Below are 52,696 nucleotides of genomic sequence, written 5' to 3' on the forward strand. Positions count from 1 at the left end.
GCGCATGAACGTCGGCCAGATCCTGGAAACCCACATGGGCTGGGCCGCCCGCGGCCTGGGCATCCGGATCGATGACGCGCTGCAGGACTACAAGCGCTCGGGTGACCTGACACCGGTGCGCGAGGCGCTGCGCATCGCCTATGGCGACGAGGTCTACGAGGAAGGCCTTGCCGACATGGACGAGGAGCGTCTCGTGGAGGCGGCGTCCAACGTCACCCGCGGTGTGCCGATCGCGACGCCTGTCTTCGACGGCGCGAAGGAGGCCGACGTCAACGACGCGCTGCTGCGTGCGGGTTTCGACACGTCGGGTCAGTCGCGGCTGTTCGACGGCCGCTCGGGCGAGCCGTTCTCGCGCCAGGTGACCGTGGGCGTGAAGTACCTGCTGAAACTGCACCACCTGGTGGACGACAAGATCCACGCACGCTCGACCGGGCCCTACAGCCTGGTCACCCAGCAGCCGCTGGGCGGCAAGGCGCAGTTCGGCGGTCAGCGCTTCGGCGAGATGGAGGTATGGGCGCTGGAAGCCTACGGCGCGGCCTACACCCTGCAGGAGATGCTGACGGTGAAGTCGGACGACGTCGCCGGCCGGACCAAGGTCTACGAAAGCATCGTCAAGGGCGAGGACAACTTTGAGGCCGGCGTGCCGGAATCGTTCAATGTTCTCGTCAAGGAGGTCCGGGGTCTGGGCCTCAACATGGAACTCCTGGATGCGGAGGAGGAAGACGCGGAGTGATCCCGAAATCCTTCAAGGATTTCGGTCCGGTTCCCTCGCAGGGGACCGGACCCCGCCAAGCCTTCCCCGCACCCTCTGCCCACTGAGGACACAGAATGAACCAGGAACTCACCAACAACCCGTTCAACCCGGTCACCCCGCCCAAGGTCTTCGACGAGATCAAGGTGTCGCTGGCCTCGCCCGAGCGGATCCTTTCGTGGTCCTTCGGCGAGATCAAGAAGCCCGAGACGATCAACTACCGCACGTTCAAGCCCGAGCGTGACGGCCTGTTCTGCGCGCGCATCTTCGGCCCGATCAAGGACTACGAGTGCCTGTGCGGCAAGTACAAGCGCATGAAGTACCGCGGCGTCGTCTGCGAGAAGTGCGGCGTCGAGGTCACGCTGCAGAAGGTCCGGCGCGAGCGCATGGGCCATATCGAATTGGCTGCGCCCTGCGCCCATATCTGGTTCCTCAAGTCGCTGCCCTCGCGCATCGGCCTGATGCTGGACATGACCCTGCGCGACCTCGAGCGTGTTCTCTACTTCGAGAACTACGTCGTGATCGAGCCGGGCCTGACCGACCTGACCTACGGCCAGATGCTGACCGAGGAAGAATTCCTCGACGCGCAGGACCAGTACGGCATGGACGCCTTCACCGCCAATATCGGCGCCGAGGCGATTCGCGAAATGCTGGCCGCGATCGATCTGGAATCCGAGGCCGAGAAGCTGCGCGAGGACCTCAAGGAGGCCACCGGCGAACTGAAGCCCAAGAAGATCATCAAGCGCCTGAAGGTGGTCGAGTCGTTCCTCGATTCCGGCAACCGCCCGGAATGGATGGTGCTGACCGTGGTGCCGGTGATCCCGCCGGAACTGCGCCCGCTGGTCCCGCTGGACGGCGGCCGCTTCGCCACGTCCGACCTGAACGACCTGTATCGCCGGGTGATCAACCGGAACAACCGCCTCAAGCGGCTGATCGAGCTGCGCGCGCCCGACATCATCGTGCGCAACGAAAAGCGCATGCTGCAGGAATCCGTCGACGCGCTGTTCGACAACGGCCGCCGCGGCCGCGTCATCACGGGGGCCAACAAGCGCCCGCTGAAATCGCTGTCGGACATGCTCAAGGGCAAGCAGGGCCGCTTCCGCCAGAACCTTCTGGGCAAGCGGGTCGACTTCTCGGGCCGTTCCGTCATCGTGACCGGCCCCGAGCTGAAGCTGCACCAGTGCGGCTTGCCGAAGAAGATGGCGCTCGAGCTGTTCAAGCCGTTCATCTATTCGCGGCTCGAGGCCAAGGGGCTTTCGAGCACCGTGAAGCAGGCCAAGAAGCTGGTCGAGAAGGAGCGTCCCGAGGTCTGGGACATCCTCGACGAGGTGATCCGCGAGCACCCGGTGCTGCTGAACCGCGCGCCGACGCTGCACCGTCTGGGCATCCAGGCGTTCGAGCCGATCCTGATCGAGGGCAAGGCGATCCAGCTTCACCCGCTGGTCTGCTCGGCCTTCAACGCCGACTTCGACGGTGACCAGATGGCGGTTCACGTGCCGCTTTCGCTGGAAGCCCAGCTCGAGGCGCGCGTCCTGATGATGTCCACGAACAACGTGCTGTCGCCTGCCAACGGCGCGCCGATCATCGTGCCGTCGCAGGACATGATCCTCGGCCTCTACTACGTCACCATCATGCGCGAAGGCATGAAGGGCGAGGGCATGCTGTTCTCGTCGATCGAGGAGGTCGAGCACGCGCTGAACGCGGGCGAGGTGCACCTGCACGCCAAGATCCAGTGCCGCGTCAAGCAGATCGACGACGAAGGCCAGGAAGTCGTCAAGCGCTACGAAACCACGCCGGGCCGCGTCCGGCTGGGCGCGCTTCTGCCAATGAACGCCAAGGCGCCGTTCGACCTGGTCAACCGGCTGCTGCGCAAGAAGGACGTCCAGAACGTCATCGACACCGTCTACCGCTATTGCGGCCAGAAGGAATCGGTCATCTTCTGCGACCAGATCATGTCGATGGGCTTCAAGGAGGCGTTCAAGGCCGGCATCAGCTTCGGCAAGGACGACATGGTGATCCCCGAGGACAAGTGGAGCATCGTCGAGACCACGCGCGAGCAGGTGAAGGACTTCGAGCAGCAGTACATGGACGGCCTGATCACTCAGGGCGAGAAGTACAACAAGGTCGTGGACGCCTGGTCGAAGTGCAACGACAAGGTGACCGAGGCGATGATGGCCACCATCTCGGCCGAGCGCCGGGACGAGAATGGCGGCGTCGAAGAGCCCAACAGCGTCTACATGATGGCGCACTCGGGCGCGCGTGGCTCGGTCACGCAGATGAAGCAGCTGGGCGGCATGCGCGGCCTGATGGCCAAGCCGAACGGCGACATCATCGAGACGCCGATCATCTCGAACTTCAAGGAAGGTCTGACCGTCCTCGAGTACTTCAACTCGACCCACGGCGCCCGGAAGGGCCTGTCGGACACGGCGCTGAAGACGGCGAACTCGGGCTACCTGACCCGCCGCCTGGTGGACGTGGCGCAGGACTGCATCATCCGCATGCACGATTGCGGCACCGACCGGGCGATCACCGCCGAGGCCGCGGTCAACGACGGCGAGATCGTGGCCAGCCTGGGCGAGCGTCTGCTCGGCCGGGTGGCGGCCGACGACATCGTCAACCCGGCGACGGACGAGATCATCGTGCGCCAGGGGCAGCTGATCGATGAGCGTCTGTCCGATGCCGTCGAAGAAGCGGCGCTGCAGGCGGTGCGGATCCGCTCGCCTCTGACCTGCGAGGCCGAGGAAGGCGTCTGCGCCATGTGCTACGGGCGCGACCTTGCCCGCGGCACGATGGTCAACATCGGAGAGGCTGTCGGCATCATCGCCGCGCAGTCGATCGGTGAGCCTGGCACCCAGCTGACGATGCGGACCTTCCACATCGGCGGCGTGGCGCAGGGTGGCCAGCAATCGTTCCTCGAGGCCAGCCAGGAAGGGAAGATCGAGTTCGAGAACGCCTCGACGCTCGAGAACTCGGCCGGAGAGACGCTGGTGATGGGCCGCAACATGAAGTTGCGGATCATGGACGAGAACGGCGTCGAGCGGGCCAACCACAAGCTGGGCTACGGCACCAAGCTGTTCGTCAAGGAAGGCGACACCGTCAACCGCGGCGACAAGCTGTTCGAGTGGGACCCCTACACACTGCCGATCATCGCCGAGGCGGACGGCATCGCCCGCCACGTGGACCTGGTCAACGGTGTTGCCGTGCGCGACGAGACCGACGAAGCCACCGGCATGACGCAGAAGATCGTCGTGGACTGGCGCGCGGCCCCCAAGGGCAACGAGCTCAAGCCCGAGATCATCCTGCAGGACGAGGACGGCGAACCGGTCCGCAACGCGGCCGGCAATCCGATCACCTACCCGATGTCGGTGGACGCGATCCTGTCGACCGAGGACCTGCAGCCGGTCAAGGCCGGCGATGTGGTCGCGCGCATCCCGCGCGAGGGCGCCAAGACCAAGGACATCACCGGCGGTCTGCCGCGGGTGGCGGAACTGTTCGAGGCACGTCGTCCCAAGGATCACGCGATCATCGCGGAAATCGACGGCTACGTGCGCTTCGGCAAGGACTACAAGAACAAGCGCCGGATCACGATCGAACCGGTCGACGACACGATCGAGCCGAAGGAGTACATGATCCCCAAGGGCAAGCACATTCCCGTCGTGGAAGGTGACTACGTCCAGAAGGGCGACTACATCATGGACGGCAACCCGGCGCCGCACGACATCCTGTCGATCATGGGCATCGAGGCCTTGGCCAACTACATGATCGACGAGGTGCAGGACGTGTATCGTCTGCAGGGCGTGAAGATCAACGACAAGCACGTCGAGGTCATCGTCCGGCAGATGCTCCAGAAGTGGGAGATCCTCGACAGCGGCGACACGACGCTGCTCAAGGGCGAACACGTGGACAAGGCCGAGTTCGACGCCGCCAACGCCAAAGCCGAAAGGCTCAAGGGGCGTCCCGCACGGGGCGAGCCGATCCTGCTGGGCATCACCAAGGCGTCGCTGCAGACCCGCAGCTTCATCTCGGCCGCGTCCTTCCAGGAGACGACCCGCGTGCTGACCGAGGCGTCGGTGCAAGGCAAGAAGGACACGCTGGTGGGTCTGAAGGAGAACGTCATCGTAGGCCGCCTGATCCCGGCGGGCACCGGTGGCGCGACCCAGCAGATGCGCAAGATCGCCGCGGATCGCGACACCGTCGTGATCGAGGCCAAGCGCGAGGAAGCGGCCGCCGCCGCGGCCCTCGCCGCGCCGCAGGACGAGAGCGACGAGGACGCCGACGGCCTGATCGTCGATACGCCCGAAAGCCGCGAGTGATCCGCGCGGCGCCTTCGGGCGCCGGGCTGTGCAACGGGAAGATGACCGGACTCCGCAAGGGTCCGGTCATTTTTTTGGTGATTCCGTTCATGCGGCGAAGGGGCAGGGGCTGTGCCCCGTCTTGCTCCTGCGGAGCACTCATCCCCGCGACAATCATGCCAGAAGGAAATCTCTGATCTGCCACGGCTTCTTGCGGATGGCGGGGCTGTCGGCGCCCTGCTAGACCATGCGCATGACAGGCTGGTCCGACAACATGAAGGGTGCTGCGCTGATGGTGGGCTCGATGGCCTGCTTCGGCTTTGGCGACGCGTGCATCAAGGCCCTGGGCGGCGCGATGCCGTTGAGCCAGGTGCTGACGATCCGTGGGCTGGCGGCGTCCTTCTTCATCGCGTTGCTGGCGCGCCACTTCAGGCAGTTGCGATTTGACATGGCGCGACGGGACTGGGGGCTGATCGCGTTGCGCGCGGGGTCCGAGGTCGGCGCGGCGTATTTCTTCCTGACCGCGCTGCTGAACATGCCCTTCGCGAACGTCACCGCGCTGCTGCAGATGCTGCCGTTGACGGTGACATTGGCCAGCGCCGTGGTCTTCGCCGAGCCCGTGGGCTGGAAGCGGTGGAGCGCGATCGTCATCGGGTTCATGGGCATGCTGCTGATCGTCCGGCCGGGCACGTCGGGCTTCGACGCCTGGTCGCTCTATGCGCTGGTGGCGGTGGCCTGCGTGACCGTGCGCGACATGTCCACGCGCCGCATGGGAAAGGGCGTGCCGTCGCTGATGGTGACGCTGATGAGCTCGTTGGCGGTGCTGGGCTTCGCGGTGCTGTGGTCCCTGGGGCAGGAGTGGCAGCCCTTGACCGCCACCAACGGCGCGCTGCTGGCCGGTGCCAGCCTGTTCATCGTCGGCGGCTATTCGCTGTCGGTCTTCGTGATGCGCGTGGGCGAGGTCAGCTTCGTCGCGCCCTTCCGCTACACCGGCCTGCTGTGGGCGCTGCTCCTGGGACTGGTGTTCTTCGGAGAGTGGCCGGCAGTGCCGACGCTGATCGGGGCGGCGATCATCATGGGCACAGGCATCTTCACGCTGCTGCGCGAGGCGCGGCTGCGCAGGCGGGGTCAGCCGGCGCCGAATATCCGCCGCACGTGATCGGCGTCGATGGCGAAGAGGTCGCGGAACAGCGCCTCGCCTTCGGGGTCGAGGCGGGGCAGCTCGACCGGCTTCACGTGCCGCTTCTGGCGTGAATCGTTGTGGTCGTTGTGGCCGCGCACGTACATCGCGCGGTCGGTGAAGGTGACTGTCGGCATGAACCGGTTGATCCGGTCATGCGCGAAGTTGAGGATCGTCTGCGCTACGCCCGGTTGCACGGCCAGGGCCTGCGCCACGCCCCAGTAGGGAGTGACGGTCTCTTCGGCGCAGAGGCCGCGTTCGTCGGGGCGCGCGATGAAGCCGCGGTTCCAGTCCAAGCCCACGAGCCTGTGATCACGCAGCAGGGGTGCGCAATCGATGGCAGCCTTGCGCAGGCGCGCGACGAAATCGACCGCGACGGCATCGTCATCGTCGTGGCGGAATTGCAGGCAGGGGCGGTCTGTATCGCGCGCGGCGTTGAGGACCTCCTGACAGACCTGGCGGTGGGGGCCGGGTTGGCGCGCCACGATGCGGGCCTGAGGAAAGCCGTCCAGCAACGACTCCAGCCGGTCGCGCCAGCGTGCGGGCATGGCGTCCCCGACCAGTATCAGAAACGTGAAGTCCGGGTCAGTCTGCGCGCGCAGGCCCGGCAGGCAGACACACTCGAAATGCCGCAGCCGTTCCTCCATCCGCGGGGCGGCGTAGAGATAGGCCATGCGTTCCTCGATCGAGCCGTGCTCGACCTGGAAACCGCCCTCGGCGGGGTAGGAGAACCGGCACAAGCCGATCACTTGCATCACGCGTCCTTTCGCGGCAAGACACGTGCAATCACTGGCAGCGCGGGGCCTCCCGCGCAAGCCGGCGGGGCCCTGTTGACAAGGGTTCCGACTCCCCCTATACGCGCCGCTAATCCGCCGGAATGTTAACCCATTGCGCGCGGGACTCAGTATCGGAGCGGTCAAGATCCGGGCTCAAGGCCCCGATCCTCTGGACACCAACCGCGTCGCCCGGGTTCACGGGCGGGTGCGGTTCTTTGCGTCGTATGGTTCGGCGCGGCAACCGGCGTCACGCGGACGCGCGCGGCGCCTGACATCAATAACCGGCAAGGGGCCGCGTCCCCTCGCGCCACATATGTGAGAAGTACGGGGAAGAGACCTTCATGCCCACGATCCAGCAGCTGATCCGCAAGCCGCGGCAGCCCAAAGTCAAGCGTTCGAAGTCGCAGCATCTCGAGCAGTGCCCGCAGAAGCGTGGCGTCTGCACGCGCGTCTACACCACCACGCCGAAGAAGCCGAACTCGGCCATGCGGAAGGTGGCGAAGGTCCGCCTGACCAACGGTTACGAGGTGATCAGCTACATTCCGGGCGAAAGCCACAACCTTCAGGAGCACTCGGTCGTCCTGATCCGGGGTGGCCGCGTCAAGGACCTTCCCGGCGTGCGTTACCACATCCTGCGCGGTGTTCTCGACACCCAAGGCGTCAAGGACCGCAAGCAGCGCCGTTCGAAATACGGCGCCAAGCGTCCCAAGTAAGAGGATATACAGATGTCTCGTCGTCACGCCGCAGAGAAGCGCGAAATCCTGCCCGACGCCAAGTATGGCGATCGGGTTCTGACGAAATTCATGAACAACCTGATGTACGACGGCAAGAAGTCCGTCGCCGAGGGGATCGTCTACGGCGCGCTCGAGCGGGTCGAGGCGAAGGTCAAGCGCGCGCCGGTGGAGCTGTTCCACGAAGCGCTCGACAACATCAAGCCGTCGGTCGAGGTCCGCTCGCGCCGCGTCGGTGGTGCGACCTACCAGGTCCCCGTCGAGGTCCGCCCCGAGCGCCGCGAGGCGCTGGCGATCCGCTGGCTGATCGAGGCGTCGCGCAAGCGCAACGAGAACACGATGGAAGAGCGCCTGGCGGGCGAGCTCGTCGATGCGGTGCAATCCCGTGGTTCGGCCGTGAAGAAGCGCGAAGACACCCACAAGATGGCCGACGCGAACAAAGCGTTCAGCCATTACCGCTGGTAACAGGAGCTACCATCATGGCACGCGAGTACCCGCTTACGCGCTACCGCAACTTCGGGATCATGGCTCACATCGACGCGGGCAAGACCACGACGACCGAGCGGATCCTTTTCTACACCGGCAAGTCCCACAAGATCGGCGAAGTCCATGACGGCGCCGCGACGATGGACTGGATGGAGCAGGAGCAGGAGCGCGGCATCACGATCACGTCCGCCGCGACGACCACCTTCTGGCAGCGTCAGGAAGACCCGACCGCCGAAGGCACGTCGGACACGAAGTACCGCTTCAACATCATCGACACTCCCGGACACGTGGACTTCACCATCGAGGTCGAGCGTTCGCTCGCCGTGCTCGACGGTGCGATCTGCCTGCTGGACGGCAACGCCGGCGTCGAGCCGCAGACCGAGACCGTCTGGCGCCAGGCCGACCGGTACAAGGTTCCGCGCATCGTCTTCGTCAACAAGATGGACAAGATCGGCGCGGATTTCTACAACTGCGTCAGGATGATCAAGGACCGCACGGGTGCGATCCCCGCGCCGATCGCACTGCCGATCGGTGCCGAGGACAAGCTCGAGGGCATCGTCGACCTGATCAAGATGGAAGAATGGGTCTGGCAAGGCGAGGATCTGGGCGCGTCCTGGGTTCGCCGCCCGATCCGTGACGAGCTTCAGGATCTGGCCGACGAATGGCGCGCGAACCTGATCGAGATCGCCGTCGAGATGGACGACGATGCGATGGAGCAGTATCTCGAGGGCAACGAGCCCGACGAGGCGACGCTGCGCCAGCTGATCCGCAAGGGCTGCCTGACGCTGTCCTTCGTGCCGGTCACGGCCGGTTCGGCGTTCAAGAACAAGGGCGTGCAGCCCCTGCTGAACGCCGTGATCGACTTCCTGCCCGGTCCGCTCGACGTGCCGCCATACATGGGCTTCAGCCCGGACGACGAGACGGAAACCCGCAACATCGCGCGTAAGCCCGGTGACGAGGAGCCGTTCGCAGGCCTCGCGTTCAAGATCATGAACGACCCGTTCGTCGGCTCGCTCACCTTCACGCGGATCTATTCGGGTCTGCTCAAGAAGGGCGACGCGATCATGAACTCGACCAAGGGCAAGAAAGAGCGCATCGGCCGCATGATGATGATGCACTCGAACTCGCGCGAAGAGATCGATTGGGCCGGTTCGGGCGACATCATCGCGCTGGCGGGCCTGAAGGAAACGACCACGGGCGACACGCTCTGCGATCCGCAGAAGCAGGTCGTTCTGGAAACGATGACCTTCCCTGATCCGGTGATCGAGATCGCCGTCGAGCCCAAGACCAAGGCCGACCAGGAGAAGATGTCCGCGGGCCTGCAGCGTCTCGCGGCCGAGGATCCGTCCTTCCGCGTCGAGACCGACATCGAGTCCGGTCAGACGATCATGAAGGGCATGGGCGAACTTCACCTCGACATCCTCGTCGACCGCCTGAAGCGCGAATTCAAGGTCGAGGCCAACATCGGTGCGCCGCAGGTGGCGTATCGCGAGACCATCAGCCACGAGATCGAGCACACCTACACCCACAAGAAGCAGTCGGGTGGTTCGGGTCAGTTCGCAGAGGTCAAGCTGGTCATCTCGCCGACCGAGCCGGGCGAAGGCTATTCCTTCGAATCCCGCATCGTCGGCGGCTCGGTGCCGAAGGAATACATCCCCGGCGTCGAGAAGGGCATCAAGTCGGTCATGGACTCCGGTCCGCTGGCAGGCTTCCCGGTGATCGACTTCAAGGTCGCGCTGATCGACGGCAAGTTCCACGACGTGGACTCGTCGGTCCTGGCGTTCGAGATCGCGTCGCGGATGGCCATGCGCGAAGGTCTGCGCAAGGCCGGCGCCAAGCTGCTCGAGCCGATCATGAAGGTCGAGGTGGTGACGCCCGAGGAATATACCGGTTCGGTGATCGGTGACCTCACGTCCCGTCGGGGCCAGATGCAGGGCCAGGAGCCGCGCGGCAACGCGATCGTCATCGACGCGAACGTTCCGTTGGCGAACATGTTCGGCTACATCAACAACCTGCGTTCGATGTCCTCGGGCCGCGCGCAGTTCACGATGCAGTTCAGCCACTACGAGGCCGTGCCGCAGAACATCTCCGACGAGATCCAGGCCAAGTACGCATAAGCCGGGTGGCGGGGGAAACCCCGCCCTACCCATCACCGTAGGGTGGGCCCCAGCTCACCATCCGCACGCAGACAGAGGGAGCCAAGACCATGGCAAAGGAAAAGTTCGAACGCGGCAAGCCGCACTGCAACATCGGCACGATCGGCCACGTCGACCACGGGAAGACGACGCTGACGGCTGCGATCACGAAGTACTTCGGCGAGTTCCGCGCGTATGACCAGATCGACGGCGCGCCCGAGGAGAAGGCCCGCGGGATCACGATCTCGACCGCGCACGTGGAGTACGAGACCGACGCGCGCCACTACGCGCATGTCGACTGCCCCGGCCACGCCGACTACGTGAAGAACATGATCACCGGCGCGGCGCAGATGGACGGCGCGATCCTGGTGGTGAACGCGGCCGACGGCCCGATGCCGCAGACGCGCGAGCACATCCTGCTGGGCCGCCAGGTCGGCATCCCGGCGATGGTGGTGTTCCTCAACAAGGTCGACCAGGTGGACGACCCGGAACTGCTCGAGCTGGTCGAGATGGAAGTGCGCGAGCTTCTGTCGGCCTACGACTTCCCGGGCGACGACATCCCGATTATCGCGGGCTCGGCTCTGGCCGCGATGGAGGGCCGCGATCCCGAGATCGGCGAGAACAAGATCCGCGAACTGATGAAGGCCGTGGACGAGTACATCCCGCAGCCCGAGCGCGCGATCGACCAGCCGTTCCTGATGCCGATCGAGGACGTGTTCTCGATCTCCGGCCGCGGCACGGTGGTGACCGGCCGCGTCGAGCGTGGCGTGATCAACGTGGGCGACGAGATCGAGATCGTCGGCATCCGCGACACCAAGAAAACGACCTGCACGGGCGTCGAGATGTTCCGCAAGCTGCTGGATCGCGGCGAGGCGGGCGACAACATCGGCGCGCTGCTGCGCGGCATCGACCGTGAAGGCGTCGAGCGCGGCCAGGTGCTGTGCAAGCCGAAGTCGATCACCCCGCACACCAAGTTCGAGTGCGAGGTCTACATCCTGACGAAGGAAGAGGGCGGCCGCCACACGCCGTTCTTCGCGAACTACCGCCCGCAGTTCTACTTCCGCACCACGGACGTGACGGGCACGGTCCAGCTTCCCGAAGGCACCGAGATGGTGATGCCGGGCGACAACCTGAAGTTCGTCGTCGACCTGATCGCCCCGATCGCGATGGAAGACGGCCTGCGCTTCGCCATCCGCGAAGGCGGCCGCACCGTCGGCTCCGGCGTCGTGTCGAAGGTCGTCGAGTAAGGCAGGGTCATCCGGCCACGGCCGGGCAGTAAATCGGTGCGCGGGCGACCGCGCACCGCTCGTTTCCGGGTTCGACGAAGGCTGCGGGTACGCCGCATTCCTCCTCTCAACCCCAACGCCAAGATAGGCTAAGACAATGCAAAGCCAGAACATCCGGATCAGGCTCAAGGCGTTCGATTACCGCGTCCTCGATGCGTCGACGCAGGAGATCGTGAACACCGCCAAGCGGACGGGCGCCCAGGTGCGCGGCCCGATCCCGCTGCCGAACAAGATCGAGAAATTCACCGTTCTGCGTGGCCCTCACGTGAACAAGAAGTCGCGCGACCAGTTCGAGATCCGTACGCACAAGCGTCTGCTCGACATCGTCGACCCGACCCCGCAAACCGTTGACGCCCTGATGAAGCTCGACCTCGCCGCCGGCGTGGACGTCGAGATCAAGGTGTAAGGAGGGCAGATGATGATGCGCTCTGGAGTGATCGCAAAGAAGATCGGGATGACGCGGCTGTTCCTCGAGGACGGCAAGCAGGTCCCGGTTACCGTTCTGCAGATGGACAAGCTGCAGGTCGTAGCACAGCGGACCGTGGACAAGCACGGCTATTCGGCCGTCCAGCTTGGCGCGGGCACCGCGAAGGTCAAGCGCGTGAGCAAGGCGATGCGCGGCCATTTCGCCGTCGCCAAGGTTGAACCGAAGCGGAAGATCGCGGAGTTCCGCGTGGCCCCCGAGAACCTGATCGAAGTGGGTGAGGAAATCACCGCCGATCATTACTTCGAAGGTCAGTTCGTCGACGTCTGCGGCACCACCATCGGTAAGGGTTTTGCCGGTGCGATGAAGCGGCACAACTTCGGCGGTCTGCGCGCCTCGCACGGCGTGTCGGTCAGCCACCGCTCGCACGGCTCGACCGGCCAGTGCCAGGACCCCGGCAAGGTGTTCAAGGGCAAGAAGATGGCCGGCCACATGGGCTCTGTTCGTGTGACCACGCAGAACCTGCAGGTCGTTAAGACGGACGCGGATCGCGGCCTGATCATGATCAAGGGCGCGGTTCCGGGCTCGAAGGGCGGCTGGGTGACGATCAAGGACGCGGTGAAGAAGCCGACGCCCGAGAACATCATCCTGCCCGCCGCGCTGAGATCTGCCGCGGAAGAAGCAAAGCGTCTGGCCGAGGAAGCCGCGAAGGCTGCCGAGGAAGAGGCACGGGCCGCCGAAGAGGCACGCCTGGCCGAAGAGGCGGCGCAGCAGGAAGCGGCGCTGAAGGAAGCGCAGGCGGACATCGCCGACGAGTCGGCCGAGACCGACAACTCGGACGCCGAGAAGAAGGACGGTGAGGAATGAAACTCGACGTGATCAAACTGGACGGCGGCAACGCCGGGTCGGTCGAGCTGACGGACGAGGTCTTTGGCCTCGAGCCGCGCGCCGACCTGCTCCACCGCGTGGTCCGCTGGCAGCGCAACAAGGCGCAGCAGGGCACCCACAAGGTCAAGACGCGGTCCGAAACCAGCTACTCGACCAAGAAGATCTATCGCCAGAAGGGCACCGGCGGCGCACGCCACGGTGACCGGAACGCGCCGATCTTCCGCAAGGGTGGCATCTACAAGGGCCCCGTGCCGCGCAGCCACGCGCACGACCTTCCCAAGAAGGTGCGCAAGCTGGGCCTGATGCACGCGCTGTCCGCCAAGGCGAAGTCGGGCAACCTGGTGGTGATCGACATCGCCGAGGCCGACGGCAAGACCGGCGTGCTGGCAAAGCAGATCGGTGCACTGGGCTGGAAGCGCGCGCTGATCATCGACGGACCCGAGGTGAACGAGGGCTTCGCCGCAGCGGCGCGCAACATCGCAGGTCTGGACGTGCTGCCCAGCATCGGCGCCAACGTCTATGACATCCTCAAGCGTGACACGCTCGTGCTCACGAAGGCGGGTGTCGAAGCACTGGAGGCTCGACTGAAATGAGCGCGAAACCCGAACACTACGACGTGATCCGCAAGCCGATCGTGACCGAGAAATCCACCATGGCGTCCGAGCACGGCGCGGTGGTCTTCGAAGTGGCGATCGACGCGGCCAAGCCCGTGATCAAGGAAGCGGTGGAGACGCTGTTCAACGTCAAGGTGAAGGCGGTCAACACCACCGTCACCAAGGGCAAGAACAAGCGGTTCCGCGGCATCAAGGGCCGTCGCAAGGACACCAAGAAGGCCTACGTGACGCTCGAAGAGGGCAACACGATCGACGTGACCACCGGTCTGTCGTAAGGCTGGCGAAATGCAGGAAGGGCCCCGAGCAGCGATGCCGCGGGGCCTTTCGCGTTTCGGCTGTCCCACGGTAAGACACCGCCCGAGGCGCCGAACATCATTCGGTTACAGAGGCGGATCCGGAATACCTTAATCTCTGGTCCAATTCGAGCCCGTTCCGGGCCGTGTCGCGCGCCCTTCCTTAAGGTCGTCCGCCGCAGGCGTGCAGGGACAGCAAGCCAAGTCGAGGCTGCGGGAGACCCTGCGAGGATCGGCATCCTGTCCTGGTCGTGGGCGGTCAGTTCCTTGCGCTGGTGGCATGGCACCGTGTTCGCCGTTCAGCTCTCCCGCGCCGTTCTTGGGCGGCGTACTGCGGACCGTGACGTGTTGGAGGGCATGACGGATGCGTGGCCAAGGCCGCTTGACTGTCCCGGCCGGCTTTCCTACAAGCCCGCAACCGCCAAGCCCCGGATTCGTCCGGGGCTGTTGGTTTCGTCCTGTCCGATTCTTCTGGAATAGCCGGGACCGCATACGCCGGGGACCTTCGGGGCCCTTCATCCGGGCGCCTCGTGCGCCCCAAACAGAGCGACCCGCCAACGGGTCGCCCAAGCTGACGGAAGACAGAAAGCATGGCACTCAAGTCGTACAAGCCGACGACGCCGGGCCAGCGCGGGCTGGTGCTGATCGACCGTTCGGAGCTGTACAAAGGACGCCCCGTCAAGAGCCTCACCGAGGGTCTGACGAAGAAGGGTGGCCGGAACAACACCGGACGGATCACCGCACGACGCCGCGGTGGCGGGGCGAAACGCCTCTACCGGATCGTCGATTTCAAGCGGACCAAGTTCGACGTGCAGGGCACCGTTGCCCGCATCGAATACGATCCCAACCGTACCGCCTTCATCGCGCTGATCCAGTACGACGACGGCGAGCAGGCCTATATCCTGGCGCCGCAGCGCCTGGGCATCGGCGACCGCGTGATCGCGGCCACCAAGGCGGACATCAAGCCGGGCAACTGCATGCCGTTCTCGGGCATGCCGATCGGCACGATCGTCCACAACATCGAGCTGAAGCCCGGCAAGGGCGGCCAGATCGCGCGCGCCGCGGGCACCTATGCCCAGTTCGTCGGCCGTGACGGCGGCTACGCACAGATCCGCCTGAGCTCGGGCGAACTGCGCATGGTCCGCCAGGAATGCCTGGCCACCGTGGGTGCGGTGTCGAACCCCGACAACAGCAACCAGAACTTCGGCAAGGCCGGCCGCACCCGCCACCAGGGCAAGCGTCCATCGGTCCGCGGCGTCGTCATGAACCCGATCGACCACCCCCATGGTGGTGGTGAAGGCCGGACCTCGGGCGGCCGCCACCCGGTGACCCCGTGGGGCAAGCCGACCAAGGGCAAGCGCACCCGCAATCCCAACAAGGCGTCGCAGAAGCTGATCCTGCGCTCGCGCCACGCCAAGAAGAAAGGGCGCTAAGATATGGCACGCTCTGTTTGGAAGGGCCCTTTCGTCGATGCTTACGTCCTCAAGAAGGCCGAGAAAGCACGCGAATCTGGCCGCAACGAAGTCATCAAGATCTGGTCGCGCCGCTCGACGATCCTGCCGCAGTTCGTGGGACTCACGTTCGGTGTGTACAACGGGCACAAGCACGTTCCGGTGAACGTGTCCGAGGACATGATCGGTCAGAAGTTCGGTGAATACTCGCCGACCCGCACCTATTACGGGCACGCGGCAGACAAGAAAGCGAAGAGGAAGTAAGCCATGGGCAAGGATAAGAATCCCCGCCGCGTGGCGGACAACGAGGCGATGGCGAAGCTGCGCATGCTGCGCACCAGCCCGCAGAAGCTGAACCTCGTCGCTCAGCTGATCCGCGGCAAGAAGGTCGAGCGGGCCCTGACCGATCTCACCTTCTCGAAGAAGCGGATCTCGGACGACGTGCGCAAGTGCCTGCAATCGGCCATCGCGAACGCCGAGAACAACCACGGCCTGGACGTCGACGAACTGGTCGTCGCCGAGGCCTATGTCGGCAAGAACCTGGTGATGAAGCGCGGCCGTCCGCGGGCGCGTGGCCGGTTCGGCCGGATCAACAAGCCGTTCTCGGAAATCACCATCAAGGTGCGCCAGATCGAGGAGCAAGCCTAATGGGTAACAAGACCAATCCGATCGGCATGCGCCTGCAGGTCAACCGCACCTGGGACAGCCGCTGGTTCGCCGACACCAAGGATTACGGTGATCTGCTGCTCGAGGATATCCGCATCCGTGCGTTCATCCACGAGGAAGCCAAGCAGGCCGGCATCAGCCGCGTGATCATCGAGCGCCCGCACAAGAAGTGCCGGGTGACGATCCATGCCGGCCGTCCCGGTGTGATCATCGGCAAGAAGGGCGCCGACATCGAGGTGCTGCGCAAGAAGCTGTCGAAGATGACCGACAGCGAACTGCACCTCAACATCGTCGAGGTCCGCAAGCCGGAACTGGACGCGCGCCTGGTGGGTGAGTCGATCGCCCAGCAGCTCGAGCGCCGGGTGTCCTTCCGCCGTGCCATGAAGCGCGCGGTTCAGAACGCCATGCGCATGGGTGCACTGGGCATCCGCGTCAACGTCGCCGGCCGTCTGGGCGGTGCCGAGATCGCGCGGACCGAGTGGTACCGCGAGGGTCGCGTGCCGCTGCACACGCTGCGTGCCGACATCGACCACGCCGCCATCGATGCCCAGACGCCTTACGGCATCATCGGCATCAAGGTGTGGATCTTCCGGGGCGAGATCATGGATCATGACCCGTCCGCGCATGATCGCCGTGCGCAGGAAATCCAGGACGGTCCGGCCCCGCGTGGCGCCGGTCGCGGCCGCTAAGGAGGGGATGACATGCTTCAACCCAAACGCACCAAGTTCCGCAAGATGCAGAAGGGCCGGATCAAGGGCGAGGCCAAGGGCGGCTCTGACCTGAACTTCGGCACCTTCGGCCTGAAGGCGACCCAGCCCGAGCGCGTCACCGCGCGCCAGATCGAGGCAGCCCGCCGTGCCATGACGCGCCACATGAAGCGTCAGGGCCGCGTCTGGATCCGGATCTTCCCCGACACCCCGATCTCGGCCAAGCCGATCGAGGTCCGCATGGGTAAAGGTAAGGGTTCGGTCGACCGCTGGGCCTGCAAGGTCAAGCCGGGCCGCGTGATGTTCGAGATCGACGGCGTCAGCGAGGAGATCGCCCGCGAGGCGCTGCGCCTGGCTGCGATGAAGCTGCCGATCAAGACGCGCACCATCGTCCGCGAAGACTGGTAATCCCGGTCTTTCGGTAGTGACAGGGCCCCCGGCGCGGATGCGGCGGGGGCTTTTTCGTGCCGGTTTCGGCGTTCGACAGGAGGATGCAGATGATCGCGTGGCTGCGCGTCAACGTCTCGAGGCTCGTGATGCGGGCGAGCGAGCGGGGCAACCCGCTGGCCCGGCGTCTGAACGCACGGGCGACACAGAGTTACATCGCCAATCTGCCGCCGCATTCGTCGATCGTGCCCGGCCCGTTCCAGGTTCCCGACCTCGACCGGCCGCTGCCGGACACCGCGCGGGCGCGCCTGTTCGGCGACCACGAGCTGACGCCGCTCGCCCCCGCGCCAGTGGTTGCGGAGGACCTGGTCGGCCGGTGCGTGGGCGACATCCAGACCGGGCTGGGCAGCACCGGGGTGGGCAACCACGGCTTCGTGGGGATCGACCTGGGCGGCGATTGGCTGATCGTGCCGCTTTACGCCGCCGCGCAGTGGATCACGCTCGACGGCCGGCTGCTGGCCGATCCGGGGCACGCCGCCGCGGGGCGCGCGGCTCCCTGGCCGGCCGAGGACGCATCGGCCCGTGTCGCGGGCGCCACGATTTCGGCGGCGACGCTTCGCCCGCACGCCATGCGGCTGGACCTGGACAACGGCGCGCGGCTTGAAATCGTACCCGATCCGTCCGGCCGGCCGAGGACGGAACACGGCGGCCATGTCCGTGCGTTCCTGCCCGAGGACGACCTGTCCGCCGCCATGTTCCTCAGCCCGACACCCGTCATCTACGGCCTGGGCTGAAAGCCCGCCGTTCCCGCTCCGAAAGGAAACACCATGCCCGACATCCGCTCGCTTTTCGCGACCCGCCTCTACCACGCCAAGCTGTCCGACCACGGCCCGGCTGTGGACAACAAGGAACTGACCGCGTCGTGCTATTCCATCGCCGAGGATGACGAGGCGGGGCAGGAATGGTGCGAGACGGAAGGCTACCCCGGCTACACGTCCTATGCCTCGCTGACCGACCTGCCGTGGCGCTTTCCGATCTTCGCCGACGTGGTCAAGGCGCTGGATGCGCACGTGGCGGCCTTCGCAAAGGACCTGGAGTTCGACCTCGACGGCCGCGCGCTGGTGGTCGAGGATATCTGGATCAACGTCCTGCCCGAGGGCGGCAGCCACGGCAGCCACATCCACCCGCACTCGGTGATCTCGGGAACGACCTACGTCAAGATGCCGGGCGGAACCAGCGCGCTGAAGCTCGAGGACCCGCGCCTGCCGATGATGATGGCAGCGCCCGTGCGCAACAAGGGCTGCCGCGAGGAACTGAAGAGCTTCGTCTACGTGGCGCCCGAGGCGGGCGACGTTCTGCTGTGGGAAAGCTGGCTGCGCCACGAGGTGCCGATGAACATGGCCGAGGACGACCGTATCAGCGTCAGCTTCAACTACAAATGGGAGTGAATCCCGCAGGGCATCGCGCGGTCTGGCGGGCGTTTCGACAGCGTGAAGACGCGGGGTTGCCAAGTTTGGCGAAGCGGCCTATACGGCCGTTTCATCCACGGACTCCACCGGAATCAGGGTGACCCAGGGCATATGCATGGGGCTCTCCGGTGATGTTGAAAGAAGGAAAGGGCGACATGAACGCCAGCGAACTCCGTGACAAGACCCCGGACCAGCTCCGGGACCAGCTTGTCCAGCTCAAGAAGGAGGCCTTCAACCTCCGATTCCAGGCGGCCACCGGCCAGTCGGAAAACACCGCGCGCATGCGCGTCGTCCGTCGTGACGTCGCCCGCGTGAAGACGATCCTGAACGAAAAGGCCGCGTCCGCGGCAACGGAGGCGTAAGACATGCCCAAGCGTATCCTGCAAGGCACCGTCACCTCGACCGCCAACGCACAGACCGTGACCGTCCTGGTCGAGCGCCGCTTCAAGCATCCGATGATGCAGAAGACCGTCAAGCGCACCAAGAAATACCGCGCCCACGACGAGGCCGGCACCTATTCCGTGGGCGACAGCGTCCGCATCATCGAATGCGCGCCCCGGTCCAAGACCAAACGCTGGGAGGTGTACGCGGAGTAATCCGCGCCCACCATACCGGTTTACGAAACCCCGGGGTCAATGTCCCAGTAAAGGGCGGCCCCGGAAGTCGGGAGACACCACATGATCCAGATGCAGACCAATCTGGATGTCGCTGACAATTCCGGAGCCCGGAAGGTTCAGTGCATCAAGGTCCTCGGCGGCTCGCATCGCCGCTACGCATCGGTCGGCGACATCATCGTCGTATCCGTGAAAGAGGCCATTCCGCGCGGCCGCGTGAAGAAAGGTGACGTTCGCAAGGCCGTCGTCGTGCGCACCGCCAAGGAAGTCCGCCGCGAGGACGGCACCGCGATCCGCTTCGACCGCAACGCCGCCGTCATCCTCAACAACGCGAACGAGCCCGTCGGCACCCGTATCTTCGGGCCGGTGGTGCGCGAGCTGCGTGCCAAGAACTTCATGAAGATCATCTCGCTTGCTCCGGAGGTGCTGTGATGGCTGCCAAACTGCGCAAGGGTGACAAGGTCATCGTCCTGGCCGGCAAGGACAAGGGCAAGACCGGCGAGATCAGCCGCGTCATGCCGACCGAAGGCAAGGCCGTGGTCGAGGGCGTGAACCTCGCCATCCGCCACACCAAGCAGAGCCAGTCGAGCCAGGGCGGCCGCATTTCGCAGGCCCAGCCGATCGACCTGTCGAACCTCGCCCTCGTCGATGCCAACGGCAAGCCGACCCGCGTGGGCTTCCGCATGGAAGGGGACAAGAAGGTCCGCTTCGCCAAGACCACGGGGGACGTGATCGATGCTTGATACGGCAAACTACACGCCGCGCCTCAAGGCGCTGTTCCGCGACGAGATCAAGGCCAAGCTGAAGGAAGAATTCAGCTACGGCAACGACATGATGGTTCCGCGCCTCGACAAGATCGTGCTGAACATCGGCTGTGGCGCCGAGGCGGTCCGCGATTCCAAGAAGGCCAAGTCGGCCGTCGAGGACCTGACCCGCATCTCGGGCCAGCAGGCCGTCGCCACGCTGGCGAAGAAGTCGATCGCCGGCTTCCGCGTCCGCGAGGAAATGCCCCTGGGTGCCAAGGTCACGCTGCGCGGCGACCGGATGTACGAATTCCTCGACCGCCTGATCACCATCGCGATGCCGCGCGTCCGCGACTTCCGCGGCGTGAAGCCCAGCTTCGACGGCCGTGGCAACTTTGCCATGGGCCTGAAAGAGCACATCGTGTTCCCCGAGATCGACTTCGACAAGGTCGACGAGGTCTGGGGCATGGACATCATCATCACCACCACCGCGAAGACCGACGCGGAAGCCAAGGCGCTGTTGAAGCATTTCAACATGCCCTTCAACGCCTGAGGGAGCCGAGAATCATGGCCAAGAAAGCAATGATCGAACGCGAGAAGAAGCGTCAGCGGCTGGTGGAGAAGTATGCCGCCAAGCGCGCCGCGCTGAAGGATGCCGCGAACGACGAAAGCAAGCCGATGGAAGAGCGCTTCAAGGCGCGCCTGGAGCTGGCGAAACTGCCGCGCAACTCGTCGCCGACGCGTCTGCACAACCGCTGCCAGCTGACCGGGCGTCCGCACGCCTACTACCGCAAGCTGAAGATCAGCCGGATCATGCTGCGCAACCTCGGATCGACGGGGCAGCTGCCCGGCGTCGTGAAGTCGAGCTGGTAAGGGAGGGCATGGTATGAACGATCCTATCGGCGATATGCTCACCCGTATCCGCAACGCACAGATGCGCGGCAAGTCGACCACGATGACGCCGGCCTCGAAGCTGCGCGGCTGGGTGCTCGACGTCCTGCAGGACGAAGGTTACATCCGCGGCTACGAGAAGGCGTCCGACAAGAACGGACACCCGGTGTTCGAAATCTCGCTCAAGTACTTCGACGGCACGCCCGTCATCCGTGAGGTCAAGCGCGTCTCGAAGCCCGGCCGCCGCGTCTACATGAGCGTGAATGACATCCCGCAGGTCCGCCAGGGCCTGGGTGTGTCGATTGTCAGCACGTCCAAGGGCGTGATGTCGGATGCCAGCGCCCGCGCCGCCAATATCGGCGGCGAGGTGCTCTGCACCGTATTCTGAGGAGGGCTTTGGTATGTCTCGTATTGGGAAGAAACCGGTCGATCTGCCCTCTGGCGTGAGCGCGTCGGTGTCCGGGCAGACGATCGAGGTCAAGGGCCCGAAGGGCACGCAGAGCTTCACCGCGACCGACGACGTGACCATCGTCGTCGACGGCGAGGCCATCAGCGTGACGCCGCGCGGCAAGTCCAAGCGCGCCCGTCAGCAGTGGGGGATGTCGCGCACGATCGTGGCGAACCTGGTGCACGGCGTGACGGACACCTTCAAGAAAGAGCTCGAGATCCAGGGCGTGGGTTACCGCGCGCAGGTCCAGGGCAACGTCCTGAAGCTGAACCTGGGCTACAGCCACGACGTCGATTTCGCGATCCCGCAGGGGGTGACCATCACCTGCCCGCGGCCGACCGAGATCATCGTCGAGGGCCACGACAAGCAGGTGGTTGGCGAGATCGCGGCGAACATCCGCGACTGGCGCCGGCCAGAGCCGTACAAGGGGAAGGGTATCCGCTACAAGGGCGAGTACATCTTCCAGAAGGAAGGCAAGAAGAAGTAAGGACACGACAGATGGCAAACAACAAACGTCAGCTGTTCCAGAAGCGCCGCCTGCGTGTCCGGAACAAGCTTCGGAAGACCAACGCCGGGCGCGTTCGTCTTTCGGTTCACCGCTCGAACAAGAACATCAGCGTCCAGCTGATCGACGACGTTCAGGGCAAGACCCTCGCCGCCGCCTCCACGATGGAGAAGGATCTCGGCGTGGTCGGACAGAACAACGTCGAGGCGGCGACCAAGATCGGCGCCGCGATCGCCGAGCGTGCCAAGGCCGCCGGCGTGACCGAGGCGTATTTCGACCGCGGCGGGTTCCTATATCACGGTCGCGTCAAGGCGCTGGCCGACGCGGCACGCGAAGGCGGGCTGAAGATCTGATGGTCGGGGCCGGCATCGTCCGGCCCCTTCCGCTGCAGACGGGGCGGGTTCCGACCGGCCCTTCACGGTGTAGGCGGCATCTGCCGCCTCGATGATCCGGGGGCGCGTCCGCGCGGCCCACCATGGATCGGGAACAAACGGCGCGCATCGCGCCCGATAGACGAGGATTTGCCGCATGGCAGAGAGAGACAACCGCCGGGGCGGCCGCCGCGACCGCGACGAGAACCCGGAATTCGCCGATCGCCTGGTGGCGATCAACCGCGTGTCGAAGACCGTCAAGGGCGGCAAGCGCTTCGGCTTCGCTGCGCTGGTCGTCGTGGGCGACCAGAAGGGCCGCGTCGGCTTCGGCAAGGGCAAGGCCAAGGAGGTCCCCGAGGCCATTCGCAAGGCCACCGAGCAGGCGAAGCGCAAGATGATCCGCGTTCCGCTGCGCGAAGGCCGCACGCTGCACCATGACGGCAAGGGCCATTCCGGCGCCGGCAAGGTGACGCTGCGCACCGCGCCGCAGGGTACCGGCATCATCGCCGGCGGCCCGATGCGCGCCGTGTTCGAGATGCTGGGCGTTCAGGACGTGGTCGCCAAGTCGACCGGCTCGCAGAACCCCTACGCGATGATCCACGCCACGCTCGACGCGCTGCAGAACCAGAACTCGCCGCGCATGGTCGCGCAGCGCCGCGGCAAGAAGGTCGTCGACATCCTGCCCAAGCGCGACGAGGCCCCCGCCTCGGGCGATCCGCAAACCCACGTGGCCGAGGAGGCTTAATCCATGGCGAAGACCATCGTCGTCAAGCAGATCGGCAGCCCGATCCGCCGGCCCGCCAAGCAGCGCGAGACGCTGATCGGCCTGGGCCTGAACAAGATGCACAAGACCCGCGAGCTTGAGGACACGCCCTCGGTCCGCGGCATGATCAACAAGATCCCGCACCTGGTCGAGATCGTCGAAGAGCGCGGCTGACGCGCCCAGACGCCGACAGGCCGTCATGAGCAAGGCCCTCGCCATCGGCGGGGGCCTTGTCGCGTTCCGGCAGGGTGGCGCGGCTGTCGCGGCGGTAGAAGTCGCAGCCTCCGCAGGGCAGCCGTGCATCCGCGCACCCCGCGCCCGTTTGTCGCGCCCGGTCCGCGCGCTACTTGCTCGCTGTCGAAACGGGGCAGCACAGCCCCGGTCAACAACGGGAGTGAATCATGACCCAGACACGCCGCACCTTCCTGGCCACCGCAGCCGCGGTCGGCACGATCACCGTGCTGCCCTTCGCCGCCCTCGCCGCCGCGCATGAGGGCAACACGTTCCAGACCGACATGGGAGACGTCACCGTGCACCCGGTCTCGCACGCGTCCTTCGTGATGGAGACGCCGGCCGGCACGATCTATGTCGACCCGGTGGGCGACGTCGCGCAGTATTCTGACTTTCCGGAGCCCGACCTGATCCTGATCACGCACGAGCACGGCGACCACTACAACGCCGAGACGCTGCAGGCGCTTATGGGCGAGAACACGACGCTGATCACCAACCCCGCCGTGTCCGACATGCTGCCCGAGGGGCTGTCGGCGGACACCGTTCTGGCCAACCGCGAGCAGACGACGTGGCAGGACGTCACCATCGACGCGATCCCGGCCTATAACATGACCGAGGGGCGCACCGACTTTCACCCCGAGGGCCGCGACAACGGCTATGTGCTGACGATGGGCGATTTCCGCGTCTACGTCTCGGGCGATACCGAGGATATTCCCGAGATGCGCGCGCTGGAGGACATCGACGTCGCCTTCGTCTCGATGAACCTGCCGTTCACGATGACCGCCGAGGCAGCCGCCGATGCGGTGAAGGCATTCCAGCCGACCTATGTCTACCCCTACCATTACCGCGGCCGCGACGGCGGCACGCAGGACCCGCAGGCCTTCGCCGAGATGGTCGGCGACGCGTCCGAGGTGAAGATGGGCGACTGGTACGCGCCCGGCGAACTGGAGGGGTAGGGCAGGCGGCTTCGGCCGCACCGACCCGGGCTGCCCGGCATCGAAACGGACGGGGCGCGGAATGCCGCGCCCCGTCTTGCTTTGGTCGCGGATTCGACGGGCGGTCTCGCCGTGGATTTTGCCGCAGGGCGGGGCGGCACGGAGGCCTTGAACGCGGCGGCGGTGGCGGCTATACGCCCCCGGTGGCCCGCCAGGGTCCGAATCCGTATCAACACCATGCCGTGGGCTGCCCATCTCGCTTCGGGGCAGCATCCGGCGAAGGAGAAGCGACATGAAACTGCACGAACTGCGCGACAACGACGGCGCGACCCAGTCCAAGAAGCGGCTCGGCCGCGGCCCGGGTTCGGGCAAGGGCAAGACGGCCGGCCGTGGTATCAAGGGTCAGAAATCCCGTTCGGGCGTGGCCATCAACGGCTACGAGGGCGGCCAGATGCCGCTCTACCAGCGTCTGCCCAAGCGCGGCTTCAACAACTACAACCGCCGTGATTACGCGGTGGTGAACCTGGGCATCCTCCAGAAGTTCGTCGACGCGGGCAAGCTCGACGCCAAGGCCGACCTCGACGAGGACGCGCTGGTCGCATCCGGCGCCGTGCGCCGCAAGCGCGACGGCATCCGCGTCCTGGCCAAGGGCGAGCTGAAGACCGCGCTGAAGCTGTCGGTCACCGGCGCCAGCAAGGCCGCGATCGACGCGGTCGAGAAGGCCGGCGGCAGCCTGACCGTCAGCTCCGCGGCGGAATAAACGGGTTGTGAGCGGGCCGCGGCCCGCTTACATCTGCGCACAGTTTTCCCGTAAACGCCGCCGACGCCGGGACGCGCTCGGCGGCGTTTCACTGACAGAGAGATCCGCATGGTATCCGCAGCAGAGCAAATGGCCGCCAACACAAGCTGGTCGGCGCTTGGCAAGGCCACAGACCTGCGCAACCGCATCCTGTTCACGCTGGGCCTGCTGATCGTCTACCGCGTCGGCACCTTCCTGCCGGTGCCGGGGATCGACGGCGGCGCGCTGCGCGACTTCGTCGACCAGGCGGGCAGCGGCATCGCCGGCATGGTGTCTATGTTCACCGGTGGCGCGCTGGGACGCATGGGGATCTTCGCGCTGGGGATCATGCCCTACATCTCGGCCTCGATCATCGTGCAGCTGCTGACGGCGATGGTCCCGCGTCTCGAGCAGCTGAAGAAAGAGGGCGAGCAGGGGCGCAAGAAGATCAACCAGTACACCCGGTACGGCACGGTGCTGCTGGCGACCTTCCAGGCCTACGGTCTGGCCGTCAGCCTGGAAGCGGGCGACCTGGTGACCGATCCGGGCTGGTATTTCCGCGCGTCCTGCGTGATCACGCTTGTCGGTGGCACCATGTTCCTGATGTGGCTGGGCGAGCAGATCACCCAGCGCGGCATAGGCAACGGCATCTCGCTGATCATCTACGTGGGCATCATCGCCGAGGTTCCGGCGGCGCTGGCGCAGTTCTTCGAAAGCGGCCGGTCGGGCGCGATCAGCCCGGCGCTGATCCTGGGCGTGATCGTCATGGTGGCGGCGCTGTTCACCTTCGTGGTGTTCATGGAGCGATCGCTGCGCAAGATCACCATCCAGTATCCGCAGCGCCAGGTCGGGATGAAGATGACCCAGGCGCAGACCAGCCACCTGCCGGTCAAGGTCAACCCGGCGGGCGTGATCCCGGCAATCTTCGCAAGCTCGCTGCTGCTGCTGCCGACGACGATCTCGACCTTCGCGGGCGAGGGGACGTCGGGTCCGGTCATGTCCACGATCCTGGCCTATTTCGGCCCCGGCCAGCCGCTGTACCTGCTGTTCTTCGGCGCCATGATCGTGTTCTTCACCTACTTCTACACGTTCAACGTGTCGTTCAAGCCCGACGACGTGGCCGAGAACCTCAAGAACCAGAACGGCTTCGTGCCCGGCGTGCGGCCCGGCAAGAAGACGGCCGAGTATCTGGAATACGTGGTCAGCCGGGTGCTGGTCCTGGGCTCGGCCTACCTGGCGGCGGTGGCCCTGCTGCCCGAGGTCCTGCGGGCGCAGTACGCGATCCCGTTCTACTTCGGCGGAACGTCGGTGCTGATCGTGGTCAGCGTCGGCATGGACACCATCCAGCAGGTGCAGAGCCACCTTCTGGCGCATCAATACGAAGGCCTGATCCAGAAGTCGCAGCTGCGCGGCAAGGGCAAGGGGCGGAAGAAACGGGGGGCACCGGCTAGACGATGAACATCATACTTCTCGGACCGCCGGGGGCGGGCAAGGGCACTCAGGCGAAGTTCCTGGTGGAAGAGCACGGGCTGACCCAGCTGTCGACCGGAGACATGCTGCGCGAGGCTAAGGACAGCGGCACCGAAATGGGCAACCGCGTGGCCGAGGTCATGGCCCGCGGCGACCTGGTCACCGACGACATCGTCATCGGCCTGATCCGCGAAAAGCTGAAGGACGGTGGTCGCGGCTTCATCTTCGACGGCTTCCCGCGCACCCTGCCGCAGGCCGATGCGCTGGAGGATCTTCTGAAGGAGGAAGGCCGGAAGGTCGACCACGTGATCGAGCTGCGCGTCGACGACGACGCGCTGGTGGACCGGATCTCGAACCGCTCGACCTGCGCGAAATGCGGCGAGGTCTACAACGACAGCACCAAGCCGATCCCCGAGGACGGCAAGTGCGCCAAGTGTGGCGGGACCGAGTTCAAGCGCCGGGCCGACGACAACGAGGAAAGCCTGCGCAAGCGGCTGATGGAATACTACAAGCAAACCTCGCCGCTGATCGGGTATTACCACGTCAAGGGCCAGCACGAGGTCGTGGACGGACTGGCCGACATCGAGACGGTCAAGGCGCAGGTCAACGCCAAGCTGACCTGACGCGCCCGGGCCGGCCGGCGGATCGAGTCCGCCCGCCCGGAACGCCGCCTCGTGACGCCCCGCCGATCGCTTGCCGGCGGGGCCGCGCTTTGGCCTTGACGCCGGATTCGAATCCTCCTAGGCACCGGCATCTCTAGCAAGAGTTAAAGTCCAGAAGCGTGGTCGGATCCGCGCAGCGGACCAATCCGATCAGCAAAGCCCGACGGCGCCATGCCTCGGGCCGTAGTTGTGAAAAAAGGGCCTGGCGTTACGGGCTCGCAACGAAAAGGAAGATTACGTGGCACGAATTGCCGGCGTCAACATCCCGACCCACAAGCGCGTTCCGATCGCGCTCACCTACATCCACGGCATCGGCCCCGCCGCCGCCAAGGAAATCTGCGCGGCCGTCAACATCGACGAATCCCGCCGCGTCAACGAGCTGTCCGACGCCGAAGTGCTCGCCATGCGCGAACACATCGACGCGAACCTGACGGTCGAAGGCGACCTGCGCCGCGAAGTGCAGATGAACGTCAAGCGCCTGATGGACCTGGGCAGCTACCGCGGTCTGCGTCACCGCCGGAACCTCCCCGTGCGCGGCCAGCGCACGCACACCAACGCTCGCACGCGCAAGGGCCCCGCAAAGCCCATTGCCGGCAAGAAGAAGTAAGGGAGGCATACGGACATGGCACGCGATACTCGCCGCACCGCCGGCAAGAAAAAGGTCTCGAAGAACATCGCCACCGGTGTGGCGCATGTGAACTCGACCTTCAACAACACCAAGATCCTGATCTCGGACGTCCAGGGCAACGCGATCTCCTGGTCGTCCGCAGGCACGATGGGCTTCAAGGGCTCGCGCAAGTCGACTCCCTACGCCGCGCAGCTGGCGGCGGAAGACGCCGGCAAGAAGGCTGCCGAGCACGGCATGAAGACCCTCGAGGTCGAAGTGCAGGGCCCGGGTTCGGGCCGCGAAAGCGCGCTGCGCGCGCTGGCGGCCGTCGGCTTCAACATCATGTCGATCCGTGACGTGACGCCGATCGCCCACAACGGCTGCCGCCCGCCGAAGCGCCGCCGCGTCTGAACGACGTTCGGTTTCCGATCCTGGGGGCGGGCTGTTTTGGCCCGTCCCCGACACGTTTTTTTGAACCTCGGGCGTCTCGCCGCTAAGGACATGGGCAGCGGGGCAGGTATGGAGGGAGCAGCATGATCCACAAGAATTGGGCCGAACTGATCAAGCCGACGGCGCTTGAGGTCAAGCCGGGCGCCGATCCCACGCGGCAGGCGACGCTGATCGCCGAGCCGCTGGAGCGCGGCTTCGGCCTGACGCTGGGCAACGCGCTGCGTCGCGTCCTGCTGTCGAGCCTTCAGGGCGCGGCCATCACCAGCGTGCAGATCGACAACGTCCTGCACGAGTTCTCGTCCGTGGCGGGTGTCCGCGAGGACGTGACCGACATCATCCTCAACCTCAAGCAGGTCAGCCTGCGCATGGAGGTCGAGGGGCCGAAGCGGCTGTCGATCAACGCCAAGGGCCCGGGTGTCGTCACCGCCGGCGACATCTCGGAGAGCAACGGGATCGAGGTGCTGAACCGCGACCACGTGATCTGCCACCTCGACGAGGGCGCGGACGTCTACATGGAGCTGACGGTGAATACCGGCAAGGGCTACGTGTCGGCGGACAAGAACAAGCCCGAGGACGCACCGATCGGCCTGATCCCGATCGACGCGATCTATTCGCCGGTCAAGCGCGTCAGCTACGACGTCCAGCCCACCCGCGAGGGCCAGGTTCTGGACTACGACAAGCTGACGATGAAGATCGAGACCGACGGCTCGGTCACCCCGGACGACGCGATCGCCTACGCGGCGCGCATCCTGCAGGACCAGCTGTCGATCTTCGTCAACTTCGACGAACCCGAGGCGGCCAGCCGCCAGGAAGACGAGGACGGGCTGGAATTCAACCCGCTCCTGCTCAAGAAAGTGGACGAGCTGGAACTGTCGGTCCGTTCGGCCAACTGCCTGAAGAACGACAACATCGTCTATATCGGCGACCTGATCCAGAAGACCGAGGCCGAGATGCTGCGCACGCCGAACTTCGGCCGCAAGTCGCTCAACGAGATCAAGGAAGTGCTGTCGGGCATGGGTCTGCACCTCGGCATGGATGTCGAGGACTGGCCGCCGGACAACATCGAGGACCTGGCCAAGAAGCTGGAAGACTCGTTCTGAGACAGGGGCCCGTCCTCCGATCCGCTCGGAGGTCGGCCCACCCTCCCACCCCCGCCCTCCGATCGGACCGCAGGACGGGCGGGACCGGGCACAACGCCCCAAGGTGAGCCGCTGACACGCATCGGTGGCCGGACAAAGCAAAACCGCCCGTAGAGGGCAGACGGAGTAAGACACATGCGTCACGCAAAAGGCTATCGCCGCCTCAACCGCACCCACGAGCACCGCAAGGCGCTGTTTTCCAACATGGCCGGCTCGCTCATCGAGCACGAGCAGATCAAGACGACGCTGCCCAAGGCCAAAGAACTCAAGCGCGTCATCGACAAGCTGATCACGCTGGGCAAGCGCGGTGACCTGCACGCCCGCCGCCAGGCGGCCGCGCAGCTGAAGGAAGACAAGGACGTCGCCAAGCTGTTTGACGTGCTGGGTCCTCGCTACGCCGAGCGTTCGGGCGGGTACTGCCGCGTGTTGAAGGCCGGCTTCCGCTATGGTGACATGGCGCCGATGGCGATCATCGAACTGGTCGACCGCGACGTCGACGCCAAGGGTGCAGCCGACCGCGCCCGCGTCGAGGCCGAGGAGAACGAAGAGGCGTAAGCCCTTCTTTCCGCCGAATTTCCAAGGCCCCGCCGGTCCGGCGGGGCCTTTCGCGTTCCGGGGCAAGCTTGCAACGGCGCGCAAGGGCGGACATATCGGGACGGTGTTCCCAACCGCGCGAGGCCGCCATGGCCGACCTTTTCGACCGCACCGCAGATGCGCCGCGCCCGCTGGCCGACCGGCTGCGCCCCGCAGCCCTGCCCGAGGTGATCGGGCAGGAACAGGTGCTGGGCCCGGACGCGCCGCTGGGGGTGATGCTGGCCTCGGGGACGTTGTCGTCGGTCGTTTTCTGGGGACCGCCGGGGGTGGGAAAGACCACCATCGCGCGGCTGCTGGCCGACGAGACGCAGCTGCACTTCGTCCAGATCAGCGCGATCTTTTCCGGCGTGGCCGAGTTGCGCAAGGTCTTCGACGCGGCGCGCGCGCGGCGGCGGGACGGGCAGGGCACGCTGCTGTTCGTCGACGAGATCCACCGCTTCAACAAGGCGCAGCAGGACAGTTTCCTGCCGCACATGGAGGACGGAACGATCCTGCTGGTGGGCGCCACCACCGAGAACCCCAGCTTCGAACTGAACGCGGCGCTTCTGTCGCGTGCGCAGGTGCTGGTGCTGCAACGGCTGGGACATGACGACCTGGAACGTCTGGCCGCGCGGGCCGAGGAGGTGACGGGCAAGGCGCTGCCGCTGGACGCGCAGGCGCGCGCCGCGCTGATCGGCATGGCGGACGGCGACGGGCGCGCGCTGCTGAACCTGGTCGAGCAGGTGCTTGCGTGGAAGATCGACGCGCCGCTTGATGCCGCGGCGCTGTCGACGCGGCTGTCGCGCCGCGCGGCGCAATACGACAAGTCGGGGGACGCCCACTACAACCTGATCTCGGCGCTGCACAAATCGGTGCGAGGATCGGACCCGGACGCGGCGCTATATTGGTTCGCGCGGATGCTGGATGCGGGCGAGGACCCGCGTTACCTGGCGCGGCGGATAACGCGGATGGCGGTCGAGGATATCGGGCTGGCCGACCCGCAGGCGCAGGCGATCTGCCTGCAGGGCTGGAAGACCTACGAGCGGCTGGGCAGCCCCGAGGGCGAACTGGCGATCGCGCAGGCGCTGGTATACTTGGCGTTGGCGCCGAAATCGAACGCGGTCTACGCGGGCTACAAGGCCGCGCGGCGCACTGCCAAGTCGACCGGTAGCCTGATGCCGCCCAAGCACATCCTGAACGCGCCGACCAAGCTGATGAAGGACGAAGGCTACGGCAAGGGCTACGCCTACGATCACGACGCGGAAGACGCCTTTTCGGGACAAGACTACTTTCCCGACGACATGGACCGGCAGGCGTTCTACGAGCCGGTCGAGCGCGGCTTCGAGAGGGACCTGCGCAAGCGGATCGAGTATTTCGCGAAGCTTCGCAGTCAGCGCGACGCCTGACGGTCCGATCTGCCGAACACAGGCCGGGCTCCTCACGCGCGCGGCCCGGCGATCGCCGCACCTTGACCGTGTCCGGCTTGACATCGCGCGGGCAAACCGCGACACGGCGCGGTCATGGTACCCCTTATGCAAGTCGCCCTCGGCGGCGCCCTCGGCGCCTCGGCCCGGTATCTGACCGGCATCGCGGCTTTGCGCCTGCTGGGCGCGGGCTTTCCGTGGGGCACGCTGATCGTGAACGTGGCGGGATCGTTCGCGATGGGCGCGCTGGTGGTCGTGCTGATGCAGTCCGACAGCCGCCTCGGGCCGTTCCTGATCACCGGCGTTCTGGGCGGGTTCACCACGTTCTCCGCGTTCTCGCTGGACGCGGTCGCGTTGTTCGAGCGCGGGCAGGCGGGGCTTGCGGCGGGGTATGTCGCCGCGTCGGTCGTGCTGTCGCTGGGGGCGCTGTTCGCGGGCCTCGTGCTTTTCAGGGGAGTCGCGTCATGAGCGGCGTGCAGACTGTCACCGTCACGGAAGAGGATGCCGACCAGCGGCTGGACCGCTGGCTGAAGCGCCATTTCCCGCAGCTTCAGCAGGGCCGGATCGAGAAGATGTGCCGCAAGGGAGAGCTGCGCGTCGACGGCGGCCGGGTGAGGGCCGCGACGCGGCTCGCGGCCGGCCAGCAGGTGCGCATCCCGCCGCTGCCCGAGCCCGGCACGAAGCCGGCGGCCCCGCGCCCGCAGGTCACCGGCGACGACGCGCAGATGATGCGCGACGCGGTGATCTGGAAGGACGATTACATCATCGCCATCAACAAGCCGCCGGGCCTGCCCACGCAGGGCGGCACCGGGCAGACGCGGCACGTGGACGGGCTGGCCGAGGCGCTGCGCTTCGGCTTCGAGGACAAGCCGCGGCTGGTGCACCGGCTGGACAAGGACACGTCGGGCGTGCTGCTGCTGGCGCGGACGCGCGCCGTCGCGGCCGGGCTGACCGCCGCGATCCGCCACCGCCAGACGCAGAAGATCTACTGGGCGCTGGTCGCCGGCGTGCCGGTCCCCTACCTCGGCGAGATCCGCTATGGCCTGGTCAAGGCGCCCGGCCACGGCAAGGGCGGCGAGGGCGAGAAGATGCGCGCGATCCACCCAGCCGAGGTCGACGCGACGCCCGGCGCCAAGCGCGCGCACACGCTCTATGCCACGCTCTACCGCGTCGCCAGCCGTGCCTCGTGGGTGGCGATGGAGCCGCTGACCGGGCGCACGCACCAGTTGCGCGCGCACATGGCCGAGATCGGGCACCCGATCGTGGGCGACGGAAAATACGGCGGCTCGGGGCAGGAGAACCTGGGCGACGGCTGGGGTGCGCAACTGGGGGGCATCATCTCGAAGAAGCTGCACCTGCACGCGCGGCGGATGCAGTTCCGCCACCCGGTCACCGGCAAGACGATCACCGTCACGGCGCCCTTGCCCGAACACATGGCGCAAAGCTGGGAGAACCTGGGCTGGTCCGAGGACATCGCCGCCGAAGACCCTTTCGAGAAGCTTCGATGATCGATCTCAAGCTGGTGATCTTCGACGTCGACGGCACCCTGGTCGACAGCCAGGCCGACATCCTCGAAGCGATGCGCACAGCCTTCGCCGCGATCGACCGGCCCGCGCCGTCGCGCGAGGCGGTGCTGGGCATCGTCGGGCTGTCGCTGCCGCAGGCGATGGGACAGCTGGTTCCGGACGCGACCGGCGCCGAGCACGCGCGCTTGGTCGAGACCTACAAGGACCGCTATGCCGCGTTGCGCCGCACGGGCGGGCCGGGCAGTTCGCCGCTTTACCCCGGCATGTCCGGGCTGGTGCAGGCGCTGCATGCCAGCGACAACGTCTTGCTGGGCATTGCGACCGGCAAGTCGCGTCGCGGGCTGGACGCGCTGATGGACAGCCTCGGCCTGCGCCGGTTCTTCGTCACCACGCAGGTGGCCGACGATCACCCGTCGAAGCCGCACCCCTCGATGATCCTGACGGCTCTGGCCGAGGCAGGAGTCGAGCCTGCCGATGCGATCATGGTCGGCGACACGACCTTCGACATCGACATGGCGCGCGCGGCGCGGGTGCGGGCGATCGGCGTGGAATGGGGCTACCACGACGCCGCGAGCCTGACGGGCGCCGACCGCGTGGTCGCCGACGCGCTGGCGCTGGGAAGCGCCATAACCGAGATGCTGGAGATCGCACCATGAGCGAATGGGCCCCGCGCCGCTTCTGGCAGGACGCGCAGACCGTTCCCGCCGAGGGCGGCCATACCGTTACCCTCGACGACAAGCCGGTGCGCACGCCGGCCAAGGCGCGGCTGATCGTGCCGACGCAACCGCTGGCAGCGGCGATCGCGGAGGAATGGATGGCGCAGGGCGAGCGGATCGACCCGGGCACCATGCCGTTCACGCGCATGGCGAACTCGGCGATCGACAAGGTCGCGCCGCAACGCGCCGAGGTGGCCGACATGCTGGCCGCCTATGGCGATTCCGACCTGCTGTGCTACCGGGCCGAGGCGCCCGACGCGCTGGTCGCCCGCCAGCAGGAGCAGTGGGACCCGATGCTCGACTGGGCGGCGGATACGCTGGGCGCCCGATTGCAGCCGCGTGCCGGCGTGATGCACGCCCCGCAGCCGCGCCCCGCGCTCGACGCCCTGGCGGCGCGGGTTCATGCGCTCGATGCTTTTACGCTGGCGGCGTTCCACGACCTCGTGGCGCTGAGCGGGTCGCTGGTGCTAGGCTTCGCCGCCATCCATCGCGTGCGCCCCGTGGACGAGCTTTGGACGCTGTCGCGGCTGGACGAGAGCTGGCAGGAGGAGCAGTGGGGCGCCGACGAGGAGGCCGAGGAGGTCGCGGGGATCAAGCGCGAGGCGTTCCTGCACGCGGCGCGGTTCTACCGCCTGGCCACCGGCTTTCAGCCGGAAGGACGGGATTAATCGCGCGGCAGATGTCCGCGACTGCCCGGATCGCGGGCATCGCGGGTTGACGATCTGGCCCGAATTCGCCCAAACTCCGGACCACCGAACGGGAACCCCGGAAGGTACGAGACCCTTGAGGGCTCCTAACCGCGACGACGCGGGATAAAACAGGAAGAGGTAAAAATGAAAAAATCGGTATTTCTCGGCGCGCTGACAGTCGCGGGCCTGGCGGCCGGTGCATCGGCCGCAGCGACGCTGGATGACGTCAAGGCACGCGGCACGCTGAACTGCGGCGTGGCGCCCGGGCTTGTCGGCTTTGCGGCACCCAACGCCGAAGGCGAGTGGGAAGGCTTCGACGTCAGCGTCTGCCGCGCGGTCGCTGCCGCCGTGCTGGGTGACCCGACCGCCGTCGAATTCGTGCCCACCACCGGCAAGACGCGCTTCACGGCGCTGGCCTCGGGCGAGATCGACATGCTGGCGCGCAACACCACCTGGACCTTCTCGCGCGATGTCGATCTGAAGTTCGAATTCGCCGGCGTCAACTATTACGACGGCCAGGGCTTCATGATCCCGCGCGAGCTGGGCATCTCGTCGGCCAAGGAGCTGGACGGCGCGACGGTCTGTATCCAGACCGGCACCACGACCGAATTGAACCTCGCCGACTACTTCCGTGCCAACAACATCAGCTACGAGCCGGTGCCGATCGAGACCAACGCCGAGGCGCAGCCGCTTTACCTGGAAGGCGCCTGCGACGTTTACACCACCGACGCCTCCGGCCTGGCCGCGACCCGTGCATCGTTCGAGAACCCGGGCGACCACGTGATCCTGCCCGAGATCATCTCGAAGGAGCCGCTGGGCCCGCTGGTGCGCCACGGCGACAACGACTGGGGCGACATCGTGCGCTGGACGCTGAACGCGCTGATCGCGGCCGAGGAATACGGCGTGACGTCGGCCAATGTCGATGATCTGGCCGAAGGCACCGACAACCCCGAGGTCAACCGCCTGCTGGGCACCGAGGGCAACCTGGGCGAGATGATGGGCCTCGACGCCGACTGGGCCGTGCGTGCCATCAAGGCCAACGGCAACTACGGCGAGATCTTCGAGCAGAACATCGGCGAAAGCACCCCGATCGGCCTGTCGCGCGGCCTGAACGCGCAGTGGACCGAGGGCGGCCTGCTCTACAGCCCGCCGTTCCGCTAAGATAGGATGGGAGGGGGCGCGGTTCGGCCGCGCCCTTTCTCTATCGGACTTCCGGAAAAGACCAAATCGGCCCGTGCCTTCGGCAGAGCGGGAAAACCGCCGGCAGGGCCATCCGTGCGACCACCAGGGAATACACCATGGCAACCTTGTCCGACCCGCCGTCGGAGTCGTTTCAGCTGTCCAAGCTGATCCGCGACACGCGGTATCGTTCGTACACGTTCCAGTTGATCGCGCTGATCGCGCTGATCCTGGTCTTCGCGTATCTGGGCTCGAACCTCGCGAGCAACCTGGCCGAGGCGGGGCTGAACATCAGCTTTTCGTTTCTCGGGAACTCTGCCGGCTACGACATCAACCAGTCGCTGATCGAGTACAACAACCAGATGACCCACCTGCGCGCGACGCTGGTGGGCGCGCTGAACACGCTGCTGGTGGCGTTCCTCGGCTGCATCCTGGCGACGATCATCGGCGTGATCGTGGGCGTTCTCCGCCTGTCGAAGAACTGGCTGATCGGCCGGATCATGTCGATCTACGTCGAGATCTTCCGCAACGTGCCGGTGCTGATCTGGATCCTGATCATCTACTTCGTGATGACCGCCGCGATGCCGTCCGCGCGCGACTACCTGGGCGAGGAGCCCGAGCGCGACCTGCTGCTGGGCCTGATCGCCTTCACCAACCGCGGCGTCTACGTGCCGGCGGCCGTGTTCCAGCCGATGGGCTGGGTGGTGCTGGGCGTCTTCGTCGCCTCGATCTTCGGCGCGATCGCCTACCGGCGCTACGCGACCAAGCTGCTCTACGACACCGGCAGGCTGCTGCCGATGGGCTGGCCGATGCTGGCGATCGTGATCCTGCCGGCGCTGGTGGCGTTCTTCGTGCTGGGCCAGCCGATCGCGCTGGACCGCCCCGACCCGCTGGCCAACCGCTTCAACCTGCAGGGCGGCATCCCGATTTCCGGCGCCTTCATCGCGCTGTGGTTCGCGCTGTCGATCTACACCGCCGCGTTCATAGCCGAGAATGTGCGCGCGGGCATCCTGGCCGTGTCGCGCGGCCAGACCGAGGCCGCGGCCTCGCTGGGCCTGCGACCCAACCGGATCATGAACCTGGTGGTGCTGCCGCAGGCGCTGCGCGTGATCATCCCGCCGGTGATCTCGCAATACCTGAACCTGACGAAGAACAGCAGCCTCGCCATCGCGGTGGGATACATGGACCTGACCGCGACGCTGGGCGGGATCACCCTGAACCAGACCGGCCGCGCGATCGAGTGCATCCTGCTGCTGATGCTGTTCTACCTCGCGATCAGCCTGGCGATCTCGGCTGTGATGAACGCCTACAACAGCGCCATCCGTCTGAAGGAGCGGTGAGACCATGTCCGATACGCATGCCGAATCCGTCGCCTTCGTCCGCGACACGATGATCCCCGAACAGGCGCCCCCGGCCTCCGAGGCCGGCGCCGTCAAGTGGGTGCGCAGCAACCTGTTTCCGGATTGGCTGAACGCCATCCTCACCATCGTCGCGCTCTACCTGATCGCCCGGCTGGTGATCGGGGCGTTCCCTTGGTTTGCCAACGGCATCTGGAACGCCTCGTCTCTGTCCGAGTGCCGAGAGATCCTCGACGGCGCAACCGGGGGCTGCTTCGCGGTCCTGGCCGAGCGGTGGAACCAGCTTCTGTTCGGCTTCCAGTATCCCAGCACCGAGTACTGGCGCCCGGCGCTGGCCTTCGTGCTGCTTGCGGTGGCGGCGGCGCCGCTGCTGTTCTGGATGTACCTGCCGTCGCGCCTGCTGGTGCTGACGGCGCTCTACCCGTTCGTCGCCTACTGGCTGCTCTGGGGCGGGACGATCCTGACGCCGGCGGTCGCGGCGCTGGGCTTCGTCGTGGCATACCTGGTCTTCGCGCGGATCGAGCGGCGCAGCTTCGCGCTGGCGCTTGGGGCGGCGGTGGTTGCAGCGGTGGCGACTTGGTTCCTGGGCGGGCTTCTGGTCGACGCGCTGCCGCGCGTCCTGGCGCTGCCCGAGGTGGCCAGCCGCAACATGGGCGGCTTCATGCTGAACTTCATCCTCGGCGTGGTCTGCGTGTCGCTGTCGCTGCCCATCGGCATCCTGCTGGCGCTGGGGCGGCAGTCCAAGATGCCGATCATCAAGTGGATCTGCGTTGTCTTCATCGAGTTCATCCGCGGCGTGCCGCTGATCACGCTGCTGTTCGTGGCGAACGTGGTGCTGGCGTATTTCTTTCCGCCCGAAACCAATATCGACCTGATCCTGCGCGTCATCATCATGATCACCGCCTTCGCTTCGGCCTACATCGCCGAGGTGATCCGCGGGGGCCTCGCCGCCCTGCCCAAGGGCCAGTACGAGGCGGCGGACAGCCTCGGGCTGGACTATCCGCAGGCGATGCGGCTGATCATCATGCCGCAGGCGCTCAAGATCTCGATCCCGGGCATCGTCAACGTCGCGGTGGGCCTGTTCAAGGACACCACGCTGGTCTCGATCATCTCGATGTTCGACCTGGTGGGCATGATCCGCGGCCCGATCCTGGCCTCGACCGAATGGAACGGCGTCTACTGGGAACTTTGGGGTTTCGCGATCCTGATGTTCTTCCCCGTCTGCTACGCCATCTCGAAATATTCCCAGTGGCTCGAGCGTCAGCTCGCGACCGATCACCGTTAAGGAGCGCACCATGGCCGAAACGGCGCAGATGGAACCGACCGACGCACGGGTCAGCGACGAGGTCGCGATCAGCATCCAGAACATGAACAAGTGGTTCGGCAGCTTCCACGTGCTGCGCGACATCGACCTGACGGTCCGGCGTGGCGAACGCATCGTCATCGCCGGCCCCTCGGGCTCGGGCAAGTCGACGTTGATCCGCTGCATCAACGCGCTGGAGGAGCACCAGAAGGGCAAGATCGTCGTCGACGGGACCGAGTTGACCAGCGACCTCAAGAACATCGATCGGATCCGCTCCGAGGTCGGGATGGTGTTCCAGCACTTCAACCTGTTCCCGCACCTGACGATCCTCGAGAACTGCACGCTGGCGCCCATCTGGGTGCGCAAGACGCCCAAGCGCGAGGCCGAGGAAACGGCCATGCACTTCCTCGAGAAGGTCAAGATCCCAGAGCAGGCCAACAAGTATCCCGGCCAGCTTTCGGGCGGCCAGCAGCAGCGCGTGGCGATCGCCCGCAGCCTTTGCATGCGGCCGCGGATCATGCTGTTCGACGAGCCCACGTCGGCGCTCGACCCCGAGATGATCAAGGAGGTGCTCGACACGATGGTCGAACTGGCCGAGGAGGGCATGACCATGCTGTGCGTCACGCACGAGATGGGCTTTGCCCGGCAGGTCGCGAACCGCGTGATCTTCATGGACCAGGGCCAGATCGTCGAGCAGAACGAGCCCGAGGAATTCTTCAACAATCCGCAGAACGAGCGGACCAAGCTGTTCCTCAGCCAGATCCTGGGTCACTGAGGCCACGGGCGCGTCGGAACACCCGGCGCGTCAGGTTTCCGGCAGGTCCGCCGGGATGACGAAAGTGACGGCCGTGCCCGTGCCGGGCTCGATGGCGGCCCAGCCCTCGACGTCGAAATCGGCCACCAGCGTGGCGCCGGTGGGGTAATCGTCAAAGCGGTCATGCGCGGGGGCCTCGCCCAGCAGCATCCGCCCGACGTCGCCGATGGCGGGATTGTGCCCCAGAAGCAGCACCGTAGGCCCCGATGCGCGGCGCAGCGCGTCGATCATGTCGCCTGCATCCGCATCGTAAAGATCGTGCAGGAAGCGCGCGGGCGCGTCGAGCGCCAGCAGGCCCCAGCTTTCGCGCGTGCGCCGCGCCGTGCTGACCATCGCCGCGTCGGGTAGCAGCGCGTCGCGCCGCAGCCAATCGCCAAGCGCGCGGGCCGCGCGGACGCCCCGCGCGTTCAGCGGGCGGTCGTGGTCGGCGGCGGTCTGGCTCCAGTCCGACTTGGCGTGCCGCATCAGGACCAGGCGACGCATCTCAGCGTTCGCGCGGCGGCAGGTTCGACGCCCGGATCAGCGAGCCCGAGCCATGCTCGGTGAACAGCTCGAGCAGGCAGGCATTGGGCACGCGGCCATCGATGATCACAACGCCGCGCACCCCGTCCTGGATCGCCTTCAGCGCGGTCTCGGTCTTCGGGATCATGCCGCCCGAGATGACGCCGTCATCGGTCATCCGCACCACGTCCTCGGGCGTGAGTTCGGTCACCACGCGGCCTTCGGAATCCTTGACGCCCGAGACGTCCGTCAACAGCAGCAGGCGGTCGGCCTTCAGCGCGCCCGCGATGGCGCCAGCGGCGGTGTCGCCGTTGACGTTGTAGGTGCCGCGCCCGTCCGGGCCGGTGCCGATCGGCGCAACCACCGGGATGATCCCGGCGGCGAACATGTCGTGCAGCACCTGCGGGTTCATTTGCACCGGACGGCCCACGAAGCCCAGCTCCGGGTCGTCCTGTTCGCAGACCATCAGCTCGTCGTCCTTGCCCGACACGCCCACCGCGCGGCCATCCTGCTCCATGATGGCCTGCACGATGCGGCTGTTGACGGCGCCCGACAGGACCATCTCGACCACCTCGATGGTGGCCTTGTCGGTGACGCGCTTGCCGCGCACGAACTCGGACTTGATGTCGAGCCGTTTGAGCATGTCGTTGATCATCGGGCCGCCGCCATGCACCACGACCGGGTTCACGCCGACCTGCCGCATCAGCACGATGTCGCGGGCGAATTCCGCCATCGCGGCATCGTCGCCCATGGCGTTGCCGCCGAACTTCACCACGACGATGGCGCCAGTATAGCGTTGCAGGTAGGGCAGCGCCTCGGACAGGGTGCGTGCGGTGGCGATCCAGTCGGTGTTCATGCTGCGTTGTCTCATCTCGGGCCTCGCGGGTTCGCCTCCACCATGCCGCGCAGGGCGGCCGAAGGCTAGACCAGCCCTGCGATGATCGCGCGCAGCGTGGCGATCCCGTCGCCCTTCTCGCTGCTGGTCAGGACCAGTTCGGGGTAGGCGGCCGGATGCGCCGCCAGCTTGCCGCGCACCTGGTCGAGGATGCGGCCCTGTTCGGCCGCGCCGACCTTGTCGGCCTTGGTCATCACCACCTGGAACGGCACCGCCGCGCGGTCGAGCAGGTTCATGATCTCTTCGTCCACCGCTTTGACGCCGTGGCGCGTGTCGACCAGCACGAAGGCGCGACGCAGGCTGGCGCGCCCCGACAGGTATGCCTTGAGCAGGCGCTGCCATTGCTCGACCTTCGGCAGCGGCGCGTTGGCGTAGCCGTAGCCGGGCAGGTCGACGAGGTAATGGCTGTCGGCCAGCGCGAAGTAATTGATCTCCTGTGTGCGGCCGGGGGTGTTCGACGCCCGCGCGATCGCCTTGCGGCCGGTCAGGGCGTTGATCAGCGTCGACTTGCCCACGTTGGAGCGGCCGGCAAAGCAGACTTCGGCCCGGTCGGCGGGCGGCAGGCCGTCCATGGCCACCACGCCCTTGACGAAGGTCACCTCGCCGGCGAACAGCAGGCGGCCGCGCTCGGCTGCGGCCTCGTCGGGCGCCTCGGCCAAGGGGAAGGGCAGGGTGCTCATGCGCGGGCCACGCTGTCGCCGGTGGCGATCTCGCCGTCTTCGATCACCTCGGCGTAGACAGCGAAGTCGGTGTGGCCCCAAGACTTCAGCGCGCCCAGCGTGTCCGCGTCGATGCGGCCCGTTTCGGGGTTGGCGGTGGTCGCCTTGCAGCGGCCGGTGCGTTCGCGGACGTGAAGGATAGCCGAGCCGATCCGGATGTCCTGCCCGACGAGGTCGAATTCCTCCCACGGCGCGAGGCCTTCGATCCAGACATTGCCGCGCCAGCGGTGGATCGACAGGGGCGTGCCCAGCTGCTGCTCGACCGCGCGGTGCGAGGCGAGGTTGCACAAAGCCACCGACGGGAAGTCGCTGTCGGTCATGCCGCGCTCGCGCGCGCGGACCACGCGGGCCGAGGCAGCGCGCCCCTCGGGCATCAGCGGGCGGACCCAGTCGATCAGGCGCGCCGCGTCGTCTGCGTCGTCGGGCGCGACGGTCAGGTCGGGCCGGTCCGGGTGCCGCAGCGTGACGGTGGCCGCCCCCTCGTCCAGCGTGCAGGTCACGGCCATCAGCGCGGGCGCCTTGGCGCCGCGGCTGAAATTCGCGCAGGGCACCCAGGTCGACCCGTCCGCCTGAGACGCCTCGTGCGCGATCGCCCAGACCCGGTCCCACGGGACCGTCTGCCCAGCGGTCAGGGCCAGCCGCGCGACTTCCTCGCGGCCATGCGCCTTGATCGGGTGGCGCCAGAGCGAGGCGATCGTGCCGATCACTTGCCCGCGTCCTTGCCGCGCCTGCGGAAGCTGGACGTGATGTTGCCGAGCACGTTCGGCTTGTACCCTTGGCTGCGCATGATCGCGTATTGCTGCGTGAAGGTGATCACGTTGTTGGCGATCCAGTAGACCACGAGGCCGCTGGCGAAGCTGCCGAGCATGAACATGAACACCCACGGCATCCAGGCGAAGATCATCTGCTGGGTGGGATCGGTCGGCGCCGGGTTCAGCTTTTGCTGAAGCCACATCGACACGCCCAGCAGCAGCGGCAGGATGCCGATGAAGATCAGCGCCAGCAGGCTGCCCGGCTCGGGCGCACCCCAAGGCAGCAGGCCGAAGAGGTTGTAGATCGACGTCGGATCGGGCGAGGCGAGGTCCTGGAACGGTCCGAAGAACGGCGCGTGGCGCAGTTCGAGCGTGACGAAGATCACCTTGTAGAGCGAGAAGAAGATCGGGATCTGCAGAAGGATCGGCAGGCAACCCGAGGCGGGGTTCACCTTTTCCTTCTTGTAGAGGCCCATCATCTCCTGCTGGAGCTTCTGGCGGTCGTCGCCGGCGCGCTCCTTGATCTTCTCCATCTCGGGCTGCAATTCCTTCATCTTCGCCATCGAGACGTAGGACTTGTACGCGAGCGGCAGCAGGATCGCCTTGATCAGCAGCGTCAGACCGATGATCGCCCAGCCCATGTTGCCGATCCAGGCGTTGAGGTAGTGCAGCACGGCGAAGATCGGCTTGGTCAGGAAGAAAAACCAGCCCCAGTCGATCGCGTCTATGAAACGGTCGATGCCGGCGGCCTGGTATTCGCGGATGGTCTCCCATTCCTTCGCGCCGGCGAACAGCTGCTGGGTCACCTCCTGCGTCTCGCCGGGCGCGATCTGCATCGTCGGCATGACGGATTCGGTCTGGTAGATGTCGCGGCTCTCGTCGTACTTCGCGACCTGCTTGAACGCGGTGCCGGCGGCGGGGATCAGCGTCGCCATCCAGTAATGGTCGGTGAAGCCGATCCAACCGTCCTGCGCCACCTGCGTGACCTCGGCGCGCGCGCCTTCCGCCGGCACGACCTCGAAATCATTCATGTCGTCGTAGTCGATCTCGGTCAGTTCGCCATCGGCCATGGCGATGACGCCCTCGTGCAGGATGAAGAAGTTCTTCAGGTCCTCGGGCTGGCCGTGGCGGGCAAGGATGCCGTACGGCGCCAACGAGACGGTGCTCTCGCCGGTGTTCTGGACCGATTGCGCGATGGTGAACAGGTAATCCTCGTCGACCGAGACGGTGCGGCGGAAAATCAGCCCCGACGGGCTTTCCCAGCGCAGCACCACCGGGTCCTGCACGGTCAGCGTGTCGCCTTCGACGATCTCCCACGGCGTGTTGGCGCCGGGCACGTCTTCGGGGGCGGCGCCGGTGCCGGGGGCCCAGCCGTAGAGGGCGTAATAGGGCGTGAGGGTGCCGATCGGATCGAACAGGTGGACGATGTCCGAATCCTCGTCCGGCGTGACGTTGTAGTCCTTGAGCTTGAGGTCATCGAAACGGCCGCCCAGCAGCGAGATCGAGCCCGACAGGCGCGGCGTGTCGATCGCGATGCGAGGAGCCTCGGCGGCGCTTTCGACAGCGGGCGCCTCGCCCGCGGGGGCAGAGCCGGGCGCGGCCGAGGGTGCGGTGGCGATGCCGCCGGGCGTCACTTCGCCGGTCTCGACCGTCGTCGGCGCGGGCTGGTCGGTCGTTTCCGGCGGCGGGAACAGCAGGAACCAAACCAGGATGACCGCGAAGCTGAGCGCGGTAGCGATGAGCAGGTTCTTGTTCTGATCGTCCATGGGGACAGCCGCTTTTCCTCTGAGAAACTGCTGGCGGTTCAACCCGCGCAGTCCCCGAAGGTCAAGGAGATTCCGCCCCGCGGTCCAAAGCGTCGGCACGGCACTTCGACGCGGCCATGCGGAACGGCGCCGGTCGGAGCGGCGTCAGCGGGCGTCGCGCCCCAGACGCTGCGCCTCCGCGATGCGCGCGCGGTGCGTGCGCGACCATTCGGCCAACTCGTCGGCGGGCATCGCTCGGACGATGCCGAAGCCCTGCACGTGTCCGCACCCCAACTGCGCCAGAAGCGCGTGTTCGCCAACACTTTCGACGCCCTCGGCCAGCGTGTCCAGCTCCAGCCGTTCGGCCAGGCCGAGGATCCCCGCCAGCATGCGGCGCTGCCGCTCGTCCCGGTCGACGCGGCTGACATGGCTGCGGTCGATCTTTATCCGGTCGAAGGGAAGTGCCGTCAAAGCGGTCAGCGGCGCCTGTCCGGCGCCGAAATCGTCAAGTTCAAGATAACACCCCACCCGTCGAAGCGCGACGAGGTTGTCGACGATGCGGACGTCCCGACCGATTCCCAGCGCGCCCTCCGACACCTCGATGCCCAGCCGCATGGGGGTCAGGCCGAAGCGGTCGAGTTCCCATTCGACCCGTTCCACCAGACTTTGCGAGGCAAGCTCTCCGCGCGCGAAATTGAGGCTGGCGCGCGGCACGTGGACGTCAGCCTGATCCCAGCTGCGCAGCGCGTTCAGGCTGTGCTGCAGCACGATCTCGGTCAGACGTTCGTCCAGCCCTGCCTCCTCGAGGCAGCGAAGGAACTGCGCGGGCGGGACGATTCCGCGCTGGGGGTGAATCCAGCGCGCCAGAGCCTCGACCCCGCTGATGTCGCCGGTCGACGTGCAGATCTGCGGCTGGAACCACGGCTGGATCTGGCCGTTCTCCAGCGCCGCGCGCACCTCGGTCGTCAGGCTGCGGCGCGTGCGATCGCTCTGGGCGATGGTGTCCGACCAGGCGCGGATCGCCGACGGCCCCTGTCGCGCGGCTTCGGCCAGCGCGACCTGCGCCGCGTCGAACAGCCTTTCGCCGGTGGGCGTACCCGGCAGGCGCGCCGTCGCGCAAAAGCCGATATTGGCGGTCAAATGACGGACGGTGGTGTCGGTCGAAGCAGGCTCTTCGACGGCGGATTGAAGCCGCGCGCTCATCTGAAGCAGGCTTTCCAGATCCGAACGCGACGAGGGCGCCGCCAGCACCATGAAACGGCTGTCGCCGATGCGCACGGCCGTGTCGCCGCGACGCAGCAGGCCGCGCAGTCGCATCAGCACCATTTCGCGCAGCGGCTCGGCATCCATGTCGCCGGATTTGCGCGCCACCTCGGTCAGGCCTGCGACATCGAAAAGCAGGCAGGCGGTGCCAAGCCCCTCCGCGCGGGCCTCGTTAACGCGGCGATCGACCAATGCGCGGGCCGCGGCAGTGTCGACCACGTCGCCCCCCGCCTCGACCGGAGCGGGCGTCCGGACGGCCGATCCCCAGCCGGCAAGAGCGTAGAGGGCTGGCAGGCCCAGCGCGCAGGCCACCAGAACCGTTTCACCCCCCAGCCAGAAGGCGGCGAGGGTCAGCGCGGGGATGAAGGCCAGCGCCTGCGGGCCGTGCAGGCCATGCCTGAAGGCCCGTCCGATCCGGCCCAATGCATTCGAAAGATCGCGCGTCATCCTGCCCGCCTCGCCGTTCACCTGGGGGGGGACGCTAGGCGGCGGCGGTAACCCGCAACTTAATCATCGTGAGATTTATGTATCCAATTTGCCCGTTTCCGCGCGCATGAGCCCGGCGAAGTCGAACAGCTTCGGGTCCAGCATGTGCGACGGCCGGATGTTGGTCAGCGCGCGGAACATCACCTGCCGGCGGCCGGGGCTGTTGCGCTCCCACCCGTCGAGGATCTGCTTGACCTGCTGGCGTTGCAGACCGTCCTGGCTGCCGCACAGGTCGCAGGGTATGATCGGGTAGTTCATCGCCCTGGCGAAGCGCTCGCAATCGGCTTCGGCTACGTGGGCGAGGGGGCGGTACAGGAACAGGTCACCTTCCTCGTTAACCAGCTTGGGCGGCATGGTGGCCACGCGCCCGCCGTGGAAGAGGTTCATGAAGAACGTCTCGAGGATGTCGTCGCGGTGATGTCCCAGCACCACGGCGGAACAGCCTTCCTCGCGCGCGATGCGGTAGAGATGCCCGCGCCGCAGCCGCGAACACAGCGCGCAGAAGGTGCGACCGGCGGGAACCTTGTCGGTGACGATGGAATAGGTGTCCTGGTACTCGATCCGGTGGGGCACCTGCATGCGCTCGAGAAACTCCGGCAGCACCGTCGCCGGAAAGCCCGGCTGGCCTTGGTCGAGGTTGCAGGCCAGCAGCTCGACCGGCAGCAGGCCGCGCCACTTCAGCTCGTACAGAATCGCCAGAAGCGTATAGCTGTCCTTGCCTCCCGACAGGCAGATCAGCCATTTCGGTGGTGGCGCGTCGGGGTCGCGGCGCTCGACTATGCCGTACTGGTCGATCGCCTCGCGCACGTTCTGGACGATGCGCTTGCGCAGCTTCTTGAATTCGGTGCTTTTCGGGGCACCGTGGAACAGCGGATGGATGTCGGAGGCGTCGTCGAGCATGGCCTCTCATGCCAAATCCTAGCCCGGTAGGAAAGCGGCAAACGCGGCTTCAGGCGAAGCCCAACGCGCGGAACCGGTCCGCGTGGAACATCGCGCGACCCTGCCGGTTTCCGGATCACTGGAAAAGGAGGACATCATGCTTTCCACACGAATCGCATCCGTTGCCGCAGCCGCCCTGGTGGCAGGCACCGCCGCCTACGCAGCCGATCCCGTGGCCAACGCCACGATGATGGATCGGAACCAGAACGAGGTCGGCACGGTCGAGATCTTCGAGACCGCCGACGGTCTGCTGCTGCGCGCCGACCTGACCGGGCTGGAACCCGGCTGGCACGGTTTTCACATCCATCAGACCGGCGCCTGCGAGGGTGACTTCACCTCGGCCGGCGGCCACTACGCGCCCGACGATTCGGGGCACGGCTTCTTCACCGAAGCGGGCGGCCATGCCGGCGACCTGCCCAACATCCACGTTGGTGATGACGGCGCGGCCATGGCCGATTTCCACACGGCCCGCGTGACGCTCGACGGCGACAAGGCGCCGCTGATGGACGACGACGGATCGGCCATCATGGTGCACGCAAGCGCCGACACGTATGAGAGCGAAGCGGGCGCGGGCGACCGCGTGGCCTGCGGCGTGGTCGAAGCCGTCGGCGGCTGAACTCTGCGCCGAAAGCCCCGGATCAGGCTAGTCGGGCACGTTGTCGATGCCCGATCCGCCGCCGGGGCGGCACCGCGCGATCCGTCGCGCGGTCAGCCACACGCCCTTCAGCGCGCCATGGCGCTCCAGCGCCTCGAGCGCATAGGACGAGCAGGTCGGATGAAACCGGCACCCGTGTCCGACCCAAGGCGACAGCACCAGACGGTAGGCCCGGATGGGCAGGGCCGCCATATGCGCCAGCGGGCTCATAAGCGGTCTGGTGCGTTAGGAGTTTCGGCTTGCCGCGGTGCCTTCGCGTGCGCCTTCGCCAGCGCCGCGCGCAGATCGTCGCGCATGGCCGCGAAGTCGTGCTGGGCCGTGGCTTGGGCGCGTCCGATCAGCACGTAGTCCCAACCCGCGCGCCCGCCTTCGGGCAAAACTTCGCGCGCGATGGCGCGCAGGCGGCGCTTGGCGCGGTTGCGAGCTACGGCGTTTCCCACTTTCTTGGAACAGGTATAGCCGATGCGGATGCCGGATGCCTCGTCCGGGGCGCGGCGGCGTGCCTGCAAAAGGAACGCGGGGCAGGGCACGCGGCCCGCCCGCGCCGCTCGCAGGAAATCGGCGCGCTTGGTCAGAGTCGTGATCGGCGCGCGGGGCGCATTGTCGAACGCCTCCCCGCCCTCGGCCCTGTCCGAACGCGAACAGACCGCTCCGGATCGCTCCGGTGCGGTCTGGTCAGCATTTCCGTCGCGCTTCGCCATGGCGAAGCCGCGCTTTACGCGCTGAGCGACTTGCGGCCGCGTGCGCGACGCGCGTTCAGGATCTTGCGGCCGGCCTTGGTGGCCATGCGGGCGCGGAAACCGTGGCGGCGCTTGCGGACCAGGTTCGACGGCTGAAAGGTGCGTTTCATCGCCAGTTTCTCCAGTGTTCACGACCCGTCGCGCGGATTCGGCGGGCCCTATTCGTTCGAAGCCCGGTCTATAGGAGCGCCACGGCGCCATGTCAAACGCCCGTGTCGGCGCAAGCGGGGGCAGATTGCAACATTTTCGCCGTCACGGCCCGCGATGTTACAGAACCGGACCCCTTCGGGGCGCTGCCGGCGGGCCAGGCCTCCCCTGCGATCAAGCCGCCGTGAAAGCCCTGTCCCGCTCCAGCCCAAGGGCGCATGTTACCGACAGCCCCGACCAAAGCGCGAGACGATGATGCCGTCATGACCCAGCAAGACAGACGCCCGGTCGCCCGCCCAGGCTGGCGGCGGCACCTTCCGCTTGCGGCCATCGCCGTGGTGGCCATCGGCGGGGCCTTCACGCTGAACGACTGGCTGAGCTTCGAGACGCTGCGCGAGAACCGGCAGGCCCTGCTGGAATTCCGCGACGCCCATTACCCATGGATGGTCGCGATCTTCGCCGCTATCTACATCGCCATCGTCACTTTTTCGCTGCCGGGCGCGGCCGTGGCGTCGGTCACCGGAGGCTTCCTGTTCGGGCTGGTCGCGGGATCGGTGCTGAACGTGGTGTCGGCCACGATCGGGGCTACGGCGATCTTCCTCGCGGCGCGGGCGGGGCTGGGCCAGACGCTGGCGGCGCGGATCGATGCGTCCGACGGCCGGATGCGGCAGATCAAGCGGCGCCTGAACGAGAACGAGATCAGCGTTCTGTTCCTGATCCGCCTGGTGCCGGCGGTGCCGTTCTTCGTTGCCAACCTGGTCCCCGCGCTCGTCGGCGTGAAGTTCCGCAACTTCGCGTTCACTACGGCGTTGGGAATCATTCCCGGCACCGTGGTAATCACCTGGGTCGGAGTGGGGCTGGGCGAAGTGTTCGATCGGGGCGGGACGCCGGACCTGTCTCTGCTGTGGGAGCCGCAGGTCATCGGACCGATCCTGGGACTGGCGACGCTGGCCGCGCTGCCGATATTCGTCCGCGCCGTGCGTGGCAGGAAGGAGATCTGAGGTGGAGGACATCAAGACGGATGTCGTGATCCTGGGCGCCGGATCCGGGGGGCTGTCGGTCGCGGCGGGGGCTGCGCAGATGGGTGCGCATGTCACGCTTCTGGAGCCCGGGGAGATGGGCGGCGACTGCCTGAACTACGGCTGCGTCCCGTCCAAGGCGCTGATCGCCGCCGCCTCGGTCGCGCATTCGGCCTTTCGTTCGGACGACTTCGGGATTTCGACGGGCGCGCCGCAGGTGGACTACGCCGCCGTCATGGACCACGTGAAGCGCGCGCAGGCCACCATCGCCCCGCATGACAGCCAGGAGCGGTTCGAGAAGATGGGCGTGTGCGTGATCCGCGAGGCGGGGCGCTTCGTCTCGGATGACGAGATCCAGACCGATCGCTACCGCATCAAGACCCGGCGCATCGTCATCGCGACCGGATCGCGCCCGCTCGTGCCGCCGATCGACGGTCTCGAGGACGTGCCCTACCTGACGAACGAGACACTGTGGGACCTGCGCGAGCGGCCCGAGCATCTGCTCATCATCGGCGGCGGTCCCATCGGGATCGAGATGGCGCAGGCGCATCGCCGGCTGGGCTGCGCGGTCACGGTCATCGAAGGTTCGCGCGCGCTGGGCAAGGACGACCCTGAATTCGCGGCGCTGCTGCTGGACCGTTTGCGTGCCGAGGGTATCGAAATCGTCGAAGGCGCGCAGGCGAAGTCGGCGCGCCACGCCGACGGCCGCGTGGTGCTGGAGACCGACGACGGAAAGAGCTTCGAGGGCTCGCACCTGCTGGTCGCGGTGGGGCGCAAGGCCAACACCGAGGCCCTGGACCTGGACCGCGCCGGGATCGCGACCACCAGGAGCGGCGTCCAGGTGGACGAGCGGCTTCGCACCACGAACCGACGCGTATTCGCCATCGGCGACGCGGCCGGCGGGCTGCAGTTCACCCATGTCGCCGGTTACCACGCGGGCATCGTCGTGCGCCAGGTGGCGCTGGGGCTGCCGGCAAAGGCGAAGACCGACCACTTGCCTTGGACCACCTACACGCGCCCGGAACTGGCGCATGTCGGCCTGACCGAGAAAGAGGCCCGCGAGAAGCACGGCGACAGCTTGCGGGTGGTGCGGCTGGACTTCGACCAGAACGACCGCGCGGTCACCGAGGGCGAGACAGAGGGCATGATCAAGGTCATGGTCGTCCGTGGCCGGCCGGTCGGCGCGTCGATCGTGGGGGCGCAGGCGGGCGACCTCATCGCGCTGTGGTCGCTGGCCATCGCCAACGGACTGAGGATGAGCCAGATCTCGTCGATGGTCGCGCCCTATCCGACGCTGGCGGAGATCAACAAGAGGGTCGCCGGCGCGTATTACACGCCGACGCTGTTCGAGAACGACACCGTGAAGCGGCTGGTGCGGCTGGTTCAGCGCCGGCTTCCCTGATAACGCGAACAGGACATGCTGAATTCCCTCTCCGGCCGGTTCCTTATCCTGACCGTGATCTTCGTCATGCTGGCGGAGGTGCTGATCTTCGTGCCTTCCGTGGCGCGGTTCCGCGAGGATTTCCTGCTGGCCCGGCTCGAGCGGGCGCAGATCGCGTCGCTGGCGTTGCTGGCCGACGACATGATCTCGCCCGAACTAGAGGCAGAGCTGCTGGCCAACGCGGGCGTCTACAACGTGGTCCTGCGCCGCGACCAGATGCGCGAACTGGTCCTATCGTCGGAGGTGCCCGGCCCGATCGCCGCGACCTACGACCTGCGCGACCCGGGTCCGGCCCAGCTGATCGGAGGCGCGCTGTCGCGCCTGCTGACGACCGAGCCGCAGATCATTCGGCTCATCGGCAGCCCGCTGCGCGAGGCCGGCCAGTTGATCGAGGTGACAATGGACACCGCCGATCTGCGCGAAGCGATGCTGGACTACGGGCTGCGTATCCTGCTGCTCTCGGCGATGATCTCGATTGTCACGGCCAGCTTGCTGTTCTTCTCGGTGCGCGTGCTGCTGGTCCGGCCGATCAAGGGTGTTGTCGCACACATGCAGGCCTATGCCGCCGCACCCGAGGATGCGCGGCGGGTGATCCGGCCTTCGGCCTCGGTCCGCGAGCTGCGCGAGGCCGAGGAGGCGTTGCAGTTGCTGCAGACGCAGATGACGCAGGCGCTGCGCCAGAAGGAGCGGCTGGCCCAGCTGGGCGGGGCGGTGGCCCGCGTCAGCCACGACCTGCGCAACATCCTGACCTCCGCGCAGCTTTTCACGGACCGCATCGAGCGGTCGGAAGACCCGGCCGTGCGCCGTCTTGCGCCCAAGCTCGTGAACTCGATCACCCGGGCGGTCAGCCTGTGCGAATCCACCCTTGCCTTCGGCCGGGCCGAGGAGCCGGCGCCGGTGCTGACCCTGTTCAACCTCGCGGAACTGGCCCACGAGGTGCTCGAGGCCGAGCGGCTTGCGATTGGCGAGCACGATGTCAGCCTGTCCGAGGACATCCCCGCCAGCATGATGATCCGCGGCGACCCCGAGCAGATCTACCGCGCGCTGTCGAATCTGGTGAGAAACGCGCGCCAGGCGATCGTCGCGTCGGGAAAGCCTGGCGAGATCAACCTGACGGCCCTGCACGACGACGACGATTGGGTGATCCGCGTCTGCGATACCGGGCCCGGCCTGCCGCCCAAGGCGCGCGAACACCTGTTCCAGCCCTTTCAGGGCGGCGCGCGCAAGGGCGGTTCCGGGCTGGGGCTGGCCATCGTCGTCGAACTGGTGCGCGGGCATGGCGGAACGCTGGAGCTGATCCGCAGCGACGCATCGGGCACGCTGTTCGAGATCCGTCTGCCGATGCACGACATGGAGGAAAAGCGCGCGTCCCGGGCGCGCTGAATGCCCGGTGCGCCTGAGCGGACAGGTCGTGGGGCGGGTCGCGCAAAAAAAACGCGGCTTTGTCTCTTGCATCCCCCGCGCGGCGCGGTTAGACCGCCCCTCGACGGACCGATAGCTCAGCTGGATAGAGTACCTGACTACGAATCAGGGGGTCGGGGGTTCGAATCCTCCTCGGTCCGCCACCACCCTAAAAAAGACGAACAACTTCAAAGTCTTGCGGCTTTTTTGTCTAAGGGCGAGGTGCGTCTTAGACAAAATCGACCTTATGACATCGGCGGATGCCGCCGCATAGGTAGCGGTCCGCATTGAAGAGTATGGCTTGCCTGTGACTTCCTGAACACAGCAGCTTTGCCGTGTCAGGGTTCTCGCGGCGAGTGCGCTTTTCGCATCTCGGGCGAGCGACATGGCGTCCTGGCGAAGCCCGACCTGGTCGTCCAAGTTTCATGGAGATCTGTCGTTTTGGTCCGGCCTCCATTTCCGGATGGTGGCAGCGGAGGCCTGATGGGCACTCTGCGCGGCACCGCGAACCAGATCCTTGGCGGCGGCGCGGGCGCCGCATCGCAGTCCTCCGCGACGACCGATCACGATCAGGACCTGCGCGAGGGCGAGGCGGCGGCCGAGAAGTTCAGCGAGGACGAGGCGCTGCTTATGATCCGCGCGACGATCACCGCGGCCTATTCCGACGCGGCCGTATCGCATGACGAACGCGGCCGGATATTGCCGGCGATCGACGAGGCTGACGCGAACCCGGAGGAAAGGCCAACGATGGAGTGCGAGATCGCAAATCCCAAGCCGCTCGAGACCCTGCTGGCGCAGGTCGACAACGAGGAGACGGCCGAAGAGGTCTACATCGCCTCGTAACGACTTCTTCGCCAACCATTGCAGCGACGGCTCTTCCGACCTCTGGGGCTCGGAGCGCCAGCGCGAACGCTGGAGTGTGGCAGCCCGACCAGGCACAGTCGAACCACCCCGGGCGTGGCTTGCCGAAACCATTCTGCTCGGTTGGCGCCAATGGGTGAAATCGACTTGCCGATCGGAAAGCGTCCACGGCGTGCGCTGCTCAGAGAAATTTCCCTGTCTCGAGGGCGGACGGCGTCAGGAGGCGGCGGCGATCGGCCTTCCTTACGTAGCGTTCGATCTCCTTGAGCGTCTCATGCCCACTCCACGCCGCGATCTGTTTGCTCGTGGCACGGCTTTGTTGCGCAAAGAGGGTGAAGCGCGAACCTCCCCTTTCCCCGGACGCACTTATCCCACGGGTTCTGTGACAGGTATGCCAAGCGCGGTGT

62 protein-coding genes, 1 tRNA gene and 1 pseudogene (1 of these 64 cut by a window edge) are annotated in these 52,696 nt (G+C 66.4%); 52 read left to right on the plus strand and 12 right to left on the minus strand.

The features are described 5' to 3' along the window. From rpoB to BLW27_RS12425, 3 genes are all read left to right on the plus strand, one after another. Positions 1–733 carry the final stretch of a DNA-directed RNA polymerase subunit beta gene (rpoB, locus tag BLW27_RS12415; RefSeq protein WP_089883709.1) on the plus strand. The gene continues 3,410 nt to the left of window position 1, outside the view, so only the last 733 of its 4,143 coding nucleotides appear in the window; its start codon lies off the left edge, out of view; its stop codon occupies positions 731–733. Between the two features lie 95 nt (positions 734–828). Continuing rightward, positions 829–5,064 carry a DNA-directed RNA polymerase subunit beta' gene (gene rpoC, locus BLW27_RS12420; RefSeq protein ID WP_089883710.1) on the plus strand — a complete coding sequence of 1,412 codons (4,236 nt, stop codon included), beginning with the start codon at positions 829–831 and terminating at the stop codon, positions 5,062–5,064. Between the two features lie 232 nt (positions 5,065–5,296). After that, the gene (locus BLW27_RS12425) at positions 5,297–6,202 is read left to right on the plus strand and encodes a DMT family transporter (protein ID WP_089883711.1); all 906 of its coding nucleotides are present in this window, start codon (positions 5,297–5,299) and stop codon (positions 6,200–6,202) included. Here the strand turns inward: BLW27_RS12425 and BLW27_RS12430 are convergent. Next, positions 6,172–6,978, minus strand: a complete 807-nt coding sequence (locus BLW27_RS12430; protein ID WP_089883712.1) for a glycosyltransferase — start codon at positions 6,976–6,978, stop codon at positions 6,172–6,174. The two genes, BLW27_RS12425 and BLW27_RS12430, sit on opposite strands and share 31 nt — an antisense overlap. A 362-nt stretch (positions 6,979–7,340) precedes the next feature. Here BLW27_RS12430 and rpsL point away from each other — a divergent pair, with 362 nt between their 5' ends. From rpsL to BLW27_RS12645, 43 genes are all read left to right on the plus strand, one after another. Then, positions 7,341–7,712, plus strand: coding sequence for a 30S ribosomal protein S12 (gene rpsL, locus BLW27_RS12435; protein ID WP_005862801.1), 372 nt, complete (start codon positions 7,341–7,343; stop codon positions 7,710–7,712). Between the two features lie 12 nt (positions 7,713–7,724). Then, a complete protein-coding gene (gene rpsG / locus BLW27_RS12440; RefSeq protein WP_089883713.1) occupies positions 7,725–8,195 on the plus strand; it encodes a 30S ribosomal protein S7 in 471 nt (156 codons plus the stop codon). Between the two features lie 14 nt (positions 8,196–8,209). After that, the gene (gene fusA / locus BLW27_RS12445; RefSeq protein ID WP_089883714.1) at positions 8,210–10,333 is read left to right on the plus strand and encodes an elongation factor G; all 2,124 of its coding nucleotides are present in this window, start codon (positions 8,210–8,212) and stop codon (positions 10,331–10,333) included. An 89-nt stretch (positions 10,334–10,422) separates the two neighbouring features. Further along, a complete protein-coding gene (gene tuf, locus BLW27_RS12450) occupies positions 10,423–11,598 on the plus strand; it encodes an elongation factor Tu (protein ID WP_089883715.1) in 1,176 nt (391 codons plus the stop codon). A 136-nt stretch (positions 11,599–11,734) separates the two neighbouring features. After that, on the plus strand, positions 11,735–12,043 hold the full coding sequence (gene rpsJ, locus BLW27_RS12455) for a 30S ribosomal protein S10 (protein WP_007792792.1): 309 nt from the start codon (positions 11,735–11,737) through the stop codon (positions 12,041–12,043). A 12-nt stretch (positions 12,044–12,055) separates the two neighbouring features. After that, positions 12,056–12,928 carry a 50S ribosomal protein L3 gene (gene rplC / locus BLW27_RS12460; RefSeq protein ID WP_089883776.1) on the plus strand — a complete coding sequence of 291 codons (873 nt, stop codon included), beginning with the start codon at positions 12,056–12,058 and terminating at the stop codon, positions 12,926–12,928. Beyond that, a complete protein-coding gene (gene rplD / locus BLW27_RS12465; protein ID WP_089883716.1) occupies positions 12,925–13,542 on the plus strand; it encodes a 50S ribosomal protein L4 in 618 nt (205 codons plus the stop codon). Before rplC ends, rplD begins: the two co-directional genes overlap by 4 nt. Next, positions 13,539–13,838, plus strand: coding sequence for a 50S ribosomal protein L23 (locus BLW27_RS12470; protein WP_089883717.1), 300 nt, complete (start codon positions 13,539–13,541; stop codon positions 13,836–13,838). Before rplD ends, BLW27_RS12470 begins: the two co-directional genes overlap by 4 nt. Before the next feature lie 608 nt (positions 13,839–14,446). After that, a complete protein-coding gene (gene rplB / locus BLW27_RS12475; protein ID WP_089883718.1) occupies positions 14,447–15,289 on the plus strand; it encodes a 50S ribosomal protein L2 in 843 nt (280 codons plus the stop codon). 3 nt (positions 15,290–15,292) lie between these two features. Next, positions 15,293–15,571 carry a 30S ribosomal protein S19 gene (gene rpsS / locus BLW27_RS12480; protein WP_089883719.1) on the plus strand — a complete coding sequence of 93 codons (279 nt, stop codon included), beginning with the start codon at positions 15,293–15,295 and terminating at the stop codon, positions 15,569–15,571. A 3-nt stretch (positions 15,572–15,574) separates the two neighbouring features. Then, positions 15,575–15,955, plus strand: coding sequence for a 50S ribosomal protein L22 (rplV, locus tag BLW27_RS12485; RefSeq protein WP_089883720.1), 381 nt, complete (start codon positions 15,575–15,577; stop codon positions 15,953–15,955). Next, entirely contained in the window at positions 15,955–16,662 is a 708-nt protein-coding gene (rpsC, locus tag BLW27_RS12490) for a 30S ribosomal protein S3 (RefSeq protein WP_089883721.1), read from the plus strand. Before rplV ends, rpsC begins: the two co-directional genes overlap by 1 nt. Positions 16,663–16,674: 12 nt before the next feature. Then, positions 16,675–17,088 (plus strand): 50S ribosomal protein L16, encoded by a 414-nt coding sequence (rplP, locus tag BLW27_RS12495; protein WP_089883722.1) that lies wholly within the window; start codon positions 16,675–16,677, stop codon positions 17,086–17,088. A gap of 89 nt (positions 17,089–17,177) precedes the next feature. Then, positions 17,178–17,861, plus strand: a complete 684-nt coding sequence (locus BLW27_RS12500; protein ID WP_089883723.1) for a hypothetical protein — start codon at positions 17,178–17,180, stop codon at positions 17,859–17,861. A 33-nt stretch (positions 17,862–17,894) separates the two neighbouring features. Continuing rightward, positions 17,895–18,515, plus strand: coding sequence for a TIGR02466 family protein (locus BLW27_RS12505; protein ID WP_089883724.1), 621 nt, complete (start codon positions 17,895–17,897; stop codon positions 18,513–18,515). A 176-nt stretch (positions 18,516–18,691) separates the two neighbouring features. Beyond that, positions 18,692–18,898, plus strand: a complete 207-nt coding sequence (gene rpmC / locus BLW27_RS12510) for a 50S ribosomal protein L29 (RefSeq protein WP_089883725.1) — start codon at positions 18,692–18,694, stop codon at positions 18,896–18,898. A 3-nt stretch (positions 18,899–18,901) separates the two neighbouring features. Beyond that, a complete protein-coding gene (gene rpsQ, locus BLW27_RS12515; RefSeq protein ID WP_089883726.1) occupies positions 18,902–19,132 on the plus strand; it encodes a 30S ribosomal protein S17 in 231 nt (76 codons plus the stop codon). A gap of 81 nt (positions 19,133–19,213) precedes the next feature. Next, positions 19,214–19,582, plus strand: coding sequence for a 50S ribosomal protein L14 (gene rplN / locus BLW27_RS12520; protein WP_089883727.1), 369 nt, complete (start codon positions 19,214–19,216; stop codon positions 19,580–19,582). Beyond that, the gene (rplX, locus tag BLW27_RS12525) at positions 19,582–19,893 is read left to right on the plus strand and encodes a 50S ribosomal protein L24 (protein WP_089883728.1); all 312 of its coding nucleotides are present in this window, start codon (positions 19,582–19,584) and stop codon (positions 19,891–19,893) included. Before rplN ends, rplX begins: the two co-directional genes overlap by 1 nt. Beyond that, entirely contained in the window at positions 19,886–20,446 is a 561-nt protein-coding gene (gene rplE, locus BLW27_RS12530) for a 50S ribosomal protein L5 (RefSeq protein WP_089883729.1), read from the plus strand. The genes rplX and rplE overlap by 8 nt, the downstream gene beginning before the upstream one ends. A 14-nt stretch (positions 20,447–20,460) precedes the next feature. After that, positions 20,461–20,766, plus strand: a complete 306-nt coding sequence (gene rpsN, locus BLW27_RS12535; protein WP_089883730.1) for a 30S ribosomal protein S14 — start codon at positions 20,461–20,463, stop codon at positions 20,764–20,766. A gap of 13 nt (positions 20,767–20,779) precedes the next feature. Then, complete coding sequence (gene rpsH / locus BLW27_RS12540) at positions 20,780–21,172, plus strand: 30S ribosomal protein S8 (protein WP_089883731.1); 393 nt, start codon at positions 20,780–20,782, stop codon at positions 21,170–21,172. 13 nt (positions 21,173–21,185) lie between these two features. Beyond that, on the plus strand, positions 21,186–21,719 hold the full coding sequence (gene rplF / locus BLW27_RS12545) for a 50S ribosomal protein L6 (protein WP_089883732.1): 534 nt from the start codon (positions 21,186–21,188) through the stop codon (positions 21,717–21,719). Between the two features lie 11 nt (positions 21,720–21,730). Further along, complete coding sequence (gene rplR, locus BLW27_RS12550) at positions 21,731–22,090, plus strand: 50S ribosomal protein L18 (protein ID WP_089883733.1); 360 nt, start codon at positions 21,731–21,733, stop codon at positions 22,088–22,090. Between the two features lie 175 nt (positions 22,091–22,265). Next, positions 22,266–22,853: a 30S ribosomal protein S5 gene (gene rpsE, locus BLW27_RS12555; protein ID WP_089883734.1), complete on the plus strand. Its 588-nt coding sequence runs from the start codon at positions 22,266–22,268 to the stop codon at positions 22,851–22,853. Positions 22,854–22,856: 3 nt separating this feature from the next. After that, positions 22,857–23,045: a 50S ribosomal protein L30 gene (gene rpmD, locus BLW27_RS12560; RefSeq protein WP_089883735.1), complete on the plus strand. Its 189-nt coding sequence runs from the start codon at positions 22,857–22,859 to the stop codon at positions 23,043–23,045. 227 nt (positions 23,046–23,272) lie between these two features. Further along, positions 23,273–24,058, plus strand: coding sequence for an MBL fold metallo-hydrolase (locus BLW27_RS12565; protein ID WP_089883736.1), 786 nt, complete (start codon positions 23,273–23,275; stop codon positions 24,056–24,058). A gap of 271 nt (positions 24,059–24,329) precedes the next feature. Next, positions 24,330–24,797, plus strand: coding sequence for a 50S ribosomal protein L15 (gene rplO, locus BLW27_RS12570; RefSeq protein WP_089883737.1), 468 nt, complete (start codon positions 24,330–24,332; stop codon positions 24,795–24,797). 108 nt (positions 24,798–24,905) lie between these two features. Next, positions 24,906–26,273 carry a preprotein translocase subunit SecY gene (gene secY, locus BLW27_RS12575; RefSeq protein WP_089883738.1) on the plus strand — a complete coding sequence of 456 codons (1,368 nt, stop codon included), beginning with the start codon at positions 24,906–24,908 and terminating at the stop codon, positions 26,271–26,273. After that, positions 26,270–26,908 carry an adenylate kinase gene (locus BLW27_RS12580; protein ID WP_089883739.1) on the plus strand — a complete coding sequence of 213 codons (639 nt, stop codon included), beginning with the start codon at positions 26,270–26,272 and terminating at the stop codon, positions 26,906–26,908. Before secY ends, BLW27_RS12580 begins: the two co-directional genes overlap by 4 nt. A gap of 277 nt (positions 26,909–27,185) precedes the next feature. Beyond that, positions 27,186–27,554 (plus strand): 30S ribosomal protein S13, encoded by a 369-nt coding sequence (gene rpsM, locus BLW27_RS12585; RefSeq protein ID WP_089883740.1) that lies wholly within the window; start codon positions 27,186–27,188, stop codon positions 27,552–27,554. Positions 27,555–27,569: 15 nt separating this feature from the next. Next, the gene (rpsK, locus tag BLW27_RS12590) at positions 27,570–27,965 is read left to right on the plus strand and encodes a 30S ribosomal protein S11 (RefSeq protein WP_089883741.1); all 396 of its coding nucleotides are present in this window, start codon (positions 27,570–27,572) and stop codon (positions 27,963–27,965) included. Positions 27,966–28,087: 122 nt separating this feature from the next. Beyond that, on the plus strand, positions 28,088–29,104 hold the full coding sequence (locus BLW27_RS12595) for a DNA-directed RNA polymerase subunit alpha (RefSeq protein WP_089883742.1): 1,017 nt from the start codon (positions 28,088–28,090) through the stop codon (positions 29,102–29,104). Positions 29,105–29,278: 174 nt separating this feature from the next. Then, the gene (rplQ, locus tag BLW27_RS12600) at positions 29,279–29,698 is read left to right on the plus strand and encodes a 50S ribosomal protein L17 (RefSeq protein WP_089883743.1); all 420 of its coding nucleotides are present in this window, start codon (positions 29,279–29,281) and stop codon (positions 29,696–29,698) included. Between the two features lie 128 nt (positions 29,699–29,826). Beyond that, on the plus strand, positions 29,827–31,122 hold the full coding sequence (locus tag BLW27_RS12605; RefSeq protein WP_089883744.1) for a replication-associated recombination protein A: 1,296 nt from the start codon (positions 29,827–29,829) through the stop codon (positions 31,120–31,122). 114 nt (positions 31,123–31,236) lie between these two features. Continuing rightward, positions 31,237–31,608 carry a fluoride efflux transporter CrcB gene (gene crcB / locus BLW27_RS12610; protein ID WP_089883745.1) on the plus strand — a complete coding sequence of 124 codons (372 nt, stop codon included), beginning with the start codon at positions 31,237–31,239 and terminating at the stop codon, positions 31,606–31,608. Then, positions 31,605–32,648 (plus strand): RluA family pseudouridine synthase, encoded by a 1,044-nt coding sequence (locus BLW27_RS12615; protein WP_089883746.1) that lies wholly within the window; start codon positions 31,605–31,607, stop codon positions 32,646–32,648. The genes crcB and BLW27_RS12615 overlap by 4 nt, the downstream gene beginning before the upstream one ends. Beyond that, a complete protein-coding gene (locus BLW27_RS12620; protein ID WP_089883747.1) occupies positions 32,645–33,322 on the plus strand; it encodes an HAD-IA family hydrolase in 678 nt (225 codons plus the stop codon). The genes BLW27_RS12615 and BLW27_RS12620 overlap by 4 nt, the downstream gene beginning before the upstream one ends. Beyond that, the gene (locus tag BLW27_RS12625; protein WP_089883748.1) at positions 33,319–34,050 is read left to right on the plus strand and encodes an ATP12 family chaperone protein; all 732 of its coding nucleotides are present in this window, start codon (positions 33,319–33,321) and stop codon (positions 34,048–34,050) included. Before BLW27_RS12620 ends, BLW27_RS12625 begins: the two co-directional genes overlap by 4 nt. 165 nt (positions 34,051–34,215) lie before the next feature. Further along, positions 34,216–35,232, plus strand: coding sequence for an amino acid ABC transporter substrate-binding protein (locus BLW27_RS12630; RefSeq protein ID WP_089883749.1), 1,017 nt, complete (start codon positions 34,216–34,218; stop codon positions 35,230–35,232). A 137-nt stretch (positions 35,233–35,369) separates the two neighbouring features. Next, positions 35,370–36,590, plus strand: a complete 1,221-nt coding sequence (locus tag BLW27_RS12635; protein WP_089883750.1) for an amino acid ABC transporter permease — start codon at positions 35,370–35,372, stop codon at positions 36,588–36,590. 4 nt (positions 36,591–36,594) lie between these two features. Further along, positions 36,595–37,893 carry an amino acid ABC transporter permease gene (locus BLW27_RS12640; RefSeq protein WP_089883751.1) on the plus strand — a complete coding sequence of 433 codons (1,299 nt, stop codon included), beginning with the start codon at positions 36,595–36,597 and terminating at the stop codon, positions 37,891–37,893. 10 nt (positions 37,894–37,903) lie between these two features. Further along, on the plus strand, positions 37,904–38,686 hold the full coding sequence (locus BLW27_RS12645) for an amino acid ABC transporter ATP-binding protein (RefSeq protein ID WP_089883752.1): 783 nt from the start codon (positions 37,904–37,906) through the stop codon (positions 38,684–38,686). A gap of 30 nt (positions 38,687–38,716) precedes the next feature. Here BLW27_RS12645 and BLW27_RS12650 read toward each other — a convergent pair whose 3' ends face one another. The 7 genes from BLW27_RS12650 to ttcA all read right to left on the minus strand — a co-directional run bounded on the left by BLW27_RS12650 (position 38,717) and on the right by ttcA (position 45,986). After that, positions 38,717–39,208, minus strand: a complete 492-nt coding sequence (locus BLW27_RS12650) for a SixA phosphatase family protein (RefSeq protein WP_089883753.1) — start codon at positions 39,206–39,208, stop codon at positions 38,717–38,719. Between the two features lies 1 nt (position 39,209). Further along, on the minus strand, positions 39,210–40,097 hold the full coding sequence (gene argB / locus BLW27_RS12655; RefSeq protein WP_089883754.1) for an acetylglutamate kinase: 888 nt from the start codon (positions 40,095–40,097) through the stop codon (positions 39,210–39,212). A gap of 50 nt (positions 40,098–40,147) precedes the next feature. Then, positions 40,148–40,801 (minus strand): ribosome biogenesis GTP-binding protein YihA/YsxC, encoded by a 654-nt coding sequence (gene yihA, locus BLW27_RS12660; RefSeq protein WP_089883755.1) that lies wholly within the window; start codon positions 40,799–40,801, stop codon positions 40,148–40,150. After that, complete coding sequence (locus tag BLW27_RS12665) at positions 40,798–41,547, minus strand: MOSC domain-containing protein (protein WP_177177887.1); 750 nt, start codon at positions 41,545–41,547, stop codon at positions 40,798–40,800. Before BLW27_RS12665 ends, yihA begins: the two co-directional genes overlap by 4 nt. Further along, positions 41,544–43,358, minus strand: coding sequence for a membrane protein insertase YidC (gene yidC / locus BLW27_RS12670; RefSeq protein WP_089883756.1), 1,815 nt, complete (start codon positions 43,356–43,358; stop codon positions 41,544–41,546). Before yidC ends, BLW27_RS12665 begins: the two co-directional genes overlap by 4 nt. A 144-nt stretch (positions 43,359–43,502) precedes the next feature. Further along, complete coding sequence (locus tag BLW27_RS12675) at positions 43,503–45,047, minus strand: EAL domain-containing protein (RefSeq protein WP_089883757.1); 1,545 nt, start codon at positions 45,045–45,047, stop codon at positions 43,503–43,505. 75 nt (positions 45,048–45,122) lie between these two features. Next, a complete protein-coding gene (gene ttcA, locus BLW27_RS12680; RefSeq protein WP_089883758.1) occupies positions 45,123–45,986 on the minus strand; it encodes a tRNA 2-thiocytidine(32) synthetase TtcA in 864 nt (287 codons plus the stop codon). A gap of 136 nt (positions 45,987–46,122) precedes the next feature. Here ttcA and BLW27_RS12685 point away from each other — a divergent pair, with 136 nt between their 5' ends. Then, positions 46,123–46,641 carry a superoxide dismutase family protein gene (locus BLW27_RS12685; RefSeq protein ID WP_089883759.1) on the plus strand — a complete coding sequence of 173 codons (519 nt, stop codon included), beginning with the start codon at positions 46,123–46,125 and terminating at the stop codon, positions 46,639–46,641. A 27-nt stretch (positions 46,642–46,668) separates the two neighbouring features. Here the strand turns inward: BLW27_RS12685 and yidD are convergent, their stop codons facing one another. The 3 genes from yidD to rpmH are packed head-to-tail and all read right to left on the minus strand — an operon-like array spanning position 46,669 to position 47,530. Further along, entirely contained in the window at positions 46,669–46,890 is a 222-nt protein-coding gene (gene yidD, locus BLW27_RS12690; RefSeq protein WP_089883760.1) for a membrane protein insertion efficiency factor YidD, read from the minus strand. Then, on the minus strand, positions 46,887–47,381 hold the full coding sequence (rnpA, locus tag BLW27_RS12695; RefSeq protein WP_089883761.1) for a ribonuclease P protein component: 495 nt from the start codon (positions 47,379–47,381) through the stop codon (positions 46,887–46,889). Before rnpA ends, yidD begins: the two co-directional genes overlap by 4 nt. Before the next feature lie 14 nt (positions 47,382–47,395). After that, entirely contained in the window at positions 47,396–47,530 is a 135-nt protein-coding gene (gene rpmH, locus BLW27_RS12700) for a 50S ribosomal protein L34 (RefSeq protein ID WP_012177012.1), read from the minus strand. Positions 47,531–47,830: 300 nt separating this feature from the next. Between rpmH and BLW27_RS12705 the strand changes: the two genes are divergently transcribed. The 5 genes from BLW27_RS12705 (at position 47,831) to BLW27_RS12725 (ending at position 52,271) form a co-directional block, all read left to right on the plus strand. Next, on the plus strand, positions 47,831–48,568 hold the full coding sequence (locus tag BLW27_RS12705; RefSeq protein WP_089883762.1) for a TVP38/TMEM64 family protein: 738 nt from the start codon (positions 47,831–47,833) through the stop codon (positions 48,566–48,568). Between the two features lies 1 nt (position 48,569). Next, entirely contained in the window at positions 48,570–49,988 is a 1,419-nt protein-coding gene (locus BLW27_RS12710) for a dihydrolipoyl dehydrogenase family protein (protein ID WP_089883763.1), read from the plus strand. A 15-nt stretch (positions 49,989–50,003) separates the two neighbouring features. Beyond that, complete coding sequence (locus BLW27_RS12715) at positions 50,004–51,410, plus strand: sensor histidine kinase (RefSeq protein ID WP_089883764.1); 1,407 nt, start codon at positions 50,004–50,006, stop codon at positions 51,408–51,410. 105 nt (positions 51,411–51,515) lie between these two features. Continuing rightward, positions 51,516–51,592: transfer RNA gene (locus tag BLW27_RS12720), tRNA-Arg, on the plus strand. 319 nt (positions 51,593–51,911) lie between these two features. Continuing rightward, entirely contained in the window at positions 51,912–52,271 is a 360-nt protein-coding gene (locus BLW27_RS12725) for a DUF533 domain-containing protein (protein WP_089883765.1), read from the plus strand. A 199-nt stretch (positions 52,272–52,470) separates the two neighbouring features. On the opposite strand, the pseudogene BLW27_RS21455 reads toward BLW27_RS12725, so the two are convergent. After that, a pseudogene (locus BLW27_RS21455) lies at positions 52,471–52,696 on the minus strand (hypothetical protein); the annotation flags it as partial.

Source organism: Citreimonas salinaria (assembly GCF_900107235.1).
GTDB classification, from domain to species: Bacteria; Pseudomonadota; Alphaproteobacteria; order Rhodobacterales; family Rhodobacteraceae; genus Citreimonas; species Citreimonas salinaria.

Coding starts and splice junctions, on each gene's coding strand:
- BLW27_RS12715 (WP_089883764.1), top strand. CDS start 50,004: ATGCTGAATTCCCTCTCCGGCCGGTTCCTTATCCTGACCGTGATCTTC.
- rpmD (WP_089883735.1), top strand. CDS start 22,857: ATGGCGAAGACCATCGTCGTCAAGCAGATCGGCAGCCCGATCCGCCGG.
- BLW27_RS12425 (WP_089883711.1), top strand. CDS start 5,297: ATGACAGGCTGGTCCGACAACATGAAGGGTGCTGCGCTGATGGTGGGC.
- crcB (WP_089883745.1), top strand. CDS start 31,237: ATGGTACCCCTTATGCAAGTCGCCCTCGGCGGCGCCCTCGGCGCCTCG.
- BLW27_RS12595 (WP_089883742.1), top strand. CDS start 28,088: ATGATCCACAAGAATTGGGCCGAACTGATCAAGCCGACGGCGCTTGAG.
- rplR (WP_089883733.1), top strand. CDS start 21,731: ATGGCAAACAACAAACGTCAGCTGTTCCAGAAGCGCCGCCTGCGTGTC.
- BLW27_RS12640 (WP_089883751.1), top strand. CDS start 36,595: ATGTCCGATACGCATGCCGAATCCGTCGCCTTCGTCCGCGACACGATG.
- rpsK (WP_089883741.1), top strand. CDS start 27,570: ATGGCACGCGATACTCGCCGCACCGCCGGCAAGAAAAAGGTCTCGAAG.
- rplB (WP_089883718.1), top strand. CDS start 14,447: ATGGCACTCAAGTCGTACAAGCCGACGACGCCGGGCCAGCGCGGGCTG.
- BLW27_RS12605 (WP_089883744.1), top strand. CDS start 29,827: ATGGCCGACCTTTTCGACCGCACCGCAGATGCGCCGCGCCCGCTGGCC.
- BLW27_RS12580 (WP_089883739.1), top strand. CDS start 26,270: ATGAACATCATACTTCTCGGACCGCCGGGGGCGGGCAAGGGCACTCAG.
- rplO (WP_089883737.1), top strand. CDS start 24,330: ATGAAACTGCACGAACTGCGCGACAACGACGGCGCGACCCAGTCCAAG.
- rpsS (WP_089883719.1), top strand. CDS start 15,293: ATGGCACGCTCTGTTTGGAAGGGCCCTTTCGTCGATGCTTACGTCCTC.
- argB (WP_089883754.1), bottom strand. CDS start 40,097: ATGAGACAACGCAGCATGAACACCGACTGGATCGCCACCGCACGCACC.
- rplE (WP_089883729.1), top strand. CDS start 19,886: ATGCTTGATACGGCAAACTACACGCCGCGCCTCAAGGCGCTGTTCCGC.
- rpsC (WP_089883721.1), top strand. CDS start 15,955: ATGGGTAACAAGACCAATCCGATCGGCATGCGCCTGCAGGTCAACCGC.
- BLW27_RS12430 (WP_089883712.1), bottom strand. CDS start 6,978: ATGCAAGTGATCGGCTTGTGCCGGTTCTCCTACCCCGCCGAGGGCGGT.
- rpsJ (WP_007792792.1), top strand. CDS start 11,735: ATGCAAAGCCAGAACATCCGGATCAGGCTCAAGGCGTTCGATTACCGC.
- BLW27_RS12615 (WP_089883746.1), top strand. CDS start 31,605: ATGAGCGGCGTGCAGACTGTCACCGTCACGGAAGAGGATGCCGACCAG.
- BLW27_RS12565 (WP_089883736.1), top strand. CDS start 23,273: ATGACCCAGACACGCCGCACCTTCCTGGCCACCGCAGCCGCGGTCGGC.
- rpsE (WP_089883734.1), top strand. CDS start 22,266: ATGGCAGAGAGAGACAACCGCCGGGGCGGCCGCCGCGACCGCGACGAG.
- fusA (WP_089883714.1), top strand. CDS start 8,210: ATGGCACGCGAGTACCCGCTTACGCGCTACCGCAACTTCGGGATCATG.
- BLW27_RS12675 (WP_089883757.1), bottom strand. CDS start 45,047: ATGACGCGCGATCTTTCGAATGCATTGGGCCGGATCGGACGGGCCTTC.
- rpsN (WP_089883730.1), top strand. CDS start 20,461: ATGGCCAAGAAAGCAATGATCGAACGCGAGAAGAAGCGTCAGCGGCTG.
- rplN (WP_089883727.1), top strand. CDS start 19,214: ATGATCCAGATGCAGACCAATCTGGATGTCGCTGACAATTCCGGAGCC.
- BLW27_RS12620 (WP_089883747.1), top strand. CDS start 32,645: ATGATCGATCTCAAGCTGGTGATCTTCGACGTCGACGGCACCCTGGTC.
- rplP (WP_089883722.1), top strand. CDS start 16,675: ATGCTTCAACCCAAACGCACCAAGTTCCGCAAGATGCAGAAGGGCCGG.
- tuf (WP_089883715.1), top strand. CDS start 10,423: ATGGCAAAGGAAAAGTTCGAACGCGGCAAGCCGCACTGCAACATCGGC.
- yidC (WP_089883756.1), bottom strand. CDS start 43,358: ATGGACGATCAGAACAAGAACCTGCTCATCGCTACCGCGCTCAGCTTC.
- BLW27_RS12725 (WP_089883765.1), top strand. CDS start 51,912: ATGGGCACTCTGCGCGGCACCGCGAACCAGATCCTTGGCGGCGGCGCG.
- rpmH (WP_012177012.1), bottom strand. CDS start 47,530: ATGAAACGCACCTTTCAGCCGTCGAACCTGGTCCGCAAGCGCCGCCAC.
- rplX (WP_089883728.1), top strand. CDS start 19,582: ATGGCTGCCAAACTGCGCAAGGGTGACAAGGTCATCGTCCTGGCCGGC.
- BLW27_RS12630 (WP_089883749.1), top strand. CDS start 34,216: ATGAAAAAATCGGTATTTCTCGGCGCGCTGACAGTCGCGGGCCTGGCG.
- BLW27_RS12650 (WP_089883753.1), bottom strand. CDS start 39,208: ATGCGTCGCCTGGTCCTGATGCGGCACGCCAAGTCGGACTGGAGCCAG.
- BLW27_RS12635 (WP_089883750.1), top strand. CDS start 35,370: ATGGCAACCTTGTCCGACCCGCCGTCGGAGTCGTTTCAGCTGTCCAAG.
- BLW27_RS12645 (WP_089883752.1), top strand. CDS start 37,904: ATGGCCGAAACGGCGCAGATGGAACCGACCGACGCACGGGTCAGCGAC.
- BLW27_RS12505 (WP_089883724.1), top strand. CDS start 17,895: ATGCCCGACATCCGCTCGCTTTTCGCGACCCGCCTCTACCACGCCAAG.
- BLW27_RS12685 (WP_089883759.1), top strand. CDS start 46,123: ATGCTTTCCACACGAATCGCATCCGTTGCCGCAGCCGCCCTGGTGGCA.
- ttcA (WP_089883758.1), bottom strand. CDS start 45,986: ATGCTCGACGACGCCTCCGACATCCATCCGCTGTTCCACGGTGCCCCG.
- rplQ (WP_089883743.1), top strand. CDS start 29,279: ATGCGTCACGCAAAAGGCTATCGCCGCCTCAACCGCACCCACGAGCAC.
- BLW27_RS12500 (WP_089883723.1), top strand. CDS start 17,178: ATGATCGCGTGGCTGCGCGTCAACGTCTCGAGGCTCGTGATGCGGGCG.
- rpsQ (WP_089883726.1), top strand. CDS start 18,902: ATGCCCAAGCGTATCCTGCAAGGCACCGTCACCTCGACCGCCAACGCA.
- BLW27_RS12470 (WP_089883717.1), top strand. CDS start 13,539: ATGAGCGCGAAACCCGAACACTACGACGTGATCCGCAAGCCGATCGTG.
- BLW27_RS12705 (WP_089883762.1), top strand. CDS start 47,831: ATGACCCAGCAAGACAGACGCCCGGTCGCCCGCCCAGGCTGGCGGCGG.
- yidD (WP_089883760.1), bottom strand. CDS start 46,890: ATGAGCCCGCTGGCGCATATGGCGGCCCTGCCCATCCGGGCCTACCGT.
- rplC (WP_089883776.1), top strand. CDS start 12,056: ATGATGCGCTCTGGAGTGATCGCAAAGAAGATCGGGATGACGCGGCTG.
- secY (WP_089883738.1), top strand. CDS start 24,906: ATGGTATCCGCAGCAGAGCAAATGGCCGCCAACACAAGCTGGTCGGCG.
- BLW27_RS12625 (WP_089883748.1), top strand. CDS start 33,319: ATGAGCGAATGGGCCCCGCGCCGCTTCTGGCAGGACGCGCAGACCGTT.
- rplV (WP_089883720.1), top strand. CDS start 15,575: ATGGGCAAGGATAAGAATCCCCGCCGCGTGGCGGACAACGAGGCGATG.
- rplD (WP_089883716.1), top strand. CDS start 12,925: ATGAAACTCGACGTGATCAAACTGGACGGCGGCAACGCCGGGTCGGTC.
- rpoC (WP_089883710.1), top strand. CDS start 829: ATGAACCAGGAACTCACCAACAACCCGTTCAACCCGGTCACCCCGCCC.
- yihA (WP_089883755.1), bottom strand. CDS start 40,801: ATGAGCACCCTGCCCTTCCCCTTGGCCGAGGCGCCCGACGAGGCCGCA.
- rplF (WP_089883732.1), top strand. CDS start 21,186: ATGTCTCGTATTGGGAAGAAACCGGTCGATCTGCCCTCTGGCGTGAGC.
- rpmC (WP_089883725.1), top strand. CDS start 18,692: ATGAACGCCAGCGAACTCCGTGACAAGACCCCGGACCAGCTCCGGGAC.
- rnpA (WP_089883761.1), bottom strand. CDS start 47,381: ATGGCGAAGCGCGACGGAAATGCTGACCAGACCGCACCGGAGCGATCC.
- rpsL (WP_005862801.1), top strand. CDS start 7,341: ATGCCCACGATCCAGCAGCTGATCCGCAAGCCGCGGCAGCCCAAAGTC.
- rpsG (WP_089883713.1), top strand. CDS start 7,725: ATGTCTCGTCGTCACGCCGCAGAGAAGCGCGAAATCCTGCCCGACGCC.
- rpsH (WP_089883731.1), top strand. CDS start 20,780: ATGAACGATCCTATCGGCGATATGCTCACCCGTATCCGCAACGCACAG.